53 protein-coding genes and 1 pseudogene (1 of these 54 cut by a window edge) are annotated in these 56,746 nt (G+C 63.6%); 29 read left to right on the top strand and 25 right to left on the bottom strand.

The features are described from left to right. Positions 1–217: the 5' end (the start) of a nuclear transport factor 2 family protein gene (locus tag HCN50_RS26120; protein WP_171712763.1), read on the bottom strand. Its footprint begins 254 nt before the window's first position; only the first 217 of its 471 coding nucleotides appear in the window; it begins with the start codon at positions 215–217; its stop codon lies off the left edge, out of view. Between the two features lie 140 nt (positions 218–357). Further along, positions 358–1,152 (bottom strand): alpha/beta hydrolase, encoded by a 795-nt coding sequence (locus HCN50_RS26115; RefSeq protein WP_171712762.1) that lies wholly within the window; start codon positions 1,150–1,152, stop codon positions 358–360. 223 nt (positions 1,153–1,375) lie between these two features. Between HCN50_RS26115 and infC the strand changes: the two genes are divergently transcribed. Beyond that, positions 1,376–1,915: a translation initiation factor IF-3 gene (gene infC / locus HCN50_RS26110; protein WP_171712888.1), complete on the top strand. Its 540-nt coding sequence runs from the start codon at positions 1,376–1,378 to the stop codon at positions 1,913–1,915. A gap of 61 nt (positions 1,916–1,976) precedes the next feature. On the opposite strand, the gene HCN50_RS26105 is transcribed toward infC, so the two are convergent. After that, on the bottom strand, positions 1,977–2,402 hold the full coding sequence (locus tag HCN50_RS26105) for a hypothetical protein (protein ID WP_171712887.1): 426 nt from the start codon (positions 2,400–2,402) through the stop codon (positions 1,977–1,979). 261 nt (positions 2,403–2,663) lie between these two features. Between HCN50_RS26105 and rpmI the strand changes: the two genes are divergently transcribed. The 5 genes from rpmI to HCN50_RS26080 all read left to right on the top strand — a co-directional run bounded on the left by rpmI (position 2,664) and on the right by HCN50_RS26080 (position 7,908). Next, positions 2,664–2,864: a 50S ribosomal protein L35 gene (gene rpmI, locus HCN50_RS26100; protein WP_008539890.1), complete on the top strand. Its 201-nt coding sequence runs from the start codon at positions 2,664–2,666 to the stop codon at positions 2,862–2,864. Positions 2,865–2,940: 76 nt separating this feature from the next. After that, positions 2,941–3,300, top strand: coding sequence for a 50S ribosomal protein L20 (rplT, locus tag HCN50_RS26095; RefSeq protein ID WP_171712761.1), 360 nt, complete (start codon positions 2,941–2,943; stop codon positions 3,298–3,300). A gap of 201 nt (positions 3,301–3,501) precedes the next feature. Beyond that, positions 3,502–4,584: a phenylalanine--tRNA ligase subunit alpha gene (gene pheS, locus HCN50_RS26090; RefSeq protein WP_171712760.1), complete on the top strand. Its 1,083-nt coding sequence runs from the start codon at positions 3,502–3,504 to the stop codon at positions 4,582–4,584. Between the two features lie 148 nt (positions 4,585–4,732). Beyond that, positions 4,733–7,141 (top strand): phenylalanine--tRNA ligase subunit beta, encoded by a 2,409-nt coding sequence (pheT, locus tag HCN50_RS26085; protein ID WP_171712759.1) that lies wholly within the window; start codon positions 4,733–4,735, stop codon positions 7,139–7,141. After that, positions 7,138–7,908, top strand: a complete 771-nt coding sequence (locus HCN50_RS26080; protein WP_171712758.1) for a sulfite exporter TauE/SafE family protein — start codon at positions 7,138–7,140, stop codon at positions 7,906–7,908. Before pheT ends, HCN50_RS26080 begins: the two co-directional genes overlap by 4 nt. Before the next feature lie 96 nt (positions 7,909–8,004). Here the strand turns inward: HCN50_RS26080 and HCN50_RS26075 are convergent, their stop codons facing one another. Next, positions 8,005–8,721, bottom strand: coding sequence for a Dph6-related ATP pyrophosphatase (locus tag HCN50_RS26075; RefSeq protein ID WP_171712757.1), 717 nt, complete (start codon positions 8,719–8,721; stop codon positions 8,005–8,007). Beyond that, positions 8,721–10,121 (bottom strand): flavin monoamine oxidase family protein, encoded by a 1,401-nt coding sequence (locus HCN50_RS26070; RefSeq protein ID WP_171712756.1) that lies wholly within the window; start codon positions 10,119–10,121, stop codon positions 8,721–8,723. Before HCN50_RS26070 ends, HCN50_RS26075 begins: the two co-directional genes overlap by 1 nt. Positions 10,122–10,310: 189 nt before the next feature. Here HCN50_RS26070 and HCN50_RS26065 point away from each other — a divergent pair, with 189 nt between their 5' ends. Then, positions 10,311–11,309 (top strand): YiiX/YebB-like N1pC/P60 family cysteine hydrolase, encoded by a 999-nt coding sequence (locus HCN50_RS26065; RefSeq protein WP_171712755.1) that lies wholly within the window; start codon positions 10,311–10,313, stop codon positions 11,307–11,309. 139 nt (positions 11,310–11,448) lie between these two features. Here the strand turns inward: HCN50_RS26065 and HCN50_RS26060 are convergent, their stop codons facing one another. Both HCN50_RS26060 and HCN50_RS26055 read right to left on the bottom strand, forming a co-directional pair. Further along, entirely contained in the window at positions 11,449–13,371 is a 1,923-nt protein-coding gene (locus HCN50_RS26060) for a TonB-dependent receptor (protein WP_235977215.1), read from the bottom strand. A 480-nt stretch (positions 13,372–13,851) separates the two neighbouring features. Beyond that, on the bottom strand, positions 13,852–14,127 hold the full coding sequence (locus HCN50_RS26055; RefSeq protein ID WP_171712754.1) for a metal-sensitive transcriptional regulator: 276 nt from the start codon (positions 14,125–14,127) through the stop codon (positions 13,852–13,854). Positions 14,128–14,177: 50 nt separating this feature from the next. On the opposite strand from HCN50_RS26055, the gene HCN50_RS26050 reads away from it, so the two are divergent. Together HCN50_RS26050 and HCN50_RS26045 are read left to right on the top strand one after the other, a co-directional pair. Next, complete coding sequence (locus tag HCN50_RS26050) at positions 14,178–16,574, top strand: heavy metal translocating P-type ATPase (protein ID WP_283812126.1); 2,397 nt, start codon at positions 14,178–14,180, stop codon at positions 16,572–16,574. Between the two features lie 138 nt (positions 16,575–16,712). Further along, entirely contained in the window at positions 16,713–17,459 is a 747-nt protein-coding gene (locus HCN50_RS26045; protein ID WP_171712752.1) for a sulfate transporter family protein, read from the top strand. Between the two features lie 119 nt (positions 17,460–17,578). Here HCN50_RS26045 and nth read toward each other — a convergent pair whose 3' ends face one another. Beyond that, entirely contained in the window at positions 17,579–18,352 is a 774-nt protein-coding gene (gene nth, locus HCN50_RS26040; RefSeq protein WP_171712751.1) for an endonuclease III, read from the bottom strand. A 22-nt stretch (positions 18,353–18,374) separates the two neighbouring features. Here nth and HCN50_RS26035 point away from each other — a divergent pair, with 22 nt between their 5' ends. Both HCN50_RS26035 and HCN50_RS26030 read left to right on the top strand, forming a co-directional pair. After that, entirely contained in the window at positions 18,375–18,896 is a 522-nt protein-coding gene (locus HCN50_RS26035) for a DUF2244 domain-containing protein (RefSeq protein ID WP_171712750.1), read from the top strand. Between the two features lie 56 nt (positions 18,897–18,952). Further along, positions 18,953–19,849 (top strand): methylated-DNA--[protein]-cysteine S-methyltransferase, encoded by an 897-nt coding sequence (locus HCN50_RS26030; protein ID WP_171712885.1) that lies wholly within the window; start codon positions 18,953–18,955, stop codon positions 19,847–19,849. 146 nt (positions 19,850–19,995) lie between these two features. Here HCN50_RS26030 and HCN50_RS26025 read toward each other — a convergent pair whose 3' ends face one another. From HCN50_RS26025 to dnaK, 8 genes are all read right to left on the bottom strand, one after another. Continuing rightward, positions 19,996–20,619: a 2,3-bisphosphoglycerate-dependent phosphoglycerate mutase gene (locus tag HCN50_RS26025; RefSeq protein ID WP_171712749.1), complete on the bottom strand. Its 624-nt coding sequence runs from the start codon at positions 20,617–20,619 to the stop codon at positions 19,996–19,998. A gap of 25 nt (positions 20,620–20,644) precedes the next feature. Beyond that, positions 20,645–21,460 (bottom strand): 4-hydroxy-tetrahydrodipicolinate reductase, encoded by an 816-nt coding sequence (dapB, locus tag HCN50_RS26020; RefSeq protein ID WP_171712748.1) that lies wholly within the window; start codon positions 21,458–21,460, stop codon positions 20,645–20,647. Positions 21,461–21,638: 178 nt separating this feature from the next. After that, positions 21,639–21,941, bottom strand: a complete 303-nt coding sequence (locus HCN50_RS26015; protein ID WP_171712747.1) for a DUF1330 domain-containing protein — start codon at positions 21,939–21,941, stop codon at positions 21,639–21,641. 20 nt (positions 21,942–21,961) lie between these two features. Continuing rightward, on the bottom strand, positions 21,962–22,672 hold the full coding sequence (gene pyrF / locus HCN50_RS26010) for an orotidine-5'-phosphate decarboxylase (protein WP_171712746.1): 711 nt from the start codon (positions 22,670–22,672) through the stop codon (positions 21,962–21,964). Between the two features lie 6 nt (positions 22,673–22,678). Beyond that, positions 22,679–23,257, bottom strand: a complete 579-nt coding sequence (locus HCN50_RS26005; protein ID WP_171712745.1) for an NADPH-dependent FMN reductase — start codon at positions 23,255–23,257, stop codon at positions 22,679–22,681. A 50-nt stretch (positions 23,258–23,307) separates the two neighbouring features. Beyond that, complete coding sequence (locus tag HCN50_RS26000) at positions 23,308–23,907, bottom strand: class I SAM-dependent methyltransferase (protein WP_171712744.1); 600 nt, start codon at positions 23,905–23,907, stop codon at positions 23,308–23,310. A gap of 206 nt (positions 23,908–24,113) precedes the next feature. Continuing rightward, entirely contained in the window at positions 24,114–25,244 is a 1,131-nt protein-coding gene (gene dnaJ, locus HCN50_RS25995) for a molecular chaperone DnaJ (RefSeq protein WP_171712743.1), read from the bottom strand. A 144-nt stretch (positions 25,245–25,388) separates the two neighbouring features. After that, positions 25,389–27,290 (bottom strand): molecular chaperone DnaK, encoded by a 1,902-nt coding sequence (gene dnaK / locus HCN50_RS25990; RefSeq protein ID WP_171712742.1) that lies wholly within the window; start codon positions 27,288–27,290, stop codon positions 25,389–25,391. 587 nt (positions 27,291–27,877) lie between these two features. Between dnaK and HCN50_RS25985 the strand changes: the two genes are divergently transcribed. Continuing rightward, a complete protein-coding gene (locus tag HCN50_RS25985; RefSeq protein ID WP_171712741.1) occupies positions 27,878–28,828 on the top strand; it encodes a hypothetical protein in 951 nt (316 codons plus the stop codon). A 100-nt stretch (positions 28,829–28,928) separates the two neighbouring features. Then, on the top strand, positions 28,929–29,642 hold the full coding sequence (pncA, locus tag HCN50_RS25980) for a bifunctional nicotinamidase/pyrazinamidase (RefSeq protein ID WP_171712740.1): 714 nt from the start codon (positions 28,929–28,931) through the stop codon (positions 29,640–29,642). Positions 29,643–29,811: 169 nt separating this feature from the next. Here pncA and grpE read toward each other — a convergent pair whose 3' ends face one another. Further along, a complete protein-coding gene (gene grpE, locus HCN50_RS25975; RefSeq protein WP_171712739.1) occupies positions 29,812–30,426 on the bottom strand; it encodes a nucleotide exchange factor GrpE in 615 nt (204 codons plus the stop codon). 118 nt (positions 30,427–30,544) lie between these two features. Continuing rightward, a complete protein-coding gene (gene hrcA / locus HCN50_RS25970) occupies positions 30,545–31,633 on the bottom strand; it encodes a heat-inducible transcriptional repressor HrcA (RefSeq protein ID WP_171712738.1) in 1,089 nt (362 codons plus the stop codon). A 170-nt stretch (positions 31,634–31,803) separates the two neighbouring features. Here hrcA and rph point away from each other — a divergent pair, with 170 nt between their 5' ends. From rph to hemW, 3 genes are read left to right on the top strand one after another with little or no spacing between them, the layout of a single operon-like run. Beyond that, positions 31,804–32,517: a ribonuclease PH gene (rph, locus tag HCN50_RS25965; RefSeq protein WP_171712737.1), complete on the top strand. Its 714-nt coding sequence runs from the start codon at positions 31,804–31,806 to the stop codon at positions 32,515–32,517. An 11-nt stretch (positions 32,518–32,528) separates the two neighbouring features. Beyond that, entirely contained in the window at positions 32,529–33,158 is a 630-nt protein-coding gene (gene rdgB / locus HCN50_RS25960; RefSeq protein WP_171712736.1) for an RdgB/HAM1 family non-canonical purine NTP pyrophosphatase, read from the top strand. Then, positions 33,151–34,323, top strand: coding sequence for a radical SAM family heme chaperone HemW (gene hemW, locus HCN50_RS25955; RefSeq protein ID WP_171712735.1), 1,173 nt, complete (start codon positions 33,151–33,153; stop codon positions 34,321–34,323). The genes rdgB and hemW overlap by 8 nt, the downstream gene beginning before the upstream one ends. A 43-nt stretch (positions 34,324–34,366) precedes the next feature. Here the strand turns inward: hemW and HCN50_RS25950 are convergent, their stop codons facing one another. The 3 genes from HCN50_RS25950 to HCN50_RS25940 all read right to left on the bottom strand — a co-directional run bounded on the left by HCN50_RS25950 (position 34,367) and on the right by HCN50_RS25940 (position 38,909). After that, positions 34,367–34,858 (bottom strand): HAD family hydrolase, encoded by a 492-nt coding sequence (locus tag HCN50_RS25950; RefSeq protein ID WP_311968221.1) that lies wholly within the window; start codon positions 34,856–34,858, stop codon positions 34,367–34,369. Between the two features lie 235 nt (positions 34,859–35,093). After that, positions 35,094–37,418 (bottom strand): AI-2E family transporter, encoded by a 2,325-nt coding sequence (locus HCN50_RS25945; protein ID WP_171712734.1) that lies wholly within the window; start codon positions 37,416–37,418, stop codon positions 35,094–35,096. A gap of 282 nt (positions 37,419–37,700) precedes the next feature. Further along, positions 37,701–38,909 carry a penicillin-binding protein activator gene (locus HCN50_RS25940; protein WP_171712733.1) on the bottom strand — a complete coding sequence of 403 codons (1,209 nt, stop codon included), beginning with the start codon at positions 38,907–38,909 and terminating at the stop codon, positions 37,701–37,703. A 228-nt stretch (positions 38,910–39,137) separates the two neighbouring features. Between HCN50_RS25940 and rsmI the strand changes: the two genes are divergently transcribed. From rsmI to HCN50_RS25900, 8 genes are all read left to right on the top strand, one after another. After that, on the top strand, positions 39,138–40,091 hold the full coding sequence (gene rsmI / locus HCN50_RS25935) for a 16S rRNA (cytidine(1402)-2'-O)-methyltransferase (protein ID WP_171712732.1): 954 nt from the start codon (positions 39,138–39,140) through the stop codon (positions 40,089–40,091). Next, on the top strand, positions 40,078–40,491 hold the full coding sequence (locus HCN50_RS25930) for a YraN family protein (protein WP_171712731.1): 414 nt from the start codon (positions 40,078–40,080) through the stop codon (positions 40,489–40,491). The genes rsmI and HCN50_RS25930 overlap by 14 nt, the downstream gene beginning before the upstream one ends. An 89-nt stretch (positions 40,492–40,580) precedes the next feature. After that, a complete protein-coding gene (gene gshB, locus HCN50_RS25925) occupies positions 40,581–41,528 on the top strand; it encodes a glutathione synthase (RefSeq protein WP_171712730.1) in 948 nt (315 codons plus the stop codon). A 285-nt stretch (positions 41,529–41,813) separates the two neighbouring features. After that, on the top strand, positions 41,814–42,695 hold the full coding sequence (locus HCN50_RS25920) for a hypothetical protein (RefSeq protein ID WP_171712729.1): 882 nt from the start codon (positions 41,814–41,816) through the stop codon (positions 42,693–42,695). Between the two features lie 174 nt (positions 42,696–42,869). Next, a complete protein-coding gene (locus HCN50_RS25915; RefSeq protein ID WP_171712728.1) occupies positions 42,870–43,853 on the top strand; it encodes an MBL fold metallo-hydrolase in 984 nt (327 codons plus the stop codon). A gap of 164 nt (positions 43,854–44,017) precedes the next feature. Further along, positions 44,018–44,305, top strand: a complete 288-nt coding sequence (locus tag HCN50_RS25910; RefSeq protein WP_171712727.1) for a hypothetical protein — start codon at positions 44,018–44,020, stop codon at positions 44,303–44,305. A gap of 49 nt (positions 44,306–44,354) precedes the next feature. Further along, the gene (locus HCN50_RS25905) at positions 44,355–44,537 is read left to right on the top strand and encodes a hypothetical protein (protein WP_171712726.1); all 183 of its coding nucleotides are present in this window, start codon (positions 44,355–44,357) and stop codon (positions 44,535–44,537) included. A 166-nt stretch (positions 44,538–44,703) separates the two neighbouring features. Then, positions 44,704–46,242, top strand: a complete 1,539-nt coding sequence (locus HCN50_RS25900; RefSeq protein ID WP_171712725.1) for a YifB family Mg chelatase-like AAA ATPase — start codon at positions 44,704–44,706, stop codon at positions 46,240–46,242. 8 nt (positions 46,243–46,250) lie between these two features. On the opposite strand, the gene HCN50_RS25895 is transcribed toward HCN50_RS25900, so the two are convergent. After that, positions 46,251–46,796, bottom strand: a complete 546-nt coding sequence (locus HCN50_RS25895; RefSeq protein ID WP_235977214.1) for a hypothetical protein — start codon at positions 46,794–46,796, stop codon at positions 46,251–46,253. 141 nt (positions 46,797–46,937) lie between these two features. Continuing rightward, positions 46,938–48,323 (bottom strand): MFS transporter, encoded by a 1,386-nt coding sequence (locus tag HCN50_RS25890; RefSeq protein WP_171712724.1) that lies wholly within the window; start codon positions 48,321–48,323, stop codon positions 46,938–46,940. Between the two features lie 133 nt (positions 48,324–48,456). On the opposite strand from HCN50_RS25890, the gene ggt reads away from it, so the two are divergent. Together ggt and HCN50_RS25880 are read left to right on the top strand one after the other, a co-directional pair. Next, positions 48,457–50,199, top strand: coding sequence for a gamma-glutamyltransferase (gene ggt, locus HCN50_RS25885; protein WP_171712723.1), 1,743 nt, complete (start codon positions 48,457–48,459; stop codon positions 50,197–50,199). An 80-nt stretch (positions 50,200–50,279) separates the two neighbouring features. Continuing rightward, a pseudogene (locus HCN50_RS25880) lies at positions 50,280–51,175 on the top strand (SDR family oxidoreductase). 14 nt (positions 51,176–51,189) lie between these two features. On the opposite strand, the gene HCN50_RS25875 reads toward HCN50_RS25880, so the two are convergent. Beyond that, positions 51,190–51,855: a glutathione S-transferase family protein gene (locus HCN50_RS25875; protein WP_171712722.1), complete on the bottom strand. Its 666-nt coding sequence runs from the start codon at positions 51,853–51,855 to the stop codon at positions 51,190–51,192. Positions 51,856–51,996: 141 nt separating this feature from the next. On the opposite strand from HCN50_RS25875, the gene HCN50_RS25870 reads away from it, so the two are divergent. The 3 genes from HCN50_RS25870 to panE all read left to right on the top strand — a co-directional run bounded on the left by HCN50_RS25870 (position 51,997) and on the right by panE (position 54,368). After that, positions 51,997–52,608 carry a DUF2239 family protein gene (locus HCN50_RS25870; RefSeq protein WP_171712721.1) on the top strand — a complete coding sequence of 204 codons (612 nt, stop codon included), beginning with the start codon at positions 51,997–51,999 and terminating at the stop codon, positions 52,606–52,608. Positions 52,609–52,708: 100 nt separating this feature from the next. Continuing rightward, positions 52,709–53,314, top strand: coding sequence for a 2-hydroxychromene-2-carboxylate isomerase (locus HCN50_RS25865; protein ID WP_171712720.1), 606 nt, complete (start codon positions 52,709–52,711; stop codon positions 53,312–53,314). A 133-nt stretch (positions 53,315–53,447) separates the two neighbouring features. Continuing rightward, positions 53,448–54,368, top strand: a complete 921-nt coding sequence (panE, locus tag HCN50_RS25860; protein WP_171712719.1) for a 2-dehydropantoate 2-reductase — start codon at positions 53,448–53,450, stop codon at positions 54,366–54,368. 59 nt (positions 54,369–54,427) lie between these two features. On the opposite strand, the gene HCN50_RS25855 is transcribed toward panE, so the two are convergent. Beyond that, positions 54,428–56,743: a T6SS phospholipase effector Tle1-like catalytic domain-containing protein gene (locus HCN50_RS25855; protein WP_171712718.1), complete on the bottom strand. Its 2,316-nt coding sequence runs from the start codon at positions 56,741–56,743 to the stop codon at positions 54,428–54,430. Between the last annotated feature and the right edge of the window lie 3 nt (positions 56,744–56,746).

The raw sequence follows: 56,746 nt of genomic DNA, 5'->3' as shown, positions 1-56,746 counted from the left end.
CGCCGTCGCTGACGGGATCGTGCATGTCCCAGCGAAAATCGCTTGCCGTGCGATAGAACCAGTCGTCGATCATGCCTGCGATTTTGGCGCGGCCCTCGAACGCGCCATAGAACACGTCGTGATAGACGCCGTCCTCGGTGAACAGTTCGGCGAAAGCCTTGCCGTTGCGCTGCTCGACGGCGTCGCAGAAGGCGCGGAGCATGGCGGATATGTTCATGGTGTCAGCTCCCGGAATCGTCATGCCCCGGCGACGGCCGGGCCTCCAGTATTCCAGAGAAAGCGAGTTTGATCGATGGGCCGCGGCGTACTGGAGCATTCGCTTTCGCGGATGTTGACAGCGAGGAAAGTGGAAAGAACTCACCCCATCTCGGCCACGGCGGCGAGAATCCGCGCGATGTCCTGCGGGCGCGACAGGCGGTGGTCGCCGTCCTGGATCATTGTCAGCACCACGTCTTCCGCTGGCAGCCGATGCGCCAGCGCGAAGGCGTGCTGCCAGGGCACGTCGGGATCCTGCGCGCCCTGCAGGATGCGCACCGGACATCCGACCTCGATGACGCTGCCCAGCAGCAGGTGATTCCGCCCTTCCTCGATCAGTGCGCGGGTGATCGGATAGGGCGCGCCGTCGTCATACGCGGAAGGCCGCATCCAGACACCCTTGGTCGTGATCTCCTCGCGGATCTCGTCGGAGAAGTTGTTCCACATCAATTGTTCGGTGAAATCAGGCGCCGGCGCAATCAGCACCAGGCCTGCGAGATCCGCGGCCGCTGCCTCGCGCTTGGCGATGGCCCGCGCCAGCAACAGCGCCATCCAGCCGCCCATCGACGAGCCGATCACGACCTGCGGGCCCCGGCAGAACTGCTCGAATACCGCGATGCTCTCTTCGAGCCAGCGTCCGATGGTGCCATCGATGAACGCGCCGCCTGATTCGCCGTGTCCGGAATAATCGAATCTAACACAGGCCCGGCCCTGTTCCGCGGCCCAGGCATCCAATGCCAGCGCCTTGGTGCCCCTCATGTCGGAATTGAAGCCGCCGAGCCAGAACAGGCCGGGGGCGCCGCCGGCGCGGGCGCGCACCGCGATGCGGCGGCTTCCCTCACCCTCGCCCACCTCGATAAAGGCCGGTTCCTGGTCGATATCAGCAGAATTGGTCATGGATCTGTCACTCTCGCCGCCGCGTTGTCGGGGAGCACGCCCCATCGGTCAAGTGCGACCGTCCGGCGCTTGCGGATCAGGCTGCTGCGCTATATTTGCCGGGCGTGACCGAAATGCCTCGCATTTGACGGTTTTCGGGCGCAGAGATCGCGAGTTCGCTTGCTGTTGTCAGCATATTGCTTCAGACTGCGTCCCTTCCTTTCACAACTTTGGAGAACTACCCATTCGCCGTCCCAACAGAGCCCCGCCCGCTGCAACCAAAGACGGGCCGCGCACCAATGATGATATCCGCAACGCGCAGATCCAGCTAATCGATCAGAATGGCACCAATCACGGGACGGTCGAGACCGTGGTGGCCATCAAGATGGCCCTTGAGGTGGGCATGGATCTCGTCGAGATTTCGCCGAACAACAATCCTCCCGTTTGCAAAATTATGGACTACGGGAAGTTCAAGTATTCGGCACAGAAGAAAGCCGCCGAGGCGCGCAAGAAGCAGAAGATTGTCGAGATCAAGGAGATCAAGCTGCGGCCGATGATCGACGATCACGACTACGACGTGAAGATGCGCGCCATGCAGCGGTTCTTCGAGGAAGGCGACAAGGTCAAGATTACCTTGCGCTACCGTGGCCGCGAAATGGCGCACCAGGAAATCGGCACCAAGCTCCTGGACAAGGTGAAGGCCGACGTCGCCGAATTCGCCAAGGTCGAGCAGGACGCCAAGTTCGAGGGCCGCCAGGTCGTCATGGTGCTGGCGCCGCGCTGAGTTGCACGGCTGCCGCCTCTTTGTCGTCCCCGCGAACGCGGTTCGCAGGGACGACAGAAAATCACGTCCGCGTAGCCTGCCAAGTACCGCTACAGTAATCACCGGTGATGATGCCGCGCCACGAACCCGCGCCGTAGCTGCCCATAAGGCGGCCGCCGCCGCTCGCCCGGGAGGCACCGACCGACACCCTGACGGCAACGATTCCGGCGCGATTGACGAAACCCGAAACCCTTCCACCGCCGGCTGATGAAACGCGGCCACCAATGACAGTAAAGGGAACGCTGTAGCCGGACCTGCAATTGCCGTGCGTGGTAGCGAAAACCACGTTCCAGACGCCGTCATATGCTCCCGCGGCCCTTCGGGTCGCTGCTGCTGAAGTCGCCGGTGCCGCCATGGTGGTTATCACTGCCAACACGAGCAGCCAGCGGAGGGTACGCAGGCGGGGGAAGGCCGAAAAATCGGCAATCGATCGATCAGGACGAGCCATTGCTTCCTGCTCCGAACCAATACGTTTAATGACCCCGGTAGGTAGCTGGACCTCCTTTGCCGGTTCATTATTGCCATTTGGCACGTCCTCTGCCATAAGCCCGACCTTCATCGCCCGGCTGATCAAGGGCTGCCGTGGCGATGTCCGTGCGGGTTATCCGGGTTTTCGGAAGAACCTGAGCACTTTCAACGCTCTAACGAGCATTTTAGCCGACAGAGGCGCCCCTCGGGGCGGGTTTTTCTGCGGCCATAGGAGAGCCAAATGCCCAAGCTGAAGACCAAGTCAGGCGCCAAAAAGCGCTTCAAGGTGACTGCCACCGGCAAAGTGATGCACGCCCAGCGCGGCAAGCGCCACGGCATGATCAAGCGGACGAAGAAGCAGATTCGTCAGCTCCGCGGCACCCGCGTGCTGTTCAAGACCGACGGCGACAACGTCAAGAAGTACTTCTTGCCGAACGCATAGAAGCGCGTTCACGCCATTACAGCCGAGCCGCGCCCGCGCGGCGATCACGTCACCTCTCTGATCAAGGATATCAGTCATGTCTCGCGTCAAACGCGGTGTGACCGCTCACGCCAAGCACAAGAAAGTCTACAAGGCCGCCAAGGGCTATTACGGCCGCCGCAAGAACACGATCCGCATCGCCAAGCAGGCCGTCGAGAAGGCCGGGCAATATGCGTTCCGCGACCGCAAGCGCAAGAAGCGCACTTTCCGCGCGCTCTGGATCCAGCGCCTGAACGCGGCCGTGCGCCCGTTCGGCATGACCTACAGCGTCTTCATCAACGGCCTGTCGAAGTCGGGCATCACGGTGGACCGCAAGGTGCTGTCGGATCTCGCGATCAACGAGCCGGCGGCGTTCCAGGCCATTGCCGAGAAGGCCAAGGCTGCGCTCGCGGCCTGAGCCCCGAGTCAGCATTGGTTCTTCCGCGACGTTTCCGAAGTCGTCATGGCCGGGTAATAGCGCGAAGCGCCTCTTCGCACTGGATGTCCCGGCCATCGACGTCTTCTTTCTCGCGAACGCTGTAAGACGTGGATGCCCGGACAAGCCCGGGCATGACGGGCTAGGAGCGCCGGCTTAGCATCCTAGTCAAAAAGGATTGCCATGACCGACCTCGCCGCACTCGAAAAGTCCATTCTCGACGATATCGCCGCCGCCGGCGACGAATCAGCTCTCGAAGCCGTCCGCGTCGCAGCGCTCGGCAAGAAGGGCTCAATCTCGGCGCTGCTCGCAACCCTCGGCAAGATGTCCCCGGACGAGCGCAAGACTCAAGGCGCCGCCATCAACCTCGCCAAGGACAAGGTCACCCAGGCGCTCACCTCGCGCCGCGACATTCTTAAATCCGCAGCGCTTGATGCGCGGCTTGCCTCCGAGACCATCGACGTCACCCTGCCGCTGCGCGAGGCGCCCGCCGAGCAGGGCCGCATCCACCCGCTGAGTCAGGTCTTTGAGGAGGTCAACACGATCTTCGCCGACATGGGATTTTCCATCGCCGAAGGTCCTGACATCGAGACCGACGATTACAACTTTACCAAACTGAATTTCCCGGAAGGCCATCCGGCGCGGGAGATGCACGACACTTTCTTCTTCAACCCGAAGGAAGACGGCTCGCGCATGCTGTTGCGCACCCACACCTCGCCGGTGCAGGTGCGCACGATGCTCAGCCAAACGCCGCCAATCCGCGTGATCTGCCCGGGGCGCACCTATCGCATCGATTCGGATGCGACCCATACGCCGCAATTCCACCAGGTCGAGGGCCTCGTCATCGACAAGGGCTCGCATCTCGGCCACCTCAAGTGGATCCTGCACGAGTTCTGCAGGGCATTCTTCGAGGTCGACCACATCAACATGCGCTTCCGCCCATCGTTCTTCCCATTCACCGAGCCCTCGCTCGAGGTCGACATCCAGTGTCTCCGCGACAAGGGCGAGATCCGCTTCGGCGAAGGCGAGGACTGGCTTGAAATCCTCGGCTGCGGCATGGTGCATCCGAACGTGCTACGCGCCTGCAACATCGATCCCGACGTCTACCAGGGCTTTGCCTGGGGCATGGGCCTCGACCGCATCGCGATGCTGAAATACGGCATCGCCGACCTCAGGCAATTGTTCGAAAGCGACGTGCGCTGGCTAAATCACTACGGCTTTAAGCCGCTCGACGTGCCGACGCTCGCCGGGGGATTGAGCACGTGAGTGCGGATGAGCTGACATCAAGCTCTGCCGGGCCTTCGCTCGCCACCGTCTTCGCGGAGAAAGCCCCCACCCTGACCCTCCCCCGCATCCGCCTTCGCCGAGGCTTCGGCGGACAAGCGCGGGAGAGGGGACAAGAGAAGCAGACACCATGAAATTCACGCTCTCCTGGCTGAAGGACCACCTCGACACTGACGAGCCCTTGGAAAAGCTTGCCGACAAGCTGACCATGATCGGGCTCGAGGTCGAGAGCATCGAGGACAAGGCGAAGCAGCTTGCGCCGTTTTCGATCGCGCGGGTGATTTCGGCTGAGCAGCATCCGAATGCGGATCGCCTGCGTGTCTGCATGGTCGATACCGGCAATGGTGCTGCGCCGGTGCAGGTGGTCTGCGGGGCACCGAACGCGCGCGCCGGCCTTGTCAGCGTCTTCTCGCCACCGGGCACGTTCATTCCCGGCAAGAACATTACGCTTGGCGTCGGCACGATCAGAGGTGTCGAGAGCCGCGGCATGCTGTGCTCGGCGGCCGAGCTGCAGATTTCCGAGGACCATGACGGCATCATGGAGCTGCCGGCCGACGCCCCGATCGGCAAGGGCTATGCGGAATGGGCCGGCCTCGGCGATCCCGTGCTTGAAATCAATCTGACGCCGAACCGTCAGGACTGCACCGGCGTGCACGGCATCGCGCGCGACCTTTCCGCCGCCGACATGGGCAAGCTCAGGGATGCCGGTATCAAGCCCGTCAAGGGCGCATTCCCCTGCCCAGTGAAGGTGACGGTGGAAGATGCCGCGCTGTGCCCGGGCTTTGCGCTGCGGCTGGTGCGTGGCGTCAAGAACGGCCCGTCGCCGGAATGGCTGCAGAAGCGGCTGACCTCGATCGGATTGCGCCCGATCAACGCGCTGGTCGACATCACCAATTTCATGACTTACGACCGCGCCCGGCCGCTGCATGTGTTCGACGCCAAGAAGGTGACCGGCAATCTCACCGTGCGACGCGCCAGGGACGGCGAAAGCCTGCTGGCGCTCGACGGCCGCACCTACACGCTCGATCCCTCGATCTGCGTGATCGCGGACGAGCACGGTGTCGAATCGCTCGCTGGCATCATGGGTGGCGAGACGTCCGGCTGCGACGAGAACACGACCGACGTTCTGATCGAATCGGCGCTGTGGAACGAGATCAACATCGCGCAGACCGGCCGCAAACTCGGCATCAATTCGGATGCGCGCTACCGCTTCGAGCGCGGGGTCGATCCGGCCTTCATGGTGCCGGGGCTTGAACTTGCGACCAAGATGGTAATCGAACTCTGCGGCGGCACGCCATCGGAGACCGTTGTCGTCGGCAACGCCTTCGGCGACGACCGCATCATCGACTTTCCGCTCGCCGAGGTGAAGCGCCTCGCCGGCATCGAAGTCCCGCTGGTCGAGATGAAGCGCATCCTCGGCCATCTCGGCTTCATGCTCGCCGGCAACGGGCCGATGGTGAAGGTCGCCGTCCCCTCCTGGCGCACCGATGTGCACGGCAAGGCCGACATCGTCGAGGAAATCGTGCGCATCGTTGGCGTCGACAAGGTGCCGGAGACACCGTTCGAGCGTGGCGAGGACGCCCGCAAGCCGGTGCTGACCACGATCCAGAACCGCACCCGCCGCGCCAAGCGCGCGCTGGCCGCGCGCGGCATGGTGGAGGCCGTGACCTGGTCGTTTATCTCGAAGCCGCATGCCGAATTGTTCGGAGGCGGCCAGACCGAACTCACGCTCGCCAACCCGATCGCCTCCGATATGTCGGACATGCGGCCGAGCCTGTTGCCTGGTCTTGTCGCCGCGGCGCAGGCCAACGCCAACCGCGGCTATTCCGACGTCGCGCTGTTCGAGGTCGGCCAGATCTTTAGGGGCGACAAGCCCGAGAACCAGTTCGTCGCGGCCGCTGGCGTGCGCCATGGTTTTGCCTCCTCGAACGGCATGGGGCGGCACTGGTCCGGCTCCGCCGTGACGAATGCGCTCGATGCGAAGGCCGATGCGTTCGCACTGCTGGCTGCCGCCGGCGCGCCGATGCAGGCGCTGCAGATCGTTCCGGGTGGACCTGCATGGCTGCATCCGGGACGGTCCGGCACCATCCAGATCGGGCCGCAGAACGTGCTCGGCTATTTCGGCGAACTGCATCCACGCGCGCTGGAAGCGCTCGGCGCCGACGGCCCCTTGATGGCGTTCGAAGTGATCCTCGACCGCATCCCTGACGCCAAGAAGAGGCCGACTCGTGCCAAGCCGCTGCTCGAACTCTCCGCGTTCCAGCCGGTGTCGCGCGATTTTGCCTTCATCGTCGATCGTAGCGTGAAGGCCGGGGACATCGTTCGTGCTGCGCAGAACGTCGACAAGAAGCTGATCACGGATGTGACCGTGTTCGATGTCTACGAAGGCAAGGGCATCGATCCCACCAGGAAGTCGATCGCGATCGCCGTGACGATCCAGCCACGCGAGAAGACCCTGACGGACCAGGAGATCGACGCGGTAGCGGCGAAGATCGTGGCCGAGGTGACGAAGAAGACCGGCGGCGCGCTTCGGGGATGAGTCCTCTCGGTCTCGTCCCTTCCGAGGTCAGCCTCAATGCCGCAATCGCGATTTGCGCCGTCGCCTTCGTCTCGGGAGCGGCGCGGGGTTTTTCCGGCTTCGGCGCGGCGCTGATCTTCATGCCGCTGGCCAGCTCGATCGCCGACCCGCGGCTGGTAGCGGCGCTGCTGCTGATCATCGATTTCGTTGCCGCCGCGCCGCTGCTGCCGAATGCGTGGGAGAAGGCTGACCGCAAGGCGACTGCGGTCATAGTGTTGGGCGCCCTGGTCGGCGTGCCGATCGGCACCTATTTCCTGAGCCGGTTAGACCCGGTGACGACACGCTGGATCATTTCCGCCTTCGTGTTCGCGCTGCTGCTGCTTCTGCTCTCCGGCTGGCGCTACCGCGGCAAGGATCACGCGCCTGTTGCGGTCGGCGTCGGCGGACTGTCGGGCTTTTGCAGTGGCCTCGCCCAGACCGGCGGCCCGCCGATCGTCGGCTATTGGCTCGGTCGCCCGATTCCTTCTGTCATCGCGCGCGCCAACATCCTGCTGTTCTTCGGCGTCTCGGACATCTTCTCCGCCGTCAGTTACACCGCGGCCGGGTTGATCACACTGGATGCGATCAAGTTCGCGTTCGTGGTCGGCCCGGTCTACGGCGTTGGTGTCTGGTTCGGCGCCTCGCTGTTCGGCAAGGCCAGCGAAGCCGTGTTCCGCGCGATCTGCTACGCGCTGATTGCCGCGGCGGTGATTTTTGGTCTGCCGGCGTTGGATGGTGTGCTGCGGTGAGCCGTCGTCCTTGCGAACGCAGGGGCCCATAACCACAGGCGTGTGGGATTCGAATTGGATGCGGCCCCAGCGTGCTACAGCACTACCAGCTGTTGGTTATGGGTCCAGGCTCGCGCTTTGCTTGGCCGGAACGACGGAAAAGGCATTATCCATCACCAGATCGCAATACGCATACCCATCGCGCGCGACGCACTCGCCTCTCGTGACTGCCAACCGCCGCGAAAACATCGGCCCTGCCACCACGCAGGTGTGAAACTCGCCATTCTCGCCGCAAGCGTCGACGCCCTCAGGCAGATCAGACAGCAAGCTTGCATCGAATTTGCGGCCTGCAAAATCGGCCGGCAGCTTCTTCAGGTCGACCGTAGCGAGATGCGCCTCGAGTCCGCTCGCAATCATCGCCTGCGCCAGCTCGGTCGTCGGCCGCGCCCACAATGGAAATACCGGCGTGATGCCGGTACCGGCCAGTTTCTGTTCGCGATATGCGCGGATGTCGGCGAGGAACAGATCGCCGAAGATCATATGCGTGATGCCGTCACCAACGGCCTGCGCGACCGCCTCGCCCATTCGCGCCTCGTAGATCTCATTGGGGCAGGGATAGGGAATCGGCACGATCCGCTGCGACAGGCCGGCGGCCTCACATTGCGCCTGCAAGATCTCTTGCCGCACGCCGTGGATCGACACCCGGCCGAACGTCTCGGTAACGGTGGTGAGCGCCCCAACCACCTCGAATTCGCCCGCGCGCAGCACTTCATGCAGCGCGAATGCCGAGTCCTTGCCGCTCGACCACGAGATCAGTGCCTTGGGCCGGGCCATCAGTTGATCGGAGACGGTACGCGCCGCCGCGGCTTCTGAGGCCGCGCCTCAGGCTCGGGATCCTTCAACGCGCCGATCCGCCGGAGCGCGGCTTCTGCCGCGCGCTCGCCGCTCTCCCAGGCGCCATCGATCGTGCCCCACAGCGTTTCATGGGTGGCCTCGCCGGCGAGATAGATGCAGCCGACCGGTTCGGTCAGAACCTTTCGCGATGATTGCGCGCCGGGACCGGCCGCCGACATCGCGCCGAGCGCGAAGGGCGCCGCATTCCAGCGCGTCGCGCTCGATTTCTTCACCGCGGCGGCCGCCTCGCTGCCGAACAGCTTTGCCAGCCATTCCACCGCAAACGCCACCATGGCCTTCTCGCCCTGCGCGGAGAGATCGCGGCCGAACGAGCCGCCGACATCGATCGTGCACAGCGACGAGCCGCCGATGTTGGCGAAGATCAGCCCGGTCCTCATCGAATCGCTCTTCTCGATCACAACGTCGTCGCGCGCCAATCCCAGCGGATTGCCGGGCATCTGCAGCGCGATCCGATCGTAGCTGCCGAGGCTGAGCTTCGAGGCGGCCTCGAGTGTGCGCTTTGGAATATCCGGTGCGAACTTGATATTGCCCGCCGCCAGCACGTTGCTCGACACGGTGATGACGGCGGCACGCGCGGCGATCCTGCCCGCTGGCGTCTCCACGCTGACGTCGCGGTTGCTCCAGACGATGCGGTTGGCCGGCGTCGACAGCGAAACCGGCACCTGCTCGCCGAGCTTTGTGATCAGCGTGCCGAGCCCCTCGCGGCAGGCGATCGCGGTGTTGCGGTCCTGCGCGCGGGACTTGTCGCCGACGGATAGATCCTTCAAATCCTTGCCGGCGAAACTGGCCCCGAGCATGAATTCCGCCGTGCCGGCCCAGTCGCCGAGTTCTTTCGGCATCACCGACGCACAGGAAACGTCGAGCCGCCGTGCGGCGTCGTCGATGGCGCGGTTGGCGCGCACCAGGGCTGCGAGAAATTCCTCGGTCTCGCCGGCGCGGGCGTTGCGGCGGCCGATGCGAATCTTCTGGCCCGACGGTGCCGTCGTGATCTCGAGGCCCGCCGCCCGCGCCAGCTTGATCATCGGATTGGTCTCGGGATTGTGCATCCAGCGCGCGCCGCGATCGAACGGCACGCCGAAGGTCGCGGTATCCGTCTGGCAGCGGCCGCCGATCTGGCTGGCTGCCTCCACTATGATCACCTTGCGGTTTGCCGCCATGATCCGCCGCGCCGCAGCAATGCCGGCCGCGCCCGCGCCGATCACGACAATGTCGGCTTCCCGTGGCAACGGTGCGGCTGCCGCACGCCGCTGCCCGGAAAAAACCGGCGCTGCTGCCAGGCCTGCGGACGCCGACAGGAAGGTGCGGCGGGTCATTGTCATGTCATGGTTTCCACGGCCTGAAGGAAGCGAGAACACCTTGCGAACTGTGCCGCATCTCACGCTGCGCAGCAACACTGATGGTAAATCAATCATGATTGATCCATCCTTCGCATGAACTAAATTGAAACCGCTTGCGACCATGATAAGGAAACAAAAAAAGCGGGAGAAAAGCCGCTCTGGGGGAGTTTGATGGGCGTAATGCTCGACACGATCGGCCAGTTGATTGCCCGCTACCTGCAGAAGGAAGTGCCGGGCTACGAGCCGTTTACGCCCAGCGATCCCGAACACCTGCGCGGCATCATCGCGCCCGGCGATGTGCTGCTGGTCGAAGGCAACAATCGCATCTCGGGCATCATCAAATACCTCACGCAATCTACCTGGTCGCATGCCGCGCTCTATGTCGGCCAGGTCGACGGCGCCAGCGAGCCCGACGGCGAACCGCATGTGCTGATCGAGGCCAATATCGGCGAAGGCGTGACCTCGGCGCCGCTGTCGAAATATTATCCCTATCACACCCGCATCTGCCGCCCGATCGGCCTGTCCTTTGAGGACCGCACCACGGTGTGTCGCTACGCGATCAACCGCATCGGCTTCGGCTATGACACCAAGAACATCGTCGACCTGATGCGCTATCTGATTCCGCTGCCGGTGCCGCAGCGCTGGCGCCGCCGCATGATCGCGTTCGGCTCGGGCGACCCCACCAAGATCATCTGCTCGGCGCTGATCGCGCAGGCGTTCGATGCCGTGCGCTACCCGATCCTGCCCAAGATCACCCGCGCGGCCTCGCGCAAGGCGCGGCGCGAAATCCTGCATATCCGCGATTCCTCGCTCTACATGCCACGCGATTTCGACATCTCGCCCTATTTCGAAATCGTCAAACCCACCATCGTGCACGGCTTCGACTACACGGCCTTGCACTGGGCCGACAAGCAGAAGCCGCTCCCGGAGGTAGCGGGCGAGTTCGGTGTGTTTCCAGAGGTCAAGTCGCCGCCACTTGTTCCTGAAGAGGTTGACCAGGAAGCGCCGCTTCCGATTACGGCTGAAGAAATGACGGTTGAGGAAGTCACCGTCGAAACCACGATGATCGAACGCATCACCGTGTCGGAACACTATCTCGCCGTCGAATATGTCGCGGTCCGCCCGCCGGAGCGCCGCATGAGGCCGCGCGCTCCGCAGAGGGTGGCGTAGAATCGTAAGGTAGGCAAAGCCAACGGGTCGCGCGAATGCGCGCCCGATGACAGGCTCTGCGTGCCCGCCATTCAATCGGCACTCTGCGGATAGATGGTGGGCACGGCGCTCGCGCGCCTTTGCCCACCCTGCGGCTCCATCAAAATCTCCCCGCCAGCGTCAGCCGCATCGCCAGCGGCTCGGCCGGATGCACATGACGATCCGCGACGCCGCCGATCGGCTCGCCCGCCAGCCGTGACAGATAATAGTATTCGATCTGGTTGGTCTTTGCGTTGAAGAGATTGAGCAAGTCGAGCTGCAGCCGCAGGCGATTGTCGAATCTGTAACCGGCGCGCGCATTGAAGATCAGCGACGCCTGCGAGCGAACACTGTCGTCCTCGATCAGAGGACGCGGGCCAAAATAGCGACCCCGCAGCGCGCCGAACCAGCCGGTCTCGCCGCCGAACGTCACGCCGCCGCTCCCGATCCACGCCGGTGCGCCCGGAATGAAATTGCCCGCCGGATCGAAATCGGCGAAGCGGGCGCGGGTATAAGCGACGTCGAAATCGAGCCGCATCCACGGCAGTATCTGATACTGGCTGGTCCATTCGACGCCGACGCGGCGGCTGGGGCGGCTCGGCTCGGTGGTCCCGGCATCGCCGACAAACAGCAATTCCGAATCGAAGTCCAGGACGAACACCGCAAGCGAGCTGGTGAGGCCTTCGACTGCTTTGGTGCGGATGCCGAGCTCGGCGCCTTTTGACCGAACCAGCAGCGGCACGCGATCCTGCGGCGTCACCTTGTCGATCGGATTGACGGTGATGGTCGCGCCGCGGATATCGTTGGAGTGCAGGCCGTAACCGGCGTTGCCGTAGAACTCGGTCTTGTACCAAGGCCCCAGCACAATGCCGGCCTTGGGACTCGTCATCGACGCCTCGGTGTTGCCGGAATTCGCCGGCGTGTCGCTAACCACCCTTCCCGAAAAATAGTCCTCGCGGATGCCGGCCGTAGTGCGCAGCCAGTCGGTCCATCGCGCCGTCGTGTCGGCCCATAAGCCGACATTGCTCTGCCGCACGCCATCTTCGCGAATCGTCGAAAGCGTCTCGCGCTGGAATGTCTTGAATAGGCCGACACGGATATCGTCGCCGCGCGTCTGCAGTCCGATGCGGGTCTGCGTTTCGATCCCGCCCATGCGCGCGTCGAAAGCGTGGCTGGCGTTGAGGCCATAGACCGTGCGCCGGTCCATCTGGCTGAACTGATCCCCGTTAACGGGATCGTCGAGAAAGTAGGTGAAATTGTTGTAGAGCCGCAGCGACGAGTTGATCACATAGGCGTTGATCTTGCTCTGCCCATATTCGCCCGACTGCGCCCAGTTGCTCGAAAGCGAGAACCGGCTCGCGACGCCGCCATCGGTTGGATCGAGCGTTCCGAACCGGCCGATCAGACCCTGATCGATCGCACGTTGCGCTAGCTGATCGGTCGCATTCCAGCCGTTCGCATAGGCCATCGCCGACAGCGTGAACCCGTCGGTCGCAGTGCCCTGGCTGTAGCGCAGTGCGCCGTTGAGCTTGCGCACATGGTCCGGCACGTTCCACGGACCATGATAGCCGACTCCTTCGAAGGCGGCGAGCAGCGTGCCAGTGCCGACCACTGTCGATCCCGCCGCCAGCGCGCGGCGATAGCCAAAACTGCCGAACGTCAGTTCGGCGATATTGTTTGGCAGCCGGTTGACATAGTCGATGGCAACCGCGCCCGCGGAGGCGAAATCGCCCTGGTCGGCAAAGTAAGGCCCTTTGCGCACCATGACCGACTGCACCAGTTCCGGAATCAGAAAATTGACGTCGGCATAACCTTGCCCGTGGCCGTGGGTCGGCATGTTGACCGGCATGCCATCGACACTGATGGCGAGATCGGTACCGTGATCGAGGTTGAAACCGCGGAGAAAATACTGATTGGCTTTACCCTCGCCGGAATGCTGGGTGACGATCAGCCCCGGCACGACCTCCAGCGCCTCGCCGGAACGCGAGAACGGCCGGGCGTTCACATCCGTGCCGCTGATGGTCATGGTGGCAGTCGGCTGCATGGATGCCGGCCCCATGGTCGCGGAGCCCGGCGTAACGCCGCTGTTCACGTGCGACGCGGGTACCGCTGGTTGAATTGCAGAGGGATTTCGTGCGGTCTGCGCACGACGCGGCGGCTTGGACCGGACGCGCGGCCGCTCTTCGGGAGGATTAACGGTGACAGCAGGAAGCTGGCCGGGGCGAGCCACGGCGCTCTGCGCGGCGGCCGGAGACTCCGTGATCAACAGCGATGCGACGGCCGAAATTGCTCCCCAGACAGACCGACGCAATGCGCATGCCCCGCATGATAACTGCTACAATCGGCACGCGACCGCATCAGTGCAAGCCAACCCAGGACCTCACGCTAGCAAGAGCGGTATGACGTTACAATAAGAAGGGGCGCAAGCACGGGGGATCGCCGACCGACCGCTGATCTGGATCAAGGCAGACTGGCCGGAGCAGATATATTGCCCCACAATCTCGTTAGGTTTTTGCCGCCGCTGCTACCGATCCGCGCGGCCGATCACGGCCATCAGTTCGGCGATCTTTTCGCGCTGCTCGGCCTTGTTGCCGCTGGTGATGGCGTGCTCGACGCAATGCGCGACGTGATCCCGCAATACCTCCTCCTCGACGCGCCGCAGCGCGGCCCGGACGGCTGAGATCTGGGTGACGATATCGATGCAGTAACGGTCCTCATCAACCATTCGTGACAGGCCACGGACCTGGCCTTCGATCCGGCTGAGACGTTTCTGACAGGATGTCTTGATGTCTTTTCGCATGCGTCCTATATACCCCTACAGGGTATAGGTTTCAAGTGCCGGAGATGACGATGAGCGAGGATGAAAGCACCGATCGAAACGGCGCGCCAAAGGGCGCCTGCGGCGGCGGCCATAGCCACGCCGGCCACGCCCATCACCACCATCACGGCAACGGCGCGGCAACCGTTCGCGACCCCGTTTGCGGCATGACGGTAAATCCCGCAACGAGCACGCACCGCTTCGACTACCGCGGCGAGACCTTTCATTTCTGCTCGGCCGGCTGCCGTACAAAATTCGCTGCCGATCCCGCCGCTTACCTGGAGAAAGACAAGCGACCAAAAGCCGACGTGCCGGAAGGCGCGATATACACCTGTCCGATGCACCCGGAGATCCGCCAGGTCGGCCCCGGAAGCTGCCCGATCTGCGGCATGGCGCTGGAGCCGGAGGTCGCGAGCCTGGATGCGCCGCCCAATCCTGAACTCGCCGACATGACGCGCCGCTTCTGGATCGGCCTGGTGCTGTCCCTGCCGGCGGTCGTCCTCGAAATGGGCGGCCATCTCGTCGGCGGCCACGGCTGGGTTGATCCGACGCTGTCGAACTGGATCCAATTCGCATCCGCCACGCCTGTCGTGCTCTGGGCCGGCTGGCCGTTCTTCGTGCGCGGCTGGCAGTCGCTGCGCACGCGCAATCTCAACATGTTCACGCTGATCGCGATGGGTACGGGCGTTGCGTATGTCTACAGCGTCATCGGCACGGTCGCGCCCGGCATCTTCCCCGATACTTTCCGCGGCCATGGCGGCGCGGCGGCGGTCTATTTCGAGGCGGCGGCGGTCATCACCGTGCTGGTGCTGCTCGGCCAGGTACTCGAGCTGCGCGCGCGTGAGGCGACGTCAGGCGCGATCAAAGCGCTGCTGCAGCTTGCACCAAAGACCGCGCGCCGTATTGGCGATGACGGCGCCGATCATGAGGTCGAAATCGACGCGCTGGCAGTCGGCGACCGATTGCGGGTCCGGCCGGGCGAGAAAGTGCCGGTCGACGGCGTCATCCTGGAGGGCCGTTCTTCTCTCGATGAGTCGCTGGTCACGGGCGAATCCATGCCGGTCACCAAGGAGCCCGGCAGCAAGGTCATCGCGGGCACGCTCAACCAGTCCGGCGGCTTCGTCATGCGCACGGAAAAAGTGGGGCGTGACACGCTGCTCTCGCAGATCGTGAAGATGGTCGCGGATGCACAGCGCTCGCGGGCGCCGATCCAACGGCTGGCCGATCGGGTTTCCGGCTGGTTCGTGCCCATTGTGATCGTCGTGGCGATGGTCGCGTTCGGCGCCTGGGCCTGGTTCGGGCCCGAGCCGCGCATGGCATTCGGCCTGGTCGCCGCCGTCAGTGTGCTGATCATCGCCTGCCCCTGTGCGCTCGGCCTCGCCACGCCGATGTCGATCATGGTCGGCGTCGGGCACGGCGCGCAGGCCGGCGTGCTGATCAAGAACGCCGAAGCGCTGGAGAGGATGGAGAAGGTCAACACGCTCGTGGTCGACAAGACCGGTACGCTCACCGAGGGCAAGCCGAAGGTGGTCAATATCGTTGCGGCCCCGGGATTTGGCGAGGCCGACGTCCTGCGGCTGGCGGCCAGCGTCGAGCGTGCCAGCGAGCATCCGCTGGCCGATGCCATCGTGCGAGCGGCCAAAGAGCGCAATCTCGATCTTGGCAAGGTCGACGAATTCGATTCACCGACCGGCAAGGGCGCCACCGGCAAGGTCGACGGCAGAACCGTCGTGCTCGGCAATGCAAACTTCCTGCAATCGCTGGGCGTCGAAACCAGCGCGCTCAACGAACAGGGCGAGGGTCTGCGCGGCGAGGGCGCGACCGTCATCAACATGGCTGTCGACGGAAGGCTGGCGGCATTGTTTGCCATCGCCGACCCCGTAAAGGCATCGACACCGGACGCGCTGAAGGCGCTCGCGGCCGAGGGCATCGAGGTGATCATGCTGACCGGCGACAACAAGACCACTGCGAATGCCGTCGCAAAGCGCCTCGGTATTGCCGATGTTGAAGCGGAAGTGCTGCCCGATCAGAAGAGCGCGGTGGTGGCAAAGCTGCAGAAGGGCGGAAAGATCGTCGCGATGGCCGGCGACGGCGTTAACGACGCGCCGGCGCTCGCCGCAGCCGAAGTCGGCATCGCCATGGGCACCGGCACCGACGTCGCGATGGAAAGCGCCGGGCTCACGCTGCTGAAAGGCGATCTTACCGGCATCGTCCGTGCGCGGCGTCTTTCGCAGGCAACGATGCGCAATATCCGGCAGAACCTGTTCTTCGCCTTCATCTACAACGCCGCCGGAATCCCGATCGCCGCCGGCATTCTCTATCCGGCATTCGGCCTCTTGCTGTCGCCGATCATCGCCGCCGCCGCGATGGCGCTGTCCTCGGTCAGCGTCGTCGGCAACGCGCTACGCTTGCGAATGACGCGGCTGTAGTCTCGAAGCCTAGGTCTCGCCTCACGCACGGTGGGCTCCCTCCCGGCAAGGTCCTCCCCCGAGGAGTCGCCGCCTCTTGCCGAAGCTCTTGCAGGTATCTACCTCTCGCGAGGGTTTCTTCACAAGGGTAGAACCGCCATGCTCGACGCCGCCGTCAAGGCGCTTTCGCAGATCCTGTCGCCGCCGATGCGCTCCATCCTGTGGCGCTCGATCGGATTGGCGCTGGTGTTGATCACGGTGCTGGCGATCGGATTGCAGCGGCTATTGAGCTGGTTTGCCGATTACGGCGAGGGCTGGGCGGAGGCGATGCTCGGGCCGGGCTTCCACACCTCGCTCCACATCCTTTCCTGGATCATCTCGATCGCGGCCGGGCTCGGCGTCGTGCTCGGCGGCATTTTCCTGATGCCGGCAGTCACCTCGCTGATCGCAAGCGTATTCGTCGACGATGTCGCCGAGCATGTCGAGCGTGAGCATTATCCGGCGGAACGTCCCGGCGAGGCGCTGCCGCTCGGCATCGCGATCCCCGAGGGCATCAAGACGGCGCTGTTGACGATCCTGGTCTATTTGATCGCCCTGCCCTTCGTGCTGTTCGCCGGTGCGGGCTTTCTGATCTTCTTCATCGCCACGGCCTGGCTGTTGGGGCGTGAATATTTCGAACTCGCGGCGATGCGTTTCCGTTCGCCCGTGGAGGCCAAGGCGATGCGCCGGGACAATGCCGCAACCGTGTTTACCGCAGGCCTGTTCATTGCGGCCTTTGTGTCGATCCCGATCGTCAATCTGGCGACGCCGTTGTTCGGCATGGCCTTCATGGTCCACATGCACAAGCGGCTCTCGGGGCCGCGGCCCGACCTGATTGAGCCGGGGAGGAAGATGCCGGTGGCGTGACTGGGCACGTCATTCCAGGATGGTCCGCAGGACCAGACCAGGAATCTCGAGATTCTCAGGGGCGCAAGGGGCGCCCCATAGTTCGCATTTTCGATGCGCCCCGGAATGACACCAATCACTCACACCGTCTTTTCCGGCCAGCGGCAGAGATCGTTGATCAAACACACCTCGCAGCGCGGCTTGCGCGCCAGGCAGGTGTAGCGACCGTGCAGGATCAGCCAATGATGGGCATGCCGCATGAATTCCGCCGGGATCACCTTCTCCAGCCCCAGCTCGACTTCGAGCGGCGTGTTGCCGTGCGCGAGCCCGGTGCGGTTGCCGACGCGGAAGACGTGCGTATCCACCGCCAGCGTGTGCTCGCCATAGGCCATGTTGAGCACCACATTGGCGGTCTTGCGCCCGGCGCCCGGCAGCGATTCGATCTCGGCCCGCGTGCGCGGCACCTCGCCGCCGAATTCGTCGATCAGCTTTCGCGATAGCGCGATGACGTTTTTCGCCTTGTTGCGGTAGAGCCCAATCGTCTTGATGTAGTCGCGCAACTTCTCTTCGCCGAGCTCAAGCATCTTCTGCGGCGTATCGGCGACCGCAAACAGCGCGCGGGTCGCCTTGTTGACGCCGGCATCCGTTGCCTGCGCGGACAGCACGACCGCCACCAGCAGCGTGTAGGGGTTGAGATGCTCAAGCTCGCCCTTTGGCTCCGGATTGGCTTTGCGAAACCGGCTGAACGCCTCGTGGATCTCGGCCGGCGTCCAAGGCTTGGCCTTTGGAGACTTTAGCCCGGTCGATTTCTTCGCCACACCCGTCGGCGCCTTGGCGGCCTTCTTTGCCACTTTCTTCGGCACGGAGGGAACGCGGGATTTTTTGGCGCGGATAGGACGGATGATTTTGGCCATGATCGGGATATACTGATACGCGATGACCGCAGGCAACGACTTTGATCCGGTGCTTGACCAGCCGACGCTGTTTTCGGCGCGGGTGACGCCGCATCGCTCGCTCAACCGCACCGGCTTTTTGGTGCTGATGACGTTCATCGGCGGCGTGAGCTTTGTCGCCGGCATCGCGTTTTTGCTGATCGGCGCCTGGCCCGTGGTCGGCTTTTTCGGCCTCGACGCGCTGGTGATCTACTGGGCATTCCGGATCAATTTTCGCAGCGCTGACGCCACCGAGGACATCGTGGTGACGCCATCGGAGTTGCGCGTGCGGCAGGTGAGCCATCGCGGCCATCTGATGGAGTGGTCGTTCAATCCGCTCTGGGTGCAGCTAGAGCAGACCGGCGACCCCGAATTCGGCATCGAGCGGCTCTATCTGGTCTCCCGTGGCCGGCGGGTTTCGATTGGCCAGGTTTTGGGTCCAGACGAAAAAGCCAGCTTTGCCAAAGCCTTGCTGGCTGCGCTGCAAGCCGCCAAGCGCGGACCTACCTATAATCCGGTGGCTTGAGGTGCTTGTCAGAAATCGGGTGGTTTGAGCCGCGCATGAGCCCTAAATCAGACCCCATGATGATATCAGCGATACATGACCAGCGCCTGGCCAAGCCGGGCCACCAGAGCGCCGCGCTGCGCGACTACGATTCCGTGCGCCGTGCGATCGCCTTCATCTCGGAACAGTGGCGCTCGCAGCCGACCATCGAGGCGATGGCGGATGCTGCGGCCGTCACGCCAGATGAGCTGCACCATTTATTCCGCCGCTGGGCCGGGCTGACGCCGAAGGCGTTCATGCAGGCGCTCACCCTGGATCATGCCAAGAGCTTGCTGCGAGATTCCGCCAGCGTGCTCGACGCTGCGCTCGACTCCGGGCTATCGGGCCCGGGCCGGCTGCATGACCTGTTCGTCACCCACGAAGCGATGTCGCCGGGCGAATGGAAGAATGGCGGCGCCGGCATGATGTTGCGTTACGGGTTCCACGCTTCGCCTTTCGGCACGGCCATCGTGATCGCCAGCGACCGCGGCCTTGCCGGGCTCGCCTTTGCCGATCCCGGCGAGGAGTCGGCGGCGTTCGCCGACATGAAGCGGCGCTGGCCGAACGCAACCTATTTCGAAGACCACGACGGCACCGTGAGCCTCGCGCAACGCATCTTCGATACCCGGCTGTGGCGGCCGGACCAGCCATTGCGCGTGGTCCTGATCGGCACCGATTTCGAGGTGCGGGTGTGGGAGACGCTGCTCAAGATCCCGATGGGCCGCGCGGTCTGCTATTCCGATATCGCCGCCAAGATCAGAAACCCGAAGGCATCGCGTGCCGTCGGCGCTGCCATCGGCCGCAACCCGGTGTCGTTCGTGGTGCCCTGCCATCGCGCCCTTGGCAAAGGCGGCGCGCTCACCGGCTATCACTGGGGCGTCACGCGCAAGCAGGCGATGCTCGGCTGGGAAGCCGGGCAGGTGGGACTGCATTAGCGGCTAAACCCTCATGGTGAGGAGGCGCCAGCGGGTCCGCGCGAAGCGCAGCCCGATGACGCCGTCTCGAACCATGAGGCCCGACTGGTGCCATTCATCCCTCGAGACGCCTGCTGCGCAGGCTCCTCAGCATGAGGTCTAATGCCTCACGCAGCCAGATCGACCTTTGTCGCGACCGTCGAATCCGCATTGAGGCGGTAGATCACCGGCACGCCGGTCGCGAGTTCGCGCTTCAAGATCTGCGCCGGCGTCAGTTTCTCCAGCACCATGATCAGCGCGCGCAGCGAATTGCCGTGCGCGGCGACCAGCGTGCGCTGTCCGCGCAGCACGCCGGGCAGGATCTCCTGCACGTAATAAGGCAGCGCGCGCGCCAGCGTGTCCTTCAGGCTTTCACCGCCGGGCGGTGGCACGTCGTAGGAACGGCGCCAGATCAACACCTGGTCCTCGCCCCATTTCTTACGGGCGTCATCCTTGTTGAGGCCGGAGAGATCGCCATAGTCGCGTTCATTGAGCGCGAGGTCCTTCGTCGTCGGCAGCCCGGATTGGCCGATCTCGGCGAGCATCAATTTCAGCGTATGCTGGGCGCGCGTCAGGTCGGAAGTGAAGGCGACGTCGAATGTCAGCCCCTGCGCCTTCAATTTACGGCCGGCCTCCTTGGCCTCGGCAATGCCCAGCTCGGTCAGGTCAGGATCCTTCCAGCCGGTGAACAGGTTCTTCAAATTCCACTCGCTCTGCCCGTGGCGCACGAGCACAAGAAGACGTTCGCTCATTCCAGGATTTTCCGTTGTTCGATGTCTAGAAGTCGGCAAGCCCGAGCACGTCGGTCATCGTATAGAAGCCGGGCTGCTTGCCCCGCGCCCACAGCGCCGCCTTGACGGCGCCCTGTGCGAACATGGTGCGGTCTTCCGCACGGTGGGTCAGTTCGATCCGCTCCATGGGGCCAGCGAAGATCACGGAGTGATCGCCGGTGACGGTGCCGCCGCGCAGCGCAGCAAAGCCGATGTCGCCCGGCCGGCGCGCACCGGTATGCCCGTCGCGGCCGCGCGCCGAGCGGGCGTGCAGGTCGACGCCGCGGCCGGCAGCGGCAGCTTCGCCGAGCAGGAAGGCCGTGCCGGACGGCGCGTCGATCTTGGCCCTGTGGTGCATTTCGACGATTTCGATGTCGAAGCTCTCGTCCAGAGATTGCGCGACGCGCTTGACCAATGCGGCGAGCAGATTGACGCCGAGGCTCATATTGCCTGACTGCACCACCACTGCACGCGAGGTGACACTCTTGATCACGGCCATGTCTGATGTCGACAGGCCGGTAGTTCCAATGATGTGCACGAGGCCGCGTTCGACGGCGATCGCGACATTGGCGATGGTGGCAGCCGGCACGGTGAAATCGACGATCCCGTCGGCATTGGCCGACAGCGCCCAGAGGTCGGCGGAAAGTTTGATGCCGTTCTCCGGCAGGCCCGCAAGCACACCGGCATCCTTGCCCAGGAGTACCGATCCCGGCGCCTCCAGCGCGCCGGTCAATACCGCGCCGGGCGTCTCGGAAATGACGCGCACCAGCGCGCGGCCCATCCGGCCGCCGGCCCCCGCAACGATCAATCGCATATCGGCCATGGCTTTTTCCTCTTCACGCCCTATAGCGGGATGAGGCCGTTCCGGCAACCGATCAGGGCCCATCAGCCATCATGGCCGGGCTCGTCCCGGCCGTCCACGTCTTCTTCGCCTCGGCGAAGACGGGGATGCCGGGGGACCAGCCCGGGCACGACGGACAAAACCGACGTTCCAGCCCCGATCACGGCTGCGGGCCGTCATAGCCCTCGATGACGATGAGGTCCGCGATCGAGTGCGGCTGGCGGACCTTGATGTTGGCCTGGTATTCCGGCGAGTTGTAGCAGGCGAGCGCCTTGTCGTAGCTGTCGAACTCGATCACGACGTTGCGCGAGCGGCATTGGCCTTCGACCGCGGTGAACCTGCCGCCGCGCACGATGAAGCGCCCGCCGAATTTCTGGAAGATGGCCGGGTTGGCCGCCATGTAGGGCTTGTAGCCCTCGTCGTTGTGAACGTCGACGCGTCCGATCCAGTAACCCTTGGCCATCTCACTTCTCCGTTCCTTGATTATGCCAGCGCCTGCTTGATTTCCGCCTGAATGGCGTCCGCCGCCGCCTTGGGATCGGCGGCTTCGGTCACCGGGCGTCCGACCACCAGATAGTCAGCGCCGGCCGCGATCGCACGCGCCGGCGTCATGATGCGCTTCTGGTCGCCGGTTGCGGCGCCAGCGGGCCGGATGCCGGGGGTCACCAGGTTCATCTGGTGGCCGACGATCTTGCGCAAGGCGGCCGCCTCTTCCGGCGAGCTGACGAGGCCATCGACGCCCAACACCTGCGCCTGCTGCGCCCGCGCCTCGACGAGATCCGAGACGTTGAGACGATAGCCCGCGGCATGCAGATCGCCGTCGTCATAGGAGGTCAGCACCGTGACCGCGAGAATCTTCAAGCCCGATCCGGCGCGCGCCTCGACCGCGGCTTTCATGGTCTGCGGATAGGCGTGCACGGTGAGGAAGGTCGCCCCTAACTTGGCCACGCTCTCGACCCCGCGCGCCACCGTGTTGCCGATGTCATGCAGCTTGAGATCGATGAAGACCTTCTTGCCCGACTTCGCCAATTGCTGGGCCAGCGGCAACCCGCCGGCATAGGCGAGCTGATAGCCGATCTTGTAGAAGCTCACGCTAACGCCGAGCCGGGCGATCATGGCTTCCGCTTCGCTTACCCCTGGCAGGTCGAGCGCGACGATCAGGCGGTCCTTCGCTGCGATATCGGCTGGCTGCATGTCACCTCACATCATCCGTTGGGAAACGTCGATCAACTGCCGCACCAGCGCTTTCAGCGCCTCGGCGTCCGTGGGATGCTTCAGATGGTCCATCTCGTCATAGGCATCCTCGGCGAATGCCAGCGCAAGCTGGTTCGGGATCACCTGCGCATGGCAGGCCGACAGGATCAGCCGCAGCGCCGCCAGCGCGCGAACGCCGCCGAACCGGTTGCCGGAAGCGGAGGCGATCGCAAACACCCGATCGCGGAACACCTGCCCGCGGATCTCGTGCGCGTCCTGCACCCGGCTCACCCAGTCGATGGTGTTTTTCACCAGCGCCGGCACTGAGGAATTGTATTCCGGCGTCACGATCAGGACGCCATGATGGGCTGCCATCATCCGTTTCAAATTGACCGCATGCTTGGGCACGCCGGATTTCGCCTGCAGGTCGCCGTCATAGATTGGCAGCGGAAAGTCACCGAGCGAGATGCGAGTGACGTCGGCGCCTTCCTGCGCCAGTGCATGCGCGGCAACGGCAGCCAGCTTCGCATTGAGCGAGCCTGTGCGTAGCGATCCCGGGATCACGAGGATTTTCAGCGCGGACATATTTTAGAAATCGCGTTCAGGACAAGCCCCGCGCGATGGCGCCGGGCGGCTCAGCCCTTGCGATACACCCAGACCCGGGCGGGCGGAAGGTTCATCCAGATCCGCTCGGAAGCTTCTGTGGACACGCCCGGCAGCGATTTCGGGATCGGCGGCGCGACCGAATAGGTGAACTGCACGAAGGGCGCGCCGGGCGCGAGCGCCAGGAAGGCATCGCGGATCAGCTTCAGGCGCGTCAGCATCGGCTTGGTGACCAGCGGCAGGCCGGAGACGACGGCAGAGGCCGGCGCCTCGAGCACACCGCCGAGCGAGTCGCGCAGCGCATAGGCATCGCCCTGCACCACCCTGGCCTGCGGATAGCGGTCGCGCAACAGCGCACAGAAGCCAGGATTGTACTCGACCAGCACCAGACGCCTCTGGTCGACGCCATGCTCAATCAGCGCGTTGGTGATCGCGCCGGTGCCGGGCCCGAGTTCGATCACCGGTCCATCGGATTCGACCTCGACATATTGCGCCATAGTGCGAGCGAGCAGCTTGCTCGACGGCATCACCGCGCCCATGTGCAGCGGCTTTTCGATCCATGAACGGAGGAAGCGAACCTCATCATCGAGACGAGGCTTCTTCAACGCACGCACGGACGATTGCAAAGGCATGTCGCTACCAGGCGGGACCCGCTTTGATGCGGGGATGTCAGAAAACAGTCATAAACACGTATAGGTCGATCGGGATGTGGTCAAGCCAAACGGTAGTGCGTAAGGCGCGCCAAAGGGCCCGCGGTGCGGCGATAACACACTGTGCAAGCTGAATGAATCATGACCGACGGGCGAGACCTGGCTCGCCGGGCTTGCGTGCGCGCGGTTCAGGAGCTGGCGCGGTTGCCGAAGAAGTCCTTGACCTTGGTGAAGAAGCCGGCCGCTTCCGGCTGGGTGGCGCCGGACGACAATTTTTCGAACTCGGCGAGCAGTTCCTGCTGCTTCTTGGTCAGATTCTGCGGCGTTTCGACCACAACCTGGACATACATATCGCCGGTCTGGCGCGAGCGCAGCACCGGCATGCCCTTTGATGCAATGCGGAAACGGCGGCCGGACTGCGTCCCGGCCGGCACTTTCACCTTGGTCTTGCCCTTGTCGATGGTCGGGACCTCGAATTCGCCGCCGAGCGCGGCCGCGACCATCGAGATCGGAACCCGGCAATGCAGGTCGGCGCCGTCGCGCTGGAAGAACTCGTGAGTGGCGAGCGACAGGAAAATATAGAGATCGCCGGGCGGACCGCCGCGGATGCCGGCTTCGCCTTCGCCGGCCAGGCGAATGCGCGTGCCATCCTCGACGCCCTGGGGGATATTGACCGACAGCGTGCGGTCGCGCGTCACCCGTCCGGTGCCCGAACAGTTCGGGCAGGCATCCTCGATCATCTGGCCACGGCCCTGGCAGCCGGGGCAGGTCCGCTCCAGCGTGAAGAAGCCCTGAGCCTGGCGCACGCGCCCCGCACCGCCGCACATCGAGCAGGTCTTCGGCTTGGTGCCGGCCTTGGCGCCGGTGCCCGAACAGGGTTCGCAGGTGACCGAAACCGGAATCTCGATCTGCGCGGTCTTGCCCTGGAACGCCTCTTCCAGCGTGATCTCCATGTTGTAGCGCAAATCGGCGCCGCGCTCGCGTCCGCCGCTGCGCCGCTGTCCGGCCATGCCGAACAGGTCTTCGAAAATATCCGAGAATGACGAGGCGAAGCCGGCGCCGAAGCCGGGACCGCCGCCGCCCATGCCCTGCTCGAACGCGGCGTGGCCATAGCGGTCATAGGCGGCGCGCTTGTCGCCGTCTTTCAGGACTTCGTAGGCCTCGTTGATTTCCTTGAATTTCATTTCGCTGGTGGCATCGCCTGGATTCCTGTCCGGATGCCATTTCATCGCCAGCTTGCGGAACGCCGCCTTCAGCTTGGACTCGTCCGCGTTCCGATCAACTTCCAGGGTTTCGTAATAGCAGCGCTTGGTGGACATCAGTCAAACCCGCCCGAATTTGCCTTCATGCCGAAGCACCTCAATCGAAAAAGATGCCGCCATCGGCTTAAAGAAAAATGACCCTCACCCATCGAACGCAGCGCTCGCGCTCTTTTGGATGAGGGTCATGATCGAAAGCCCGCTTTAAGCCGACTTCTTGGTGTTCTTGTCGTCGTCGACCTCGGTGAACTCCGCGTCGACCACATCATCCTTGGCAGCATCCTTCTTGGCGTCCGCCTCGGCCTGCTGCTTGTACATCGCCTCGCCGAGCTTCATCGAAGCCTGCGCCAGCGTATTGGTCTTGGCCTTGATGGCCTCGGCATCGTCGCCCTTCAGCGCTTCCTTCAGATCGCTGACGGCATCCTCGATGGCGCGGCGCTCGCTTTCGGCGACCTTCGAACCGTGCTCGGCCAGCGCCTTCTCGGTCGAATGCACCAGCGCGTCGGCATGATTCTTGGCGTCGACCGCCTCGCGGCGCTTCTTGTCTTCGGCCGCATTGGCCTCGGCGTCCTTGACCATCTTCTGGATGTCGGCTTCCGAGAGACCGCCGGATGCCTGGATCCGGATCTGCTGCTCCTTGCCGGTCGCCTTGTCCTTGGCGGAGACATTGACAATGCCGTTGGCGTCGATGTCGAACGTCACCTCGATCTGCGGCATGCCGCGCGGCGCCGGCGGAATGCCCATCAGGTCGAACTGGCCGAGCACCTTGTTGTCCGCGGCCATTTCGCGCTCACCCTGGAAGACGCGGATGGTGACGGCGTTCTGGTTGTCCTCGGCGGTCGAGAATACCTGGCTCTTCTTGGTCGGGATCGTGGTGTTGCGGTCGATGATGCGGGTGAACACGCCACCCAGCGTCTCGATGCCGAGCGACAGCGGGGTCACGTCGAGCAGCAGCACGTCCTTGACGTCGCCCTGCAGCACGCCGGCCTGGATCGCGGCACCGATAGCGACGACCTCGTCCGGGTTGACGCCCTTGTGCGGCTCCTTGCCGAACAGCTGCTTCACGACTTCCTGAACCTTCGGCATGCGAGTCATGCCGCCGACCAGCACCACTTCGCCAATTTCGGCTGCGGTCAGGCCTGCGTCCTTCAGCGCCTTGCGGCAGGGCTCGATGGTCTTCTGGATGAGATCGTCGACGAGCGCCTCGAACTTGGCGCGGGTCAATTTCATCGTCAGATGCTTCGGCCCGGTCTGGTCCGCCGTGATGAAGGGCAGGTTGATTTCGGTCTGCGTCGTCGACGACAGCTCGATCTTGGCCTTTTCAGCGGCCTCCTTCAGGCGCTGCAGGGCCAGCTTGTCGTTGCGCAGGTTGATGCCCTGCTCCTTCTGGAACTCATCCGCCAGATAGCCGACAAGGCGCATGTCGAAGTCTTCACCGCCGAGGAAGGTGTCGCCGTTGGTGGACTTCACCTCGAACACGCCGTCGCCGATTTCGAGAATCGAGACGTCGAAAGTGCCGCCGCCGAGGTCGTAGACCGCGATCGTGCCGGCCTTCGCCTTGTCGAGGCCATAGGCCAGCGCGGCCGCCGTTGGCTCGTTGATGATGCGCAGCACTTCGAGACCGGCGATCTTGCCGGCGTCCTTGGTAGCCTGGCGCTGGGCGTCGTTGAAATAGGCGGGCACGGTGATGACGGCCTGCTCGACTTTCTGGCCGAGATGGGCTTCCGCGGTCTCCTTCATCTTCTGCAGGATGAAGGCCGAGACCTGCGAGGGCGAATAGGTTTTGCCGTCGGCCTCAACCCAGGCGTCGCCGTTCGATGCCTTGACGATCTTGTAGGGAACGAGCTTCTTGTCCTTCTCGACCATCGGGTCGTCGTAGCGGCGGCCGATTAGGCGCTTCACCGCAAAGAACGTACGCTCGGGATTGGTCACCGCCTGACGCTTGGCAGGCTGGCCGACGAGGCGCTCGCCGTCATCGGTGACGGCAACGATCGAAGGCGTGGTGCGCATGCCTTCCGCGTTCTCGATGACTTTCGCAGTCTTGCCATCCATTACGGCAACGCACGAATTCGTGGTGCCGAGATCGATCCCAATGACCTTTCCCATGGTCCTCATATCCTTCTTTTTGCGGCAGGTTGGCTGGGCCCTGGACGGCGCACCTAACCGAACCCCCAACGTTCAAATACTCGCGATATTGCGACGGTGAGCCTCATATAGGAGGGTGGGTTGCCCCTGCAAGGACCGAACGCAAGCTTAAGGCCTGAAAAGCCTGACGTTTGAAAGATTGTGTCAGCGCGGGGCCGGGCGGGCACAGCCCTCACGTGGCGTTAAGAAATCGGCAAGGCCGGCGACACCCGCGCGCGCTGCCGAAGCGTGGCGCAGCAATGGGCATCATCCCCACCGTGCGGGCCCCGCCATGTGGGAGGGGGAGCGGTATTTGGCCGCTGCAAGCGCCTCAAAAAGAGCCCGGAGGCCGGGCAAAATCCCGCGAAATAGCCGATATATCGAAACGCAACGGGGGAACGGACGCCTGCCCTGCCCTGTTGCAGGGACATCAAAACCGTTAAAAGCGGGCCGAACGGAACGACCCCGTCGTGCCCCGAGGCCCAAGACTCAGAATTCCACTCGCTTAGATTCCACTCGCTGCATCGTCCGACCACTGAACGGCCTCCATGCAAACCGGTAGATTCTCCATGAAGCCACTTCGATACTTTGCTGCGGTTGCCCTTGTTGCCGCCATATCTGCTGGCGTTGCCGCTTCCGCATTCGCCGCCGACCCGGTCTTCCCGGCGGGAGCCAGGGTGGGCATGACGCCGCTCGTCGGCCTCAACAAGGCCAAGGCATTCACCGGATTCGAGACCGAGGACCACAGCGTCAAGGTGCTGGTCGCCGACCTGCCCGCCGAGGCCTATGGCGAGGTCGCCAACGCCTTCAAGGCCAACCCCACCGGCACCGGCGGCATCAAGCCGGAGAGCATCGAGACCGCGGCGGGACTCGGCTACTACACCGTCGAGAACGCCAAGGACGGCGCCACCAATGTGCGCCGCTATTCGATGATCCTGCCTGGCCCCACCTTCTCCGGCTATGTCGCCGTGCAGGTGCCGGAGAACGCCGCGAAGATCTACACCGACGATGCCGTGCGGCAGATGTTCGCTTCTGCCGCGATCCGCATCGAGGTGCCGGTCGATGAGCAGCTTGGGCTGATGCCGTTCAAGATCAGCGAACTCTCGAGCTTCAAGAACGTCCGCACGCTGGCGCCGGGCGCCGCGCTCATTCTCTCCGACAGCGATGAAAAGAAGGGTTTTGAGATCGCCCCGTTCATGATCATCGGGCTGATCGGCCAGACCGCAGCCTCGCCCGACGATCGCGGCCGCTTTGCCCAGCAGATCGCGACCACGATTCCCGGCGTGCGCGACGGGCGGATCACGATGTCCGAACCGGTCCGCATCGACGGCCAGCCCGGCTACGAGACGCGGATCGACGCGATCAGCGGCAAGGACAATACGCCTGTTACCATCGTTCAGTGGCTGCGGTTCGGCTCGCAGACCTCGATGCGCATCATCGGCTCTTCGCCGCGCGAAGAGTGGACCAAGGCGTTCCCGCGCTTTCGCGCCGTGCGCGACGGAATCCAGCCGCGGACCTGATCCGGGAATTCGCGGCCCACGCTGCAATTTCGGGCTTCCGTTCGTACATACATCTAACTAGCCTTTCCCCTGTCCGGGTTCGCAACAGGGGAGATGTGCTATGCTTTCTCGCAGGCTGGTCCTAACTGGTCTCGGCGCGACATCGGTCGCTACCCTCGCACCAGGAGCAATCATGGCCGCACCGATCAAGCCGGATGACGCCTCCGCGCTCATCGTTATCGACGTACAAAATTGCTTCCTTCCTGGCGGCAGCCTCGCGGTCAAGGATGGCGAGCAGGTCGTTCCGATCATCAACCGGATCGCCAAGGGCTTTGCCAACGTGGTGCTGACGCAGGACTGGCACACCGCGGACCACGTCTCGTTCGCGACATCGCATTCCGGCAAGAAGCCGTTCGAGACGGTCGACCTTCCCTACGGCAAGCAGGTACTGTGGCCGGATCATTGCGTGCAGGGGACCGAGGGCGCATCGCTGTCGAAGGACCTCGCAATCCCGCATGCCGGCCTCGTCATCCGCAAGGGTTTCAACAAGAACGTCGACAGCTATTCGGCCTTCACCGAGGCCGACGGCAAGACCTCGACGGGGCTTGCCGCCTACTTGAAAGCGCGCAAAGTGAAGCGGGTGTTCCTCGCCGGCCTTGCCACCGATTACTGCGTGGCATGGAGCGCGCTCGACGCGCGCAAGGCGGGCTTTGAAACCTATGTGATCGAAGACGCCTGCCGCGGCATCGACCTTCAGGGCTCGCTCGCCAAAGCCTGGGCCGACATGACCAAAGCCGGCGTCAAGCGCATCCAGTCGGGCGATATCGCGGTGTAGGAGTCGCGTTCCCCGGATGCTGCGCAGCGCGCCGCTCTTCGCGGCGTGGTGCGCTGCTGATCCGGGGTCCATCGGCGCGGCGAGAAGTGGGTCCCGGCTCTGCGGAGCAGCGCCAGAAGCGCTGCACCGCGTCCGGGACACGAGAGACTTGGCTTTGCTCTCGAGAGGCTTAGCTTTGCTCTGAGGGAGCAGCCGCCGGCGCGGCCTTTGCGCCGCCCTTGGAGACGCCGACGAGTGCCGGGCGCAGCACGCGGTCGCCGATCATGAAGCCGGCCTGCACGACCTGAACCACCGTTCCCGATGGGACGGACGCGTCGGGGACTTCGTACATGGCCTGCTGGAAATTCGGATCGAACTTCTCGCCCGACGGATCGAATTTCTTGACGCCGTTCTTCTCCAGCGTGTTGAGCAGCGAACGCTCGGTCAGCTCGACGCCTTCGATGAAGGCCTTGATGCCGGGATCGGCGGTCTCCTTCACCTCAGCCGGTATCGCATCCAGCGCGCGCTGCAGATTGTCGGCGATCTCGAGGATGTCGCGCGCAAAGCCGGTGATGCCGTAAACGCGCGCGTCGGCCACCTCCTTGGCAGTGCGCCTGCGCAGGTTTTCCATCTCCGCCAGCGTGCGCAGCATCTTGTCGCGCGCTTCCGCTACTTCCTTCGTCAACGCCTCGACCGATCCTTCCTCGGGATCGTCGGGCATGACGTAAGGTTTTGAGACCACGGGCTCGCCGGTCTGGTTGGCGGGTTGTGTCCCGTCGTCACTCGGCCGGTTGGGATCGGTCATAAGACTGCCTTCTCAAAAAACGCATCTGGTTGGATGGGGATTTGCTGAGCGGGATATCGTGCTTTAGGGGCCGAAAATCAAGCGCAACCCGCCCGGATTGATGTCGATTCGTGGCGGATCAGCCGCCCAGCATCCGGCTGACGATCCGGGCAGCATAATCCACCGTCGGAATCACCCGCGCATAATTCAGCCGGGTTGGCCCGATCACGCCGAGAACACCGACGATGCGGCCCGAAGCATCGCCATAAGGCGCAATGATGGTCGAGGAACCGGACAGCGAGAACAGCTTGTTCTCCGATCCGATGAAGATCCGCACGCCTTCGGCACGCTCGGCTCGACCCAGCAGATCGATCACGCCGCGCTTGGTCTCAAGATCGTCGAACAGCGACTTGACGCGCTCGAGATCTTCCAGCGCATGCAGATCTTCCAGCAAATTGGCGTGGCCACGGACGATCAATTGCCGTTCTTCGTGTTCGCCCCCCGACCAGCTCGCAATGCCCGCCTCGATCACCTTCTGCGTCAACTGATCGAGCTCGATGCGGCTCTGCGCCATCGCGGTTTCGAGCTCGAGGCGCGCTTCGGCCAGCGTTCGGCCGCGAATCCGCGCATTGAGGAAGTTGCTCGCTTCGGTCAGCGCCGACGAAGGCACCCCGGGCGGCAGCGTCAGCACGCGGTTTTCGACCTGGCCGTCTTCGCCGACCAGCACGACCAGCGCGCGCTCCGGCTCCAGACGGACGAATTCGATGTGTTTCAACCGCGAATTGGATTTGGCCGTCAGCACCACCGCGGCGGCCCGGGTCAAGCCGGAGAGCCGCGTCAACGCCTCGCCGAGCGCGGCTTCGACCGATTGCGCCCGCCCGACGGAGGCAAGCTGGCTCTGGATCGATTCCCGCTCCGGCTCGGTGAGATCGCCGACCTGCATCAGCGCGTCGACGAAGAAGCGTAAGCCGAGCTCGGTGGGAAGACGGCCTGCCGAGGTGTGGGGCGCGTAGATCAGGCCGAGCGCTTCGAGGTCCGACATCACGTTGCGGACCGACGCCGGCGACAACGGCACCGCGATCAGGCGCGAAACGTTGCGCGAGCCGACAGGCTCGCCGGTCGCGAGATAGCTCTCGACGATTTGCCGGAAAATGTCGCGCGAACGCTCGTTGAGCTGGGCAAGCCCCGCAGGCGGCGCGATCAGGCCGATCGGATCGTGGTGGGCCACTGTTAACTCCCTGATAGCCCCTAATTTGTCGTCCCAGTGGGCTGATGACAAGCGCGCTTTGCCCGCCAATTAAGCGGCCAAAAACCCTTGCCAAAACCCTTGCCGCTGCCCGCGCCCCCTCCTACAAGCACCGCAAACGAATTTTCGCTCGATTTTCGAAAGGATTTCCCATGCGGCCAAGCCGCCGTGCGCCCGATCAGTTGCGCCCCGTGTCGCTGGAACGCGGCGTCGTCAAATACGCCGAAGGTTCCTGCATGGTGAAATTCGGCGATACCCACGTGCTGGTCACTGCCACGCTGGAAGAACGACTGCCGCCCTGGCTGAAGGGCCAGGGCCGCGGCTGGGTCACCGCCGAATACGGCATGCTGCCGCGCGCCACGCTGGAACGCACCCGCCGCGAGGCCGCCGCCGGCAAGCAGGGCGGTCGCACCGTCGAGATCCAGCGACTGATCGGGCGTTCCTTGCGCGCGGCCGTCGACCTGGAGGCACTCGGCGAGCGCCAGATCACCGTCGATTGCGACGTGATCCAGGCCGATGGCGGCACGCGCACCGCCTCGATCACCGGCGCCTGGGTGGCGCTGGCCGACTGCATCTCCTGGATGAAGGGCCGCAACATGCTGAAGACCCACGTGCTGCGCGACAATGTCGCCGCGATCTCCTGCGGCATCTATCAGGGCACACCGGTGCTCGACCTCGATTATGCCGAGGATTCCGAGGCCGAGACCGATGCCAATTTCGTCATGACCGGCGACGGTCGCATCATCGAGGTGCAGGGCACCGCCGAAAAGACGCCGTTCTCGCAGGACGAGTTCCTCGCGCTGATGGAACTCGCGCGCAAGGGTGTCGCGCGCCTGGTGGACTTGCAGAAGCTGGCCGTCGCGTAGTCTGATCGCACATGCACCGTCGAATCACCGGCCGGCTCGTGATCGCGACCCACAATCCCGGCAAGCTTGCCGAGATGCAGGAACTGCTCGCGCCGCATGGCGTCGAGGTGATATCGGCGGGCGAACTCGGGCTCGTCGAGCCCGAGGAAACCGGCAACACGTTTCGGGCCAACGCAGCGATCAAGGCGATGGCGGCGGCGAAAACAACCCAGTTTCCGGCCTTTGCCGACGATTCCGGCCTCGTGGTTGATGCGCTCGACGGCGCGCCCGGGATTTATTCCGCGCGGTGGGCCGGCGAGGGCAAGGATTTCACGGCCGCGATGACGCGGATCGAGCGCCTGCTGCAGGAGCGCGGCGCAACCGCGCCGGAGCAACGAAAAGCGCATTTCGTGTCCGCGCTATGCGTCGCCTGGCCCGATGGCCATCTTGAGGAAGTCGAGGCGCGCGCCGACGGAACCTTGGTCTGGCCGCCGCGCGGCACCGCCGGTTTCGGCTATGATCCGATGTTCCTGCCTGATGGGCACACAAGGACCTTCGGCGAGATGACCTCGATCGAAAAGCACGGCCTGCCACCGATCGGGCTCGGGCTGTCGCACCGAGCCCGCGCCTTTGTGAAGCTGGCGGAGATCTGCCTTGGCTAGCGCTGAACGACATTACGCCAAGCGCGCAGCCTTCGGCGTCTATGTGCACTGGCCGTTCTGCCTGTCGAAATGTCCGTATTGCGATTTCAACAGCCACGTTCGCCACGCTCCCATCGACGAAGAGCGATTTGCCCGCGCCTTTGCGCGCGAGATCGAAACCACCGCTGCGCGGGCGCCGGGACGAACCGTCACATCGATCTTTCTCGGCGGGGGCACGCCGTCGCTGATGCAGCCAAACACCGTCGGCGCCGTTCTGGATGCGATCGGAAAACATTGGCGCGTCGCTGACAATGTCGAGGTCACGTTGGAGGCCAATCCGACCAGCGTCGAGGCGACCCGATTTCGCGGTTATCGCTCAGCCGGCGTCAATCGCGTCTCGCTTGGCGTACAGGCGCTCGACGATGCCTCGCTGAAGGCGCTGGGACGGCTGCACAGCGCGCGCGAGGCGCTCGATGCCGTTGCGATCGCCCGCACCGCGTTCGACCGCTATTCGTTCGATCTGATCTATGCCCGCCCCGACCAGACGCCGCAGATGTGGGCGGATGAATTGAAGCTCGCGATTTCCGAAGCCGCCGAACATCTCTCGCTCTACCAGCTCACGATCGAGGAAGGCACGCCGTTCTTCGGCCTGCATGCCGCGGGCAAATTGAAGACGCCGGACGAGACGGTTGCCCGCGCGCTCTACGACGTCACACAGGAAGTTTGCGCGCATCATGGCTTGCCGGCCTACGAGATTTCCAATCACGCGCGCGAAGGCGCGGAGTGCCAGCACAATCTCCTCTATTGGCGCGGCGAGGAATATGCCGGCATCGGCCCCGGCGCACACGGCCGTCTCGACATCGACGGTGCGCGATATGCCACCGCGACCGAGAAGCGCCCGGAGGCCTGGCTGATGCGCGTCGAGGCCAACGGCCACGGCGTCGTCAGCGATGACCACCTCAACAGCGAAGAACGCGCCGATGAATTCTTGCTGATGGGATTGCGTCTCGCCGAGGGCATCGATCCGCGCCGCTATGCCGCGCTCTCCGGCCGCGCGCTCGATCCGAGCCGGATCGCTCTTCTGCGCGACGAAGGAGCGATATCGGTCGAAGCCGATGGACGCCTGCGCGTGACGAAGGCCGGTTTCCCCGTGCTCGACGCCGTGGTGGCGGACCTCGCCGCGTAAAGACTTTGACCCATATCGCCGCGCTTATTCTGCGGCTTGTTTCCTATCGACCATCGACAGGACCGTCCGAGCGAGATCGGCGGGGAATCCACCAGATGGTCTGCCCCGCCGTTTCAAGCTCGGGTGCCGTAACCCCAGAGCACGCCAAGGCCGCGCATTCCAACCGCGTGGGCGCCGGAAATATCATAGGCGATCCCCGACCATCAGGGCTGCGAGACGATGAAAGACCATGCCTGGACAGAACATGGGCGAGCAGTTCGGGCTTGTGATCCAGCTCGCCGCCCGGCACCGAGCCATGGATGCCATCAAAATATCCGGCAACGTTCAGATGATCCAGGATTCGGGTTGCGAACGTCGCCCGTTTTGATGTCGCTAGATAGATTCGCAATCCCGCCCCCTTCATCTCTGCAAGGGATTGACCGATTCCCGGATAGGGCACGCTGCCGAGAAATCCGCTTTCACCGTAATGCTGACGATAGGCCGCCACGACTTCCCCGACCCTGCCGTCTCCATACGGCTGCAGCAGGACCTGCATGATGTCTTCGAGCGGAAGCCCGATGGCCCGTCTAATATCGACGGTTTCATCCGGTTGTCCAAGGGCGCGCAGCGCCGCAAGGCAGCTCGCCAAATACCGGGAAGCGAATCGACCAGGGTGCCGAGGTCCAGAAGAACCGAGCAAGTCATGGCGCGAGGATAGCTGCCGAACGCGAACGAGCACAAGCTCGCTTGGCTTAGGCTGGAAGTTACGTGAGAAGCGAATCCCACAAGCCCTACGCCGCGTCACTTGGCCTTGGAGGCAACGACAAGCTCAAGCCCTTCTCGATGTCCACCATCAGCTTGCCAGCCATCTCCTGCAATCGCTGGCGTTCCTGGTCGGGGAAATTGCGCGGCTGCATGTCGACTAAACAGAGGCATCCTATAGCCTCCCCGGATGACGTCCTAAGAGGCACTCCGGCATAGAAGCGGATGCCCTTTTCCAGTACGCGTGGATCATCCGCGAAACGCGGGTCCTCGGTGACGTCCTCGGAAACCAGCACATCGTTTGCGGCGATGACGTGAGCGTCCAGCGAGTTCTCGTGAGCATCGTTGACTTCCTGCGAGCCGGAATCGTTCAACGATACAAGCGCGATCGGGACCTCGAATGCCTGAGCGATCTTTCTGGAGGCGTGGTCAAGCTCCTGCCGCTGCACTGCGGTCAAACCGGCTCTGTGCAGCGGCGCAACCTGCGTCGGCTCCGTCTCGCTAACGACCTGGAGAGCCTCGCCGCGGGCTGCAGCACGGTGCGTCCATTCGGCAATCTGGTCGGTACAGGCTTGAAGCGACGCGAAAACTGCATCGGCCGCCGTCTGCCGCTTCAGCTCTTCGGTCTGCCCCGTCCCGGCTGCCAGATTCCAGCAACAGACAGCGAACTTCACATGAGGAGCGCGGCGGCGCAGTCGACGAAAGGCATATCGCGCGTACACTTGCGGCTGGGGGTGAAAATAGGACAGGCAAACTGCATCGATACCCTGAAGATCGAGCTGGCCCAACGCACCTTGGCTGACTGCGATCGGCGGCAGGACTTTGGCACTGAGACCACGCTCCTGAAGCACCTGCGCGATCATTTCCGCAGCGGCGTGATCGAGCTCGGTCCGTCCTGCAAGACAAAGGATGGATGGCCGCTCGGCGGTGAGATTTTCTTCGTCCGGAGCTTTTTCCCGGACATGGTCCTCGACCTCGCGCACAACGAAGACAGCGGTGTCTGCGACGAGCCGACGATAGTTTGTATCGCTGGTATTGCGCTGCCTGTCGTTCTCAGCAAGGCGAAGAGCGGGAATGGCTACATTATCGTAAAACTCGCGCGAGGAACATGCGTCGACATAGTCCTCTGCGATCTCCACCGCCTCTTCCACATTGCCGGCCAATAGCCGTTGGTAAAGCTGCTCCTCTGGCGCGAGTACCGGATCGCTGCCGAGAAGAATGCCCAGGAACTCCAACTGCGGGACATAGCGTCCGATCACGACGACGCAGACGGTGAGTGGCGTCGAAAGGAATAGCCCGACGGGACCCCACAACATCGTCCAGAAAATCGCGGCGATAATGATTGCCAATGATGAAAGGCCCGTGCTGGAGCCGTAGAGCCAGGGCTCGATGACGTTGTTGCTGATGAGTTCAGCCACCAGGAACAGGCCGACGACCCAGAACAGCATGGTCCAGCCTGGATCGACGGCAATCGCTAGGGCAATTGGGAACAGAGCGGCCAGGAAGGGACCGAGATAGGGGATGAAACGGAGAACCGCAGCGAGCAGCCCCCACAGAATCGCGTTCGGCACGCCCACGAAGTAGAGCGCGATGCCAATCGGTATTCCGTAAGTCAGATTGACGATGAGCTGCATCACCAGGTACCGACTGACGCGGGTGGCGGCGTCGTTGATGGCCTGCGTGCTTTTTTGAAGATCACCGGCCCCTGCAAGCTTGATGAAGCGGTCGCGCAGGTCCTCCCGCTCCAGCAGAACAAAGATGACAAAGATGACGACCAGCCCGGCCGTTGCCAGCGGCGCCAGCAAGGGGCCGACCACGGAGCGAATAAGTTCGAGGGGCCTGGGCTGTGGTGCCTCCAATCGGACAGTGACCGGCTCCTCGACCCTGGAACCAAGGCGGGGCTGCACTGGTTCGGACTTCTTGTTTCCGCCCGAGATCTCCTTGCCGAGATCTTCCACCGTTGTGGTCACCTTGCTGACGACGCTGCCGCCTGGCGCCGATTCCCGCAGTGAGTGGATCTTCTCGGTGATTGTGGTCTGATACTTCGGGAGATTGTCGGCAAGCTGGACAAGTTGACGCCCGATGACCAAAGCGACGCCTGTAACGACGACGAAGGCAAGCGATACAGCCATCAGCACTGCGGCGATGCGGGGCACCCTCCAACGCCGCAGCCAATTTACCATCGGTGTCAGAATAAAGCTCAGCAGGATGGCAAGGGCAAAAGGAACGAAGATTTCGCTGCCAAAATAGAGGGCTCCGATGGCCAGGACGATGCTGCCGGCCGTCAGGATCGGAGACGCTGCAGTTTGAACCGCTGGCAATCGCTGTGGCGATGCCGGATTCAGATCGGCCATTGGCGTTGGCCTTCCAAGTTGAACATGAGTTAACCCGGAATTAGCCGATCCGATCCAAACGAGTGTTCTGGGGTGCGCTCCATGGGCCCTGCCGGGAGCACGTGCCCCGCGCGTTACGACCGCAGCCCTGGCCCGGTCGCACGTCCCGCGCCGTACATTCCTGGCGGGTGGATGCTCCGAGGCGCAACGAACAGTAAGTTGCTTCGGCGAGTTGAGGTCGTATCCAGCGGCATGCGCGCTGTCACGTTTTGTCCCGTGGTGATCCCGAACTTTTGGCTAGAACTACGCCCCAAAACTCTTCGGCGAACCGGCAACCGGCGTGCTGCCGCCGCTGGCGACCTTCATCACTGCGAGGCCCCGCTCATTGGTGCCGTCGGAGCGGAAACGGAACAGCCCGTCGATACCGGCAAAGCCCGACGGGTTGGTCAGCGTCTCCGCCGCAAAGCGCTGGCTCCCCTGCTTCGACAACGCCGCGACCAGCGCCACCGCGTCATAGGCGAGCGTTGCGGTGCGCACGGGGTCTGCGCCGTATTTGGCACGGTAGCGGCCGGCGAAGGCGCGGAAGCCCGACGGATCCGGCGCGGCATAGAGCCCGCCCTGCAGCACGGAGCTCGCGTAAACGCGCGGATTGTCCCAAAGCCCGGTGCCGAGCAGCTGGATGTTGCGCAGGTTCGCCCCTGCCGCGGTCAGGGCATCGGCCGCCGCCACGACCGATTCGCCGTCATCGGCGATGAACAGCGCGTCGGCCGAGCCGAGCGATTGCGCCACCGTCCGCGCCGCACCGGCGCGATCGGCGGTGTATTTCTCGAAGGCGACGATGCGCCCCTTGCGGCCGACCGCCTGCTTGAACGCCGCTTCCACCACGTTGCCGTAGGCATTGTCCGGCAACAGCGCGGCGAAGGATCGCTTTCCGATGCTGGCGGAATAGTCGACGATCCGGTTGACGTCGGATTCGGGCAGGAAGCTAAGCAGATAGACGCCGCGCCCGGCCACGCTGGAATCGGTCGAGAACGCAATGACCGAAATGCCGCGCGCCCGCGTCAGTTGCGCGGTCGCCGGGACCGAGGCCGCGAACAGCGGTCCCAGGATGATTTCCACGCCCTCGCCGAGCGCCTGCTGGGTGACTTGTTGGGCGCCCTGCGGGCTGCCGCCGTCATCCTTGATCAGAAGCTGGATGTTCGGATTCTGAAATTCCGCCAGCGCCATCTCGGCCGCGTTCTTCATCGATTGCGCGGCGACGCCGGCGTTGCCGGCGGCCGAGAGTGGCAGGATCAGGCCTACCTTGACGCTGCCAGTGCCGACGGCGAGCGGCTGTTGCTGCGGGCCGGCCGGTCCGTCGGGTGCTGACGGGCCGAGCGGGTTGGAAACCTGGCCGCCGGAGCAGGCGCCGAGCAGGGGCGCGCCGAGGATAAGACCGACTGCCGTCCGCCGCGTCGGGCCTGACGGCCGCGAGTCCGGGGATCCAAGCTTGCGATTGAACGGGCCTTCCATTCTGTCTCTTCTCTTGACCGACCGCCGTCGGCCAGGATTTCGGCCTTCTGGGCCGAGGCACCTGAACCGCTACTGAACCCAATTGGGATTCTGCATATTGTCGAGAATTAGTTAACCAAAACAAAAGGATTACGGCCTCGCCGGCCGTGGCTCAACCTCCCGGAACTTCGGCTTTGCCGCCATCCGCCGGATATGGCGCTTGACCCAAGACCTCTCTAGATTGCCGATATGCGCGCAAAACCCAGTTCAAACTACGGCTCTGATACCGAACCGGGTTCGGCCGTGAGAACATTTTTGATTGGCGGTCACCTCCTGAACGCAACGAAGCCGGCGCCCGGCCTCTATCTAGTGGCAACCCCGATCGGCAATCTCGGCGACATCACGCTGCGCGCGCTGGAGACGCTGGCTGGCGTCGATATCATCGCCTGCGAGGACACCCGCATCACCCGCCGCCTGACCGAACGCTATGCGATCTCGGCGGAACTCAAGCCCTATCACGAGCACAATGCGGCGGTGGCGCGGCCGAAAATCCTGGAGCGGCTGGCGCAGGGCGCTTCCATCGCGCTGGTATCGGACGCCGGCACGCCGTTGATCTCGGATCCCGGCTTCAAGCTGGTGCGTGAAGTGTCTGCCGCCGGCCATGCCGTGATCGCGGTGCCCGGCGCATCCTCGGTGCTGGCGGCGCTATCCGTTGCGGCTCTCCCCACCGATCGCTTCTTCTTCGAGGGCTTTTTGCCGGCCAAGGAAGTCTCGCGGCGGATACGGCTCGCCGAACTGGCAAGGATCGACGCCACGCTCGTGATGTTCGAATCCGGCACCCGGGTGCAGGAGACACTCGCTGATCTTTCCGAGATCATGGCGGGCCGCGACGCCGCGATCTGCCGCGAACTGACAAAACTGCACGAGGACATCAAGCGCGCCCCCATCGCCGAATTGGCGAAGGCAGCCGATACGCTGGAAACCCGCGGCGAATTCGTGCTCGTCGTCGGTCCGCCACGCAAGGACGCCGACGTCATGACGCAGCATGATCTCGACGACTTGCTGCGTTCGTCGCTTTCCCGCGAAAGCGTCAAGGACAGCGTCGCGCATGCGGTCGAGCTTTCGGGGCGGCCGCGCCGCGAGGTCTATGCCCGGGCGCTGGAGCTCGCGAGAGAGGTCAGAGGCGGCGATGGCGAAAACTGATGGCACGTTGCCACCGGATGCCGTAGCAAAACTCGCCGCGCCCGAGCGGGTCGCAGCCTTTCGCACCGGACTCTCGGCCGAAAGCCGCGCTGCGGCCTATCTGATGGCGAAGGGCTATCGTATCCTGGCCAAACGCTTCCGCACGCCCTATGGCGAAATCGACCTGGTGGCAGGGAAGCGCAATCTCGTGGCCTTCATTGAGGTCAAGGCCCGTGCCAGCCTGGATGACGCCGCCTATGCCGTCACGCCACGCCAGCAGGGGCGCATCATCAATGCCGCCCAGGCCTGGCTGATGGCGCATCCCGAGCATGCCGAATTTGAGCTCCGATTTGACGCCGTGCTGATTGCGCCAAGGCGTCTGCCACGCCATCTGTTAGCGGCATTCGACGCCAGCGCCTGAGATTGTCATTTGGACGCGTTTTCTTAACGCGAACCGGTACCCACTTCGCTTGAAAACGCTATAACCCCCTCAACAAACCCGGATCCCACATGAAACTGAATGTCGCCGTCCAGATGGACCCCATCGCGCGTATCAACATCCGCGGCGATTCGACCTTTGCGCTGTTGCTCGAGGCGCAGAAGCGCGGCCACGGGATTTCCTACTACACTCCTGACAAGCTGTCGCTGCGCGGCGGGGAGCTGATAGCGCCGGTGCAACACCTCACCGTGCGCGATGAGATCGGCGACCACTTTACGCTCGGCGAGCCGAAGCGCGAGTCGCTCGAAGCCTTCGACGTCATCCTGTTGCGGCAGGACCCGCCGTTCGACCTCGCCTACATCACCTCGACCCATTTCCTGGAACGCATCCACCCGAAGACGCTGGTGGTGAACAACCCGGCTTCCGTGCGCAATGCGCCGGAAAAACTGTTCGTGATGAACTTTCCGCAGCTAATGCCGCCGACCTTGATCTCGCGCGACCTCGACGAAATCAATTCGTTCCGCGACCAGCACGGCGCGGTCGTGATGAAGCCCTTGCATGGCCATGGCGGTGCTGCCGTATTCCGCGTCATGCCGCAGGACATGAATTTCGGCTCACTGTTCGACATGTTCTCTGTCACGTTCCGCGAACCTTGGGTGATCCAACGCTTTCTCCCCGAGGTGAAGCACGGCGACAAGCGCATCATCCTGGTCGACGGCGAGTTCGCCGGCGCCGTCAACCGCGTGCCGGCGCCCGACGACCTCCGCTCCAATATGGTGCGCGGTGGCGCTGCGCAGGCCACCGAGCTTTCCCCGCGCGAGCGCGAGATCTGCGACACGCTGGGACCGGACTTACGCGAACGCGGATTGCTGTTCGTCGGCATCGACGTGATCGACGGCAACCTCACCGAGATCAACGTGACCTCGCCGACGGGCATCCGCGCCATCCAGCGCCTCAACGGCCCGGATGTCGCCGGCAAGATCTGGGACACGATCGAGAAGAAGCGCGGCGGAAAGTAATTTCCGCTTGCGGCCTCCGCCGAACTCATCCGCGCCCTTACGTGACGTGACTTCAGCCGGATAAGTCGGGCCGGACTGATTGGGCGCGCCGGCTGAATGGAACCGGCGAGGAGAGCCCGCGCGGTGCTGCGGCGTCGCCGACGGTAGCTTGCCGGATTGAGTGCGCTAGCGCCGATCCTATATTCCACCATCATGCGGCCATGCTTTGGGCAAGACTGCACGAAGCACTGCCGGATTGGCTGGCCGGCCACCTTCGGATGACATTGGACGAAAAGGGAAACGCCAATGAACTCCACCCCACCTCCGAAAGACACTGAAAGTCGCGATCCCGAGGTCGCGAGCGCCGATGAACGGCTCACGCACGCGCGCGAACAGATCAAGCACGCGGATGAGCAGCTTGCGCGCTTGACCGAGCAGGTTGCAAAAATGGAACGCGATGCCGCGGCTCCGGCCCGGCCAACCGTGCAATCTTCACGACCTGGCCCGCCGTCACCGGAAAAAAGGCCGGCGCTCCGGACCCTCGTTGCCCTGCCCCTGGCGGCGTGCATCATTGTCGCTGCCTTGGTATTGCAATCGTCCTATGGCGACGGGGCCAAGCTGGTTATCGCCTGGTGGTCGCCGCAGCCGGTTTCATCTCCATCAACGCCGCCGGAAAATTCGCCAATTCCAGCGCCGCCCGATTCATCAACCGTTCCCGATTCATCAACCGTTCAAGTGGCCGTGGCGGAGACGGTACCACCGCCGCAAGCAGCGCCGCCACAAGAATCACCACCGCAAGAAGCACCACCGCAGGCACCAGCTTTGGCTCAGGCCGCGCCGCCGCAAGACGCCGCGCCGCCGACTGCCGCGGCGCCTGCCGATCAGACACAGTTGCTGCAAACGATTGCGCGCGACCTTGCGAATCTGGAGCGGAACATCGAACAGCTCAAGACGAACCAGCAACAAATGGCGAGTGACAATTCAAAAGCCATTGGCGAGCTCAGGGCGACCCAGGAAGAGATGAAACGCGCGCTCGCAAAAGTTTCCGAGCAGACCCCACCCAAGGCATCACCAGCGCCTCCGACGCGGCCGGTCCCGACCTTCCGCAAGCCAGAGCGGTCGCCGCCGCAAGCGAGGTCGCGGCCTCGATACCCGAGGGAGTGGATGTACGACGATGACTATTGGTAGCCCTCGGCGCTGATGCGCCGTCAAATGACGCCGCACCCGCGTCATCGCATTTTCACATCCCTGTTGTGCCGTCTCCGCCCACTTGCGAATTTCGGCAGGCGGGCGCAGCCTGTCGCGGCGGATGAATCTGTCCGGGCACGTACTGCAATACATAAAATTAGTGGAGGAAGAGGCATGACGACGAATCTTTCGCGACGGTCTTTGCTTGCGCTCGGCGCAGGACTCGGTGTGGGTCTTGGCGTCTCAACCATGCTCGGCGGCAGCGCGCTGGCCAAGGCGCCGAAGCTCGGCACGCAGACGCCCTACTGGCACCGCTTCATCCTCGGCGACGCTGAAGTCACCGTGGTTTCCGACGGCCCGCTGCCGCTCGGCGATCCCTCCGGCACCTTCACCGGCGTGCCGAAGGAAGAAGTGAAGAAGATGCTCTCCGACAACTTCCTCAACCCCGACAATGTCGTGCTCGAGCAGAACTCGCCGATCGTGAACGCCGGCGACAAGCTGATCCTGTTCGATACCGGCATGGGCACTTCGAAGGCGTTCGGCCCGACCACCGGCCAGCAGCAGAAGAACATGATGGCAGCCGGCATCAAGCCGACCGATATCGACGCGGTGGTGTGCTCGCACGCCCATATCGATCACATCGGCGGCCTTGTCGGCGCCGACGACAAGCCGCTATTCCCGAATGCGCAGGTCTACATCGCCCAGAGTGATTTCGATTTCTGGACCGATGAAGGCAAGCTCGGCAGCCCCTTGAAGGATTTCGTGCTCCATGCCCGCAAGAACCTGATGCCGGTGCGCGACCGCATCGTGTTCATCAAGGACAACCAGGAATTTCTGCCCGGCGTCACCGCGCTCGCAGCTCCCGGCCACACCGTCGGCCACACCATTTTCATGGTGAGCTCGAAGGGCAAGTCCTTCTGCTTCCTCGGCGACCTCTCGCACCATGCGGTGCTCTTGCTCGAGAAGCCGCGCATGGAATTCTCCTACGACACTGATCCGAAGCAGGCGGCTTCCTCGCGGGTGAAGATGCTGGATATGCTCGCCGCCAACAAAATTCCGGTGATGTCCTATCACTTCGCCTGGCCGGGCTACGGCCATGTCGCCAGGAACGGCGACGGGTTCAGATATTATCCCGAGCCGATGAACATGCAGCTCTGAGATCGAGGCTGCGGGGGCTGGCCGTCGGTCAGCCCCGTAATATCAATGTGCCAACGCTCGTGCGTGCGGCACCGGCGCTTGTTCGAGATCGCCTCTCGAACCGGCGCATCTTAGGAACCATCACGGATCGGCGAAATTGGTTTTTCCTTACGCGAGGAAGCACCATGAAACTCATCGCGATCGTGCTGTGCGCACTGCTCGGAAGTTACGCCTTCGCCCTGGCGCAGGGCTCACCCAGCGGGCGGGGATCCACGACCGGCGATCCCGCCGCCAGTTCGGCCAACCCCCGTGCCGCGCCTGATACAACCACCGGGGCGAACGTCTCCAACCCGAGCGGTAGCGGAACTTCCACCTCAGGCGGGAAGGACGACAACAGCGACCGGGGCCGAGACAAGATGCCCGAAAGCGATATGAGCGTCAGGCCACAGGACCAAGCGCCCAAGTCGAAATAAGATATGCTCCCATCTCGGCCGCTTGGCAGCCAGTTTGGAGGCCCGGCAAATGACCAAAGACATGGTGATAATCGGCGCCGGAATGCTCGTCCTCTGCTTGGTCGTATGGAGCTTCCGGGGGACGCCTGAGAAAGTGAGCCCTGCAAGGACCGAGGCAGCGCGCGTTCTCGCCGACGATCCGGCGCTGAAACATGTTTCCGAAGAGAGCCCGTACATGCGAACGGAGCGCTAGGCGCGTCAGGCGCGAGCCGCAGCACATTGACGATCCGGGATCGGACGGGGTGAGCGCTGCATGCCTGTATATTGAGTTGGACAGACTTTTTTGCCTTCTGTTCCCTGAATGTTCTTGACTTACCCTCCGGTTCCCCGCTACCTTCGATTGCGTCACGAGGGGCAGCATGGTTCAGCGGGTATCTACCGTCGCCTTTGAGGGAATCGAAGCCCGCACGGTCGACGTGCAGGTGCAGGTCGCACCGGGATTGCCGGCCTTTGCGATCGTCGGCCTGCCCGACAAGGCGGTATCGGAGGCGCGGGAGCGGGTGCGCTCGGCGCTGATCGCCTCGGGCCTGGCGCTGCCCGCGCGCCGCATTACCGTCAATCTTGCGCCGGCCGATCTGCCGAAGGAAGGCAGCCATTATGATCTCCCGATCGCGCTTGGGCTGATGGCAGCGATCGGCGCGATCCCGCCGGATGCGCTCAACGGCTTTACCGTGCTCGGCGAGCTCGGGCTCGACGGCTCGATCGCACCCGTCGCGGGCGTGTTGCCGGCCGCGATCGGCGCAAACGCGCGCGAGGAGGGCCTGATCTGTCCGGCGGCATGCGGAACGGAAGCCGCCTGGGCGAGCCCGGACATCCAGATCATCGCGGCCAAGTCGCTGATCCAGATCGCCAACCATTTTAAAGGCACGCAGGTGCTGTCGCGCCCGCAGCCGAAAGTGCACGAGCCGGAGGCGACGCATCTCGATCTGCGCGACATCAAGGGCCAGGAGAGCGCGAAACGCGCGCTGGAGATCGCCGCCGCCGGCGGGCATCACCTGCTGATGATGGGCTCGCCTGGCGCGGGCAAATCGATGCTGGCGGCGCGGCTGCCCTCGATCCTGCCGCCGCTGTCGCCGTCAGAACTTCTGGAAGTCTCGATGATCGCTTCCGTCGCCGGCGAAATCCGCGACGGCGCCTTGACGGCGCGGCGGCCGTTCCGCGCGCCGCACCATTCCGCCAGCATGGCCGCGCTGACCGGCGGCGGCATGCGTGCCAAACCCGGCGAGATTTCGCTGGCGCATCAAGGCGTGCTGTTTCTCGACGAACTGCCGGAGTTCGATCCGCGCGTGCTGGATTCGCTGCGTCAGCCGCTGGAGAACGGCGAGGTCTCGGTGTCCCGCGCCAACCACCGCGTCACCTATCCAGCGCGCTTCATGCTGGTCGCCGCGATGAATCCGTGCCGCTGCGGCCACGCCTATGAGCCCGGCTATTCCTGCAAGCGCGCGCCGCTCGACCGCTGCACCGCGGATTACCAGATGCGTATCTCGGGCCCCTTGATGGACCGGATCGATCTGCGCATCGAGGTGCCGGCGGTGACTGCGGCCGACCTGATCCTGCCGCCGCCGTCCGAAGGCTCGGCCGAAGTCGCCGCCCGCGTCGCCGCTGCGCGTGATATCCAGCTTGCGCGCTATGCGGCGGCCGACATGCCGCAGATCCGCACCAATGCCGAAGCGCCGGCCGCGCTTTTGGAAACGATCGCTCAAGCCGACGCGCAGGGGCAAAAACTGTTACGCGACGCGGCCGAAACCATGAAGCTGACGGCGCGCGGCTATCACCGCGTACTCCGCGTCGCCCGCACGCTCGCCGATCTCGATGGCGCAGAACAGATCGGCCGCTTGCATCTGGCGGAGGCGCTTTCTTATCGCGCGCTGGCGGAAGATTTGAGACGGGCGGCGTAGTTATTGGCTCACCGGTCTCGGTACCGCAGGCCGCGGATCAGCTCCTCCAGGTATGGCAGGACTTCGAACAGTGCGGTCAGGATCAACATCGCGGCGATGTAGGTCAGGGGCAGCGGCGATTGCTTCAGCGTGAACGAGAAGTCCGGCGTTCCCTGGCCGAACAACGCAGCGAACGCCGGCCAGTGAAGCGCGATGACGAGCAGCAATCCCGTCAACGGCAGCATCTCCAGGAAGCTGTGAACGTGCTGCTCGGTCGGCGAGACCTCGCGCCTTGCCGACGCGTAGCGGACATCCCAGATGGCGGTGGCTTCGTGCAGAATAAGGAACGCGATCATGATGAGGATCACGCCCGAGGTGATTTCGAGGAAAAGCGCGGCCAGCACCGGAACGGCCATCTCCGCGAACTGGGCAAGGTGCAGGATCGATTCCCGCCAGCCGCTGGTCTTTTCGATGTGGCTGGCGCGATGACAGAGATAATCGGCAAAGCCGGCGACCAGCCAAAGCGGCAGGATAAAATACATCAACATCCCGCGCAGCACCTCGTCGGCCCCCATGGCGACCTCCCGTGATAGCCCGACGGGATAAATTGCAACGCTCGGACAAGTTCCTGCGCATCACTGCGAGCTCGTGTGCAATTTTCTTTTGCGCAATTTGCACAGGAGACCGCAGGCGCGGCGCGCACCCGGTCTTCCCTCTCACTCCCTCACGCGCGTCAAGAGCGCAAGGCCCGCGAGGAAGAACACCACCAGGAGTGCCATGCCGGCCTTCTGGCTCGCGGTCACGGCGGTGATCGCGCCGATCAGCAGCGGACCGATGAAAGACGTCACCTTCCCCGTCAGCGCGAACAATCCAAAATACTGCGCGATGCGATCCCTCGGCGCGAGACGGATCAGCAGCGTGCGCGACGCCGCCTGCAACGGGCCGCCGGCCGCGCCGATCAGGCAGCCGAGCACGAGATAGGCGCGCTCGGCCGCGCCGGAGAACAGGGCGCCGCCGAGCGCGGGCGGCGCGACTGGCACGAACAGGATCGAATCCTTGTCGACCAAAAGGATTGCCGCGAGCGCAAGCAACAGGATCAACAAGCTGCCGGCGATGACGCGCTTGGGTCCGAGCCTGTCGTCGAGCTTGCCGCCGAGCCATGCACCCAAGGTGCCCGCGATTGCCAGCAGAATTCCAAACGTCCCGATCTGGATCGTATGCCAGCCGAAGGTGCCCGCAGCGTAGATGCCGCCGAACGCAAACAGCGACACCAGCCCGTCGGTGTAGATCATGTTGGCGAGCAGGAATGTTGCCAGCGATCGCTGCTTCGGCAGTTCGCCGAGCGTCCGCTTGAGCTCGCCCAGTCCTTCGCGCAACGCCGCGCGGATCGGACGCCGAGCCGGATAATCCGGCGTGAGCAGAAACATCGGCGTTACGAAAATGATGAACCAGATTCCGGTCAAGGGACCGGTGATGCGATCGCCTTGGTGCGTGACGGGATCGAGACCGAGCAATGGCGCCAGACCGAACAGGGTGCGGCCGGTGTCCGGGCTCGCGGCGAGGAAGCCGAGCACCAGGATGAGGCTGAGGATGCCGCCAACATAGCCAGTCGCCCACCCGGTGCCGGATAACCGCCCAATTCGGTCCGGCGGCACCAGCGTCGGCATCATCGCGTTGTTGAAGACGGTGGCGAATTCGACGCCCACGCTGGCAATTGCGTAGGCGAGCAGCAGCGGCGGGATGACGCTCGCGTCGCCGGGCTTGCCGAACCACATCAGGCAGGAACCGATCACCAGCAGCGATCCGAAGCCGGCGATCCACGGCTTGCGGCGGCCGCTGGCGTCGGCGATGGCACCGAGCACCGGCGACAGCAACGCGATCATCAGGCCGGCGGCTGCGGTGGCAAACCCCCACAGCGCCTGTCCCCTCGCCGGATCCGGCGCGACGAAGCCCGCGAAATAGGGCGCGAACACGAAGGTGGTGATCAGCGTGAAATAGGGCTGTGCAGCCCAATCGAAGAATATCCAGCTAATAACGGCGGCGCGGCGCGGATATTGCCGCGGTATTTCGACTTCGGATGCCTCGGAAGCGATCACCGTCATGTGAGGAATTTTCCTTCGAACGCCTCGCCAGGCATTTTGCCCGCCGAGTCCAAACCCATATAGCATGCGGCACTGGCGCTTGCGGCCTGTTGCCAAGCGTCACACAGGGCTTCTCAACTGCGGCGGATTTTCGATGGCGGTCTTTGCAATCCGGTGGCGCCGAGTAGTCGCCACATTCGTTCTTGCATTTGCCTTCACTGCGACCGCTCTTGCCCAGGAACGCCGCTCCTACGCGCCACCCGATCTCGCAACCGTCCGCGCCATTGCGGCCGAGCATGGCATGGTGGTGGCGCAGGAACGGCTCGCCGCGCAGGTCGGCGCCGACATCCTGAGGCAGGGCGGCAACGCGGTCGATGCCGCGGTCGCCACCGGCTTTGCGCTTGCCGTCACCTATCCCCGCGCCGGAAATATCGGCGGCGGCGGCTTCATGGTGATCCATTCAACCGAGCGAAAGGAAGACGTCGCCATCGACTATCGCGAGACGGCGCCGGCTGCGACCACGCGCGATATTTTTCTGGGGCCTGACGGCAAGCCCGACACCGACAAATCGCGCAACTCCGCGCTCAGCATCGGCGTGCCCGGCACGGTGGCTGGCCTGACGCTGGCGCTGGCGAAATACGGCTCGGGCCGCTTTACGCTGGCGCAAATCCTCAAGCCTGCCATCGAACTGGCGCGCGACGGCTTTGTCGTCACCGACGACATGGCCGACACGCTGTCGGACATGTATCGCCGGATGGCGCGCTGGCAGAATGCGACTGGAACGCTCTCCCGTACGGACGGCACGCCATTGCAGGAGGGCGACCGGTTGATCCAGGCCGATCTCGCGGGCACCCTGTCGGCGATCGCTGAACAGGGACCGCGCGGTTTTTACGAGGGGCCGGTCGCCGAGCGGCTGGCAGCGGCCGTCCGCGATGCCGGCGGCATCATGACGGTTGACGATCTCAAATCCTACGAGGCGGTGATCCGCAGTCCCGTGCGCGGTAGCTATCGCGGCTACGACATCGTGTCGATGCCGCTGCCGTCCTCCGGCGGTACGGTATTGCTGCAGTCGCTGAACATCCTCGAAGGGTTTGCGATATCGGACATGAAGCATGGCTCCGCGGATTCGCTGCACCTGATGATCGAGGCGATGAAGCGCGCCTATGCCGACCGCGCGCGCTATCTCGGTGATCCCGCGTTCGTCAACGCGCCCGTCAACGTGCTGACCACCAAGGAATATGCGGCCAGGCAACGCGCCGGCATCGATCCAGCGCGCGCAACGCCAGCGGGCGATGTACTGGCGGTGAGCCCGCGCGAGGGCAGCAACACCACGCATTATTCGGTCGTTGATGCTACCGGCAACGCGGTCAGCAATACCTACACGCTGAATTTTCCCTATGGTGTCGGCCTGGTCGCTGCGGGCGCCGGCGTGCTGCTCAACAACGAGCTCGACGATTTCACCGCCGCGCCCGGCGCATCGAACGCGTTCGGGCTCGTCGGTTTCGAAGCCAACCTGCCCGGTCCCGGAAAGCGGCCGTTGTCGTCGATGTCGCCGACTATCGTGCTGAAGGACGGCAAGCCGGTTCTGGTGACGGGCTCGCCGGGCGGCAGCCGCATCATTTCGGCGGTGCTGCAGGTCGTGATCGACGTGCTCGACTACAAGATGGATGTCGCCGCTGCTGTCGCGGCTCCACGGGTCCATCATCAATGGCTGCCCGATGAAGTGCGCGTGGAACGCGGCTTTCCCGACGCGCTGCTGGCCGAGCTGAAAGCGAAAGGCCACAAGGTGGTCGAGCCGCTCGGCCAGACCTCGGCCAACTCGATCGCGGTCACACCGGGCGGCCTGTTCGGCGCCCCCGATCCGCGAACGAGAGGTGCGGCAGCGGCGGGGCATTAGGAGCAATCTGGACGGTGGAAAGGTCCCCCTCGTGGGGTGGGAGCAGTTCGTTCGTGTGTCCATAACTGGAGGCCCTCGTCATGACATCGCTCAAGAACAAAACGCTGTTCATTTCGGGCGCCAGCCGCGGCATCGGGCTGGCGATTGCGCTGCGGGCCGCGCGTGACGGGGCCAATGTCGCGATTGCGGCGAAGACCGCGGAGCCGCATCCGAAACTCAAGGGCACCATCTACACCGCGGCGGAGGAGATTCGTGCCGCCGGCGGCAAGGCGTTGCCGGTACTCTGCGACATCCGCGACGAGGCGCAGGTGATCGCGGCGGTCGAGCAGACCGTTGCCGAATTCGGCGGCGTCGATATCTGCGTCAACAATGCCAGCGCCATCAGCCTGACCAATTCGCAGGCAACCGACATGAAGCGATTCGACCTGATGATGGGCATCAACACCCGCGGCACCTTCATGGTGTCGAAATATTGCATCCCGCATCTGAAGAAAGCCGCCAACCCGCATATCCTGATGCTGTCGCCGCCGCTCGACATGAAGGCAAAATGGTTCGAGCTTCGACGGCCTACACTATGGCGAAGTTCGGCATGAGCATGTGCGTGCTGGGCCTGTCGGGCGAGCTGAAATCCGCCGGCATCGCAGTCAACGCGCTGTGGCCGCGCACCACCATCGCGACCGCCGCCGTCGGCAACCTGCTCGGCGGCGAGGCGATGATGCGCGCGAGCCGGACGCCCGAGATCATGGGCGATGCGGCGCACGCGATCCTGACCAGGCCGTCGCGCGAATTCACCGGCCAGTTCTGCATCGACGATAAGGTGCTGTACGCCTCGGGCGTCCGGGATTTCGAGCACTACCGCGTCGATCCTTCGGTGCCGCTGATGTCGGATTTCTTCGTCCCCGATGACGACGTGCCGCCGCCCGGCGTTACCGTGCAGGCGTTGCCATCGGTGGCTGTGGCACAGACCTCGCGCTAGAATGACGCATGCGCCTAGCGCCCGATCACATACGGTCCGCCCTTTTCCAGCGCGCGCGCATAGGCCGGGCGGGAATGGATGCGTTCGAGAAACGCCATCGCGCTCGGATGCCCCTGCTCCAATCCGGCGCGTGCCGCGGCGGCCTCCAGCGGGAAGCTCATCTGGATGTCGGCACCGGTGAACTCGCTGCCGGCGAACCATTCGCTCTTGCCGAGTTCGGCTTCCCAGTAATCCATGTGCTGCTTGAGCTGCGGGTTGACCAGCGTGGTCAGCGCCTGGTTGGAAACCTTGCGCACCAGCGGCCGCAGCAAGGCCGGCGTGCGCTTCGGCATCAGCGTGAACAAGAGCTTCAGGAGCAGCGGCGACATCGCCGAGCCCTCCGCATAGTGCAGCCAATAGGTGTAGCGCAGGCGTTCCGGCGTGTTCGGCGGCGGGATCAGGCGGCCATTGCCATAGGTGCCGATGATGTATTCACAGACCGCGCCCGACTCGGCGATGGTGTTGCCGTTGTCGGTAATGACGGGCGATTTACCAAGGGGGTGAATGTCGCGCAGCTCCTTGGGCGCCCGCATGTCCGGCTGGCGCTGATAGCGGACGATCTCATAGTCAACACCGAGCTCTTCGAGCAGCCACAGCACGCGCTGGGAGCGGGAATTGTTGAGATGATGAACCGTCAGCATGGCGTCCCCTTCAATTGGCGCGCCGTTGGTGCCAGCCGGACGAAAAAAAGTCGAGACGGCCGTGATATTTTACCCGGGCGATATTGACAGTCTAATTTATCCGGGTAAATATAGACTTCTGGAAAATCAGCGTTATCTCCAATGGTTGACAACATCCGCCCTCACTTCACGGCCTTCATCGGCCCGCAGCGCCTCGCGGCAGGCTCGCTCGCCGAGGTCGCGATTGCGGTCATGAATGCCTCCCAAAGGCCCGCGGCGCCGCCGATCATCATCTTCGCTGACGCCACCGGTCAGCCAATCGACCTCGACCTGCGCGGCACGGAGCGCGACGTCATTGCACGTCTGCCGCAGCCGGCCCCCTACGACCCCGACGCCGCGGCCAATCAGGCTGCGTCGACCGAGCCGCGCGGACGCGGGCGCCCAAAACTTGGCGTGGTAGCGCGCGAGGTGACGTTATTGCCGCGCCATTGGGAATGGCTTGGGGCGCAGCCCGGCGGGGCATCCGTGGCGCTGCGCAAGCTCGTCGAGGAGGCGCGGCGCGCCAATGGCGATGCGGATCGCGTCCGCGCCGCAAGGGATGCCGCCTATCGCTTCATGTCCGTGATGGCCGGCAACCTCGCCGGCTTCGAGGAAGCGTCGCGGGCATTGTTCGCCGACGACCGGCGGCGCTTCGCCGGTCTGATCGCCGGCTGGCCGGACGATATCCGCGACCACGTGGTCAAGCTCGCCTTCAGCGATCGCGCCGAGCCATAGGCGCTTTCGTCGTCGGCGTACAATATTACGGCCGTCATAGTACGATGGACGCCCTGGCGGCCTTGCGTCACAATACGCCAAAACATCCAAGGAGGCTGCCGTGAGCACAAATCCGCAATTCCTGTTCGATGTCGGCAGCCCCAATGCCTTCCTAAGCCACGAAGCGATTCCGGCGATCGAAAAACGTACCGGTGTGAAGTTCGAATATGTGCCGATCCTGCTCGGCGGCATCTTCAAGGCCACCAACAACAAGTCGCCCGCTGAAACGCTAGCCGGCATCAAGAACAAGCGCGAATTCCACGCGCTGGAGACCGAGCGCTTCCTGAAGCGTTTTGGCGTCAAGCCCTATGTCTGGAACCCGTTCTTCCCGGTCAACACGCTGAACCTGATGCGCGCGGCGGTGGCCGCCCAGTTCGAGGGCGTGTTCGAGCAATATGTCGAGGCCGCCTTCCACCACATGTGGGTCGAGCCGAAGAAAATGGATGACCCCGACATCGCGGCCAAGGCGCTGGCCTCGTCAGGGCTTGATGCCACGAGGCTGCTGGCCCGCGCGCAGGACGCCGACGTGAAGTCCAGGCTGATCGAGAATACGCAAAACGCCGTCGACCGCGGCGCGTTCGGTTCGCCGACGTTTTTCGTTGGCAAGGAAATGTTCTTTGGCAAGGAACAGCTTCGCGACGTCGAGGAAATGGTCTCGGGGCAATAGCCGGCGGGATTCGACTGTTTGGGGGAGAGTGGTAAAGAAGCGAATAGCGAATGGTTAGGCTAGATGAGCCCGTCGGCAATTTCCCTGCGCTATTCGCCCAACTCCAAAACCAACAACAAGAGGAAGTTGATCCATGCGTATTCTCGTGGTCGGCGCCGGCGCTATCGGCGGCTATTTCGGCGGCAGGCTGCTTCAGGCTGGAAACGACGTGACATTCCTGGTCCGGCCGAGGCGCGCTTCCGAACTGGCGAGCGCGGGCCTCGTGATCAAGAGCTCGGCCGGCGATGTGACGCTCAAGAACCCGCCGACGGTGCAAGCGGACAAGCTCACTGAAAAATTCGACGTCGTGTTGTTGAGCTGCAAGGCGTTCGACCTCGAAGACGCGATCAGGTCCTTTGCCCCTGCGGTCGGGCCCCAAACCTCGATAATTCCGCTGCTCAACGGCATGCTGCACCTCAACGTGCTGGACCAGAAATTCGGCGCTGACCGCGTGCTCGGCGGCCTCTGCGCGATCGCGGTGACGCTTAACGAAGCCCGCGAGGTGGTCCAGCTCGCGCCGATGCAGTCGCTCAATTTCGGCGAACGCGACGGCTCGATGTCTGAACGGGTGCGTGCGATCGCAACAGTGTTCGACAGCGGCAAGTTCGGTGCTGTCGCCAGCGAACACATCCTGCGGGACATGTGGGAGAAGTGGGTGTTCCTCGCCTCGCTTGCGGCGTCGACCAGCCTGATGCGCACTTCGGTCGGCAACATCCTGGCGGTCGCCGGGGGCAAGGATTTTCTGCTCGGCATGCTCGATGAATGCAGCGCGATTGCAAAGGCATCCGGTTATGAGCCGAGCGGCCCGTTCTTCCAGCGCACCGCCGGCCTGTTGACGACCGAGGGCTCGCCGATGACCGCCTCGATGTTCCGCGACATCAAGGCCGGCCTGCCGGTCGAGGCCGACCACGTGATCGGCGATCTCGTCGCGCGCGCCGACGCCGCCAAGATTCCGGTACCGAAGCTGCGCATCGCCTATACCCACCTCAAGGCGTATGAGATGCAGCGGGGTTAGATGCGGTCGCACACCGCGAACGGATCTCGACCTGCGATCCGGAAGACGAGACGACCGCGCTATCTCGTTCGCTTTACGGTGAGGTATGCGGTGCCGCTATTGTTGCGGTAAAGCAGGTCATAGAGACCCGGAATGCCGATCACGGCGTCGTTGACGAAGACGAACAGTTCTTCCTTGCCATTCGGCGCAATCGTGGGGGTGATATTGAACTGGATCGTGTCATCGTAAGGATCGGGCTCGTAGGAGCGCTCTTCGCCGCCAACATGCCCGAAGCGCAGCACGATGCGAAACCAGTCCTTGGATAGTTCCCGCCGCAACGGCAGAAACAGCGAAAGGTACACACGCTCGAACCAAGCCGGCCTATCCTTGGCGGAGAAGCCTCCGACCGGAGTGCCGATGCGAGCGACGCCATTGAACCATCGCTCACCTGGCTGGACGCTCACATGATAGCGCCCGCGATGCTCGAGCAGGATGCCTGTTGCCTTGCACAGGTCCGACGTCTTGAATTCGACACGTCTCGTCTGGTCTAGTTCGAGCACTGTGGCCGCTGGATCTGCATCACCGTGGACGCAAGTATACCCCGCCACGTCCAGCGCTTCGTACAAGAGGTGGCTCACCAACGCCAATCCGAGATACAAGAACGTTATCGCGAAGAACGCCGGTGCGATCGTACGTTTCAGATTGTCGTGGAAGCCCATGTAATGCGAGTTACTGCGGAGACGATAGATCCAGTTCTCTGGCAGGCCCGACGGTGCTCCCGAGCTCCTTCGCCAGATCGAAGCCATCAAATTCGATGTATGACCTGCAATTCGCGAAGACGCGTACAGCAAACCGGCAACCAATCCAGCCAAGGCCAGGAACCAACCCGGCGCGCGTGCATAACCATCGATCCACGTCGATGCAAAGCGTGGAAGGAATCCGCCGACAAGGCGGACAAAGTCGGATACCCAGCGGATCGGGCTGGTATATTCATCATAGCGTTGCGCGGCGCTGACCAGCGGAAACAGTACTAGCCACAGCGTCGCGCCGACGGTGGCAAAATAGACGATGCGGCGCTTCCAGACCTCGTTCCAAACATGTTCTTGGGCCAGGGCGCGCTCCGCTGCAGCAACGCTGGTTTCAAACGGCTTTGTAGCGGGCGCAATCTTGAACTTGTCGGGCGATACGATCTCGCCATCGTCCTTGACGATGCGATAATACGGCGGAAGACCAACCGGCGCGTAGGCATGCGCGTTGTTTTCGATGCGTCTGAAAACGCTTTCGTGAATTTTGGCGAGTCCCACGCCCACCTCGTCGTCCTCCTGCTTCGTGGTCTCCGGATACAGGAACGGAACCAGCTTGCGCGGCCCGTAGCGGTAGTAGCCACCGAGGCCCTTGCGTGGATCGTAGAGTCGTCCATCCTTGTCCCGCTTCGAAATCGCGTTCTTGAAAGTGTCGGGATCGGCGATCATCAGGTCGGGACTTGGCGGCTCGTTCGCATAGTCCGACTTGAACCTCAGGCCGCATCGTTTCGCCTCGGTAATCATCCAGACGAACGGAATGTAAGCGAGCGCATCGTCGGGATAGCCGCCGCCGACATTGGTGTGCACGCCGGCGAACCAGACCTGACTGATACGTTCGTTCTTGATGAAGCGCCGCCCTTCGGCATCGGACGCGGCGAGATCGCCATTGACGCCGGGGGTTTCGTCCCAGAGCTGCGGATGGAAGGTAGTGCGCTCCTCGTCGAGCGCCAGCGCCTGGCAGGCTCGCATGACACGAGGTGAGAGACGATTGTTCGGTAATTCAATCGGCCAGATATATTGATGAATCCCGCGCGTCATCTCGTCGACGGGCATGCCGTAGGCGGCAACAGTGTCCCAGACACCGATAAACCTGATCTTGACGTTCCTGCGAGCCTCTTTCGGAGGATAGTCTGGGCCGAACTTGTTGCGGATCCACTGATAGGGCGCTTCAAACTTCAGATGATGGTAACGGGCCCTCCGATAGGCGCGGTAGGCCGCGCTGGCAAGACTATGGAGTTCGACTTCATTGTCGGCCTTTACGAGACCCTGACTGTCGATCAGCCCCATCACGATCCGGATCGTGAAAGCGCCGCGACTGAAGCCGAAGCCGAATAGCTCGTCGTCGTCGTTGCGATAGTTGCGGCAGGCAAATTTGTAGAGGGCGATCACGTTGCGCCGCAGGCCAAGACCGAACGCGCCGCCTAGGATCGCGATTGGCTTGAACGACGAGGTGCCGACACCGTCGTCGTAAAACGCGACTTGGTCGTTGTTTGAAAGGTCCAGCGCCTCGAACGTGCGCCAGACATTGGTTCGCCAGACTTTCGCTGAAGAGTTACCGGTGCCATCGGATAGAAGAATAATTTTTCGGCCCATGAA

The sequence above is a fragment of the Bradyrhizobium archetypum genome, assembly GCF_013114835.1.
GTDB classification, from domain to species: Bacteria; Pseudomonadota; Alphaproteobacteria; order Rhizobiales; family Xanthobacteraceae; genus Bradyrhizobium; species Bradyrhizobium archetypum.
This window is presented reverse-complemented; position numbering and strand designations above follow the sequence as displayed.

Bases quoted from the DNA above. Each gene is read 5' to 3' on its own strand.
- HCN50_RS25895 (WP_235977214.1), bottom strand. From the start codon at position 46,796: ATGGGGGCCGACGAGGTGCTGCGCGGGATGTTGATGTATTTTATCCTG.
- HCN50_RS26005 (WP_171712745.1), bottom strand. From the start codon at position 23,257: ATGTCCGCGCTGAAAATCCTCGTGATCCCGGGATCGCTACGCACAGGC.
- HCN50_RS25870 (WP_171712721.1), top strand. From the start codon at position 51,997: ATGGTTGACAACATCCGCCCTCACTTCACGGCCTTCATCGGCCCGCAG.
- HCN50_RS26080 (WP_171712758.1), top strand. From the start codon at position 7,138: ATGAGTCCTCTCGGTCTCGTCCCTTCCGAGGTCAGCCTCAATGCCGCA.
- rdgB (WP_171712736.1), top strand. From the start codon at position 32,529: ATGCACCGTCGAATCACCGGCCGGCTCGTGATCGCGACCCACAATCCC.
- gshB (WP_171712730.1), top strand. From the start codon at position 40,581: ATGAAACTGAATGTCGCCGTCCAGATGGACCCCATCGCGCGTATCAAC.
- HCN50_RS25855 (WP_171712718.1), bottom strand. From the start codon at position 56,743: ATGGGCCGAAAAATTATTCTTCTATCCGATGGCACCGGTAACTCTTCA.
- rplT (WP_171712761.1), top strand. From the start codon at position 2,941: ATGTCTCGCGTCAAACGCGGTGTGACCGCTCACGCCAAGCACAAGAAA.
- HCN50_RS26030 (WP_171712885.1), top strand. From the start codon at position 18,953: ATGATGATATCAGCGATACATGACCAGCGCCTGGCCAAGCCGGGCCAC.
- HCN50_RS25900 (WP_171712725.1), top strand. From the start codon at position 44,704: ATGGTTCAGCGGGTATCTACCGTCGCCTTTGAGGGAATCGAAGCCCGC.
- HCN50_RS26070 (WP_171712756.1), bottom strand. From the start codon at position 10,121: ATGACAATGACCCGCCGCACCTTCCTGTCGGCGTCCGCAGGCCTGGCA.
- rpmI (WP_008539890.1), top strand. From the start codon at position 2,664: ATGCCCAAGCTGAAGACCAAGTCAGGCGCCAAAAAGCGCTTCAAGGTG.
- HCN50_RS26000 (WP_171712744.1), bottom strand. From the start codon at position 23,907: ATGCCTTTGCAATCGTCCGTGCGTGCGTTGAAGAAGCCTCGTCTCGAT.
- rsmI (WP_171712732.1), top strand. From the start codon at position 39,138: ATGCGCGCAAAACCCAGTTCAAACTACGGCTCTGATACCGAACCGGGT.
- HCN50_RS25945 (WP_171712734.1), bottom strand. From the start codon at position 37,418: ATGGCCGATCTGAATCCGGCATCGCCACAGCGATTGCCAGCGGTTCAA.
- HCN50_RS26115 (WP_171712762.1), bottom strand. From the start codon at position 1,152: ATGACCAATTCTGCTGATATCGACCAGGAACCGGCCTTTATCGAGGTG.
- rph (WP_171712737.1), top strand. From the start codon at position 31,804: ATGCGGCCAAGCCGCCGTGCGCCCGATCAGTTGCGCCCCGTGTCGCTG.
- HCN50_RS26015 (WP_171712747.1), bottom strand. From the start codon at position 21,941: ATGGCCAAGGGTTACTGGATCGGACGCGTCGACGTTCACAACGACGAG.
- pheT (WP_171712759.1), top strand. From the start codon at position 4,733: ATGAAATTCACGCTCTCCTGGCTGAAGGACCACCTCGACACTGACGAG.
- HCN50_RS26045 (WP_171712752.1), top strand. From the start codon at position 16,713: ATGCTCGACGCCGCCGTCAAGGCGCTTTCGCAGATCCTGTCGCCGCCG.
- HCN50_RS25920 (WP_171712729.1), top strand. From the start codon at position 41,814: ATGAACTCCACCCCACCTCCGAAAGACACTGAAAGTCGCGATCCCGAG.
- HCN50_RS25890 (WP_171712724.1), bottom strand. From the start codon at position 48,323: ATGACGGTGATCGCTTCCGAGGCATCCGAAGTCGAAATACCGCGGCAA.
- HCN50_RS25905 (WP_171712726.1), top strand. From the start codon at position 44,355: ATGACCAAAGACATGGTGATAATCGGCGCCGGAATGCTCGTCCTCTGC.
- HCN50_RS26075 (WP_171712757.1), bottom strand. From the start codon at position 8,721: ATGGCCCGGCCCAAGGCACTGATCTCGTGGTCGAGCGGCAAGGACTCG.
- dapB (WP_171712748.1), bottom strand. From the start codon at position 21,460: ATGGCCGATATGCGATTGATCGTTGCGGGGGCCGGCGGCCGGATGGGC.
- HCN50_RS25875 (WP_171712722.1), bottom strand. From the start codon at position 51,855: ATGCTGACGGTTCATCATCTCAACAATTCCCGCTCCCAGCGCGTGCTG.
- HCN50_RS25930 (WP_171712731.1), top strand. From the start codon at position 40,078: ATGGCGAAAACTGATGGCACGTTGCCACCGGATGCCGTAGCAAAACTC.
- HCN50_RS25950 (WP_311968221.1), bottom strand. From the start codon at position 34,858: ATGCAGGTCCTGCTGCAGCCGTATGGAGACGGCAGGGTCGGGGAAGTC.
- grpE (WP_171712739.1), bottom strand. From the start codon at position 30,426: ATGACCGATCCCAACCGGCCGAGTGACGACGGGACACAACCCGCCAAC.
- dnaJ (WP_171712743.1), bottom strand. From the start codon at position 25,244: ATGTCCACCAAGCGCTGCTATTACGAAACCCTGGAAGTTGATCGGAAC.
- HCN50_RS26025 (WP_171712749.1), bottom strand. From the start codon at position 20,619: ATGAGCGAACGTCTTCTTGTGCTCGTGCGCCACGGGCAGAGCGAGTGG.
- HCN50_RS26050 (WP_283812126.1), top strand. From the start codon at position 14,178: ATGAGCGAGGATGAAAGCACCGATCGAAACGGCGCGCCAAAGGGCGCC.
- HCN50_RS25915 (WP_171712728.1), top strand. From the start codon at position 42,870: ATGACGACGAATCTTTCGCGACGGTCTTTGCTTGCGCTCGGCGCAGGA.
- HCN50_RS26060 (WP_235977215.1), bottom strand. From the start codon at position 13,371: ATGCAGCCGACTGCCACCATGACCATCAGCGGCACGGATGTGAACGCC.
- nth (WP_171712751.1), bottom strand. From the start codon at position 18,352: ATGGCCAAAATCATCCGTCCTATCCGCGCCAAAAAATCCCGCGTTCCC.
- pncA (WP_171712740.1), top strand. From the start codon at position 28,929: ATGCTTTCTCGCAGGCTGGTCCTAACTGGTCTCGGCGCGACATCGGTC.
- HCN50_RS25985 (WP_171712741.1), top strand. From the start codon at position 27,878: ATGAAGCCACTTCGATACTTTGCTGCGGTTGCCCTTGTTGCCGCCATA.
- HCN50_RS26065 (WP_171712755.1), top strand. From the start codon at position 10,311: ATGGGCGTAATGCTCGACACGATCGGCCAGTTGATTGCCCGCTACCTG.
- HCN50_RS26055 (WP_171712754.1), bottom strand. From the start codon at position 14,127: ATGCGAAAAGACATCAAGACATCCTGTCAGAAACGTCTCAGCCGGATC.
- ggt (WP_171712723.1), top strand. From the start codon at position 48,457: ATGGCGGTCTTTGCAATCCGGTGGCGCCGAGTAGTCGCCACATTCGTT.
- dnaK (WP_171712742.1), bottom strand. From the start codon at position 27,290: ATGGGAAAGGTCATTGGGATCGATCTCGGCACCACGAATTCGTGCGTT.
- panE (WP_171712719.1), top strand. From the start codon at position 53,448: ATGCGTATTCTCGTGGTCGGCGCCGGCGCTATCGGCGGCTATTTCGGC.
- HCN50_RS26035 (WP_171712750.1), top strand. From the start codon at position 18,375: ATGACCGCAGGCAACGACTTTGATCCGGTGCTTGACCAGCCGACGCTG.
- pheS (WP_171712760.1), top strand. From the start codon at position 3,502: ATGACCGACCTCGCCGCACTCGAAAAGTCCATTCTCGACGATATCGCC.
- HCN50_RS25910 (WP_171712727.1), top strand. From the start codon at position 44,018: ATGAAACTCATCGCGATCGTGCTGTGCGCACTGCTCGGAAGTTACGCC.
- HCN50_RS26105 (WP_171712887.1), bottom strand. From the start codon at position 2,402: ATGGCTCGTCCTGATCGATCGATTGCCGATTTTTCGGCCTTCCCCCGC.
- HCN50_RS25940 (WP_171712733.1), bottom strand. From the start codon at position 38,909: ATGGAAGGCCCGTTCAATCGCAAGCTTGGATCCCCGGACTCGCGGCCG.
- pyrF (WP_171712746.1), bottom strand. From the start codon at position 22,672: ATGCAGCCAGCCGATATCGCAGCGAAGGACCGCCTGATCGTCGCGCTC.